The 48,866-nt window shown below is 58.3% G+C and carries 80 protein-coding genes and 1 pseudogene (1 of these 81 cut by a window edge); 30 read left to right on the top strand and 51 right to left on the bottom strand.

Annotated features, from left to right (window positions below; genetic code table 11):
- Positions 1-261 precede the first annotated feature (261 nt).
- On the bottom strand, positions 262-777 hold the full coding sequence (locus ACGJAX_RS20510) for a DUF2514 family protein (RefSeq protein WP_390955931.1): 516 nt from the start codon (positions 775-777) through the stop codon (positions 262-264).
- A 42-nt stretch (positions 778-819) separates the two neighbouring features.
- Between ACGJAX_RS20510 and ACGJAX_RS20505 the strand changes: the two genes are divergently transcribed.
- Positions 820-1,134: a hypothetical protein gene (locus ACGJAX_RS20505; protein ID WP_390955930.1), complete on the top strand. Its 315-nt coding sequence runs from the start codon at positions 820-822 to the stop codon at positions 1,132-1,134.
- Here the strand turns inward: ACGJAX_RS20505 and ACGJAX_RS20500 are convergent.
- The 27 genes from ACGJAX_RS20500 to ACGJAX_RS20370 all read right to left on the bottom strand — a co-directional run bounded on the left by ACGJAX_RS20500 (position 1,127) and on the right by ACGJAX_RS20370 (position 25,130).
- Complete coding sequence (locus tag ACGJAX_RS20500; RefSeq protein ID WP_390955929.1) at positions 1,127-1,678, bottom strand: glycoside hydrolase family 19 protein; 552 nt, start codon at positions 1,676-1,678, stop codon at positions 1,127-1,129. The genes ACGJAX_RS20505 and ACGJAX_RS20500 overlap by 8 nt on opposite strands.
- Position 1,679: 1 nt before the next feature.
- Positions 1,680-2,261, bottom strand: a complete 582-nt coding sequence (locus tag ACGJAX_RS20495; RefSeq protein WP_390955928.1) for a hypothetical protein — start codon at positions 2,259-2,261, stop codon at positions 1,680-1,682.
- A gap of 56 nt (positions 2,262-2,317) precedes the next feature.
- On the bottom strand, positions 2,318-2,713 hold the full coding sequence (locus tag ACGJAX_RS20490; RefSeq protein ID WP_390955927.1) for a tail fiber assembly protein: 396 nt from the start codon (positions 2,711-2,713) through the stop codon (positions 2,318-2,320).
- Between the two features lie 886 nt (positions 2,714-3,599).
- The gene (locus tag ACGJAX_RS20485) at positions 3,600-6,815 is read right to left on the bottom strand and encodes a phage tail protein (RefSeq protein WP_390955926.1); all 3,216 of its coding nucleotides are present in this window, start codon (positions 6,813-6,815) and stop codon (positions 3,600-3,602) included.
- On the bottom strand, positions 6,812-7,423 hold the full coding sequence (locus ACGJAX_RS20480) for a tail assembly protein (protein ID WP_390955925.1): 612 nt from the start codon (positions 7,421-7,423) through the stop codon (positions 6,812-6,814). Before ACGJAX_RS20480 ends, ACGJAX_RS20485 begins: the two co-directional genes overlap by 4 nt.
- 57 nt (positions 7,424-7,480) lie before the next feature.
- The gene (locus ACGJAX_RS20475; RefSeq protein ID WP_390955924.1) at positions 7,481-7,816 is read right to left on the bottom strand and encodes a hypothetical protein; all 336 of its coding nucleotides are present in this window, start codon (positions 7,814-7,816) and stop codon (positions 7,481-7,483) included.
- Between the two features lie 59 nt (positions 7,817-7,875).
- Positions 7,876-8,640, bottom strand: coding sequence for a Mov34/MPN/PAD-1 family protein (locus ACGJAX_RS20470; RefSeq protein ID WP_390955923.1), 765 nt, complete (start codon positions 8,638-8,640; stop codon positions 7,876-7,878).
- Between the two features lie 2 nt (positions 8,641-8,642).
- Positions 8,643-9,866 carry a phage minor tail protein L gene (locus ACGJAX_RS20465; protein ID WP_390955921.1) on the bottom strand — a complete coding sequence of 408 codons (1,224 nt, stop codon included), beginning with the start codon at positions 9,864-9,866 and terminating at the stop codon, positions 8,643-8,645.
- The gene (locus ACGJAX_RS20460; RefSeq protein ID WP_390955920.1) at positions 9,863-10,192 is read right to left on the bottom strand and encodes a phage tail protein; all 330 of its coding nucleotides are present in this window, start codon (positions 10,190-10,192) and stop codon (positions 9,863-9,865) included. The genes ACGJAX_RS20465 and ACGJAX_RS20460 overlap by 4 nt, the downstream gene beginning before the upstream one ends.
- A gap of 9 nt (positions 10,193-10,201) precedes the next feature.
- Complete coding sequence (locus ACGJAX_RS20455; protein WP_390955919.1) at positions 10,202-12,967, bottom strand: phage tail tape measure protein; 2,766 nt, start codon at positions 12,965-12,967, stop codon at positions 10,202-10,204.
- Between the two features lie 24 nt (positions 12,968-12,991).
- On the bottom strand, positions 12,992-13,282 hold the full coding sequence (locus tag ACGJAX_RS20450) for a DUF1799 domain-containing protein (RefSeq protein WP_390955918.1): 291 nt from the start codon (positions 13,280-13,282) through the stop codon (positions 12,992-12,994).
- A gap of 17 nt (positions 13,283-13,299) precedes the next feature.
- The gene (locus ACGJAX_RS20445; RefSeq protein ID WP_090322336.1) at positions 13,300-13,683 is read right to left on the bottom strand and encodes a phage tail assembly chaperone; all 384 of its coding nucleotides are present in this window, start codon (positions 13,681-13,683) and stop codon (positions 13,300-13,302) included.
- A 9-nt stretch (positions 13,684-13,692) separates the two neighbouring features.
- Positions 13,693-14,340 carry a phage tail tube protein gene (locus ACGJAX_RS20440; protein WP_390955917.1) on the bottom strand — a complete coding sequence of 216 codons (648 nt, stop codon included), beginning with the start codon at positions 14,338-14,340 and terminating at the stop codon, positions 13,693-13,695.
- A gap of 70 nt (positions 14,341-14,410) precedes the next feature.
- A complete protein-coding gene (locus tag ACGJAX_RS20435; RefSeq protein ID WP_390955916.1) occupies positions 14,411-14,833 on the bottom strand; it encodes a phage tail terminator-like protein in 423 nt (140 codons plus the stop codon).
- Entirely contained in the window at positions 14,833-15,405 is a 573-nt protein-coding gene (locus tag ACGJAX_RS20430) for a hypothetical protein (RefSeq protein WP_390955915.1), read from the bottom strand. The genes ACGJAX_RS20435 and ACGJAX_RS20430 overlap by 1 nt, the downstream gene beginning before the upstream one ends.
- Positions 15,402-15,749: a hypothetical protein gene (locus ACGJAX_RS20425; protein ID WP_390955914.1), complete on the bottom strand. Its 348-nt coding sequence runs from the start codon at positions 15,747-15,749 to the stop codon at positions 15,402-15,404. Before ACGJAX_RS20425 ends, ACGJAX_RS20430 begins: the two co-directional genes overlap by 4 nt.
- Before the next feature lie 41 nt (positions 15,750-15,790).
- On the bottom strand, positions 15,791-16,282 hold the full coding sequence (locus tag ACGJAX_RS20420) for a DnaT-like ssDNA-binding protein (protein WP_390955913.1): 492 nt from the start codon (positions 16,280-16,282) through the stop codon (positions 15,791-15,793).
- Between the two features lie 14 nt (positions 16,283-16,296).
- A complete protein-coding gene (locus ACGJAX_RS20415) occupies positions 16,297-17,676 on the bottom strand; it encodes a GDSL-type esterase/lipase family protein (RefSeq protein WP_390955912.1) in 1,380 nt (459 codons plus the stop codon).
- Positions 17,676-17,921, bottom strand: a complete 246-nt coding sequence (locus tag ACGJAX_RS20410) for a hypothetical protein (protein ID WP_390955911.1) — start codon at positions 17,919-17,921, stop codon at positions 17,676-17,678. The genes ACGJAX_RS20415 and ACGJAX_RS20410 overlap by 1 nt, the downstream gene beginning before the upstream one ends.
- Before the next feature lie 18 nt (positions 17,922-17,939).
- A complete protein-coding gene (locus ACGJAX_RS20405; protein WP_390955910.1) occupies positions 17,940-18,221 on the bottom strand; it encodes a hypothetical protein in 282 nt (93 codons plus the stop codon).
- A 53-nt stretch (positions 18,222-18,274) separates the two neighbouring features.
- Positions 18,275-19,405 (bottom strand): P22 coat - protein 5 family protein, encoded by a 1,131-nt coding sequence (locus ACGJAX_RS20400; RefSeq protein WP_390955909.1) that lies wholly within the window; start codon positions 19,403-19,405, stop codon positions 18,275-18,277.
- Positions 19,406-19,470: 65 nt separating this feature from the next.
- A complete protein-coding gene (locus ACGJAX_RS20395; RefSeq protein ID WP_390955908.1) occupies positions 19,471-20,235 on the bottom strand; it encodes a hypothetical protein in 765 nt (254 codons plus the stop codon).
- Between the two features lie 131 nt (positions 20,236-20,366).
- Positions 20,367-20,615, bottom strand: coding sequence for a hypothetical protein (locus tag ACGJAX_RS20390; protein WP_390955907.1), 249 nt, complete (start codon positions 20,613-20,615; stop codon positions 20,367-20,369).
- Positions 20,612-21,727: a hypothetical protein gene (locus ACGJAX_RS20385; protein WP_390955906.1), complete on the bottom strand. Its 1,116-nt coding sequence runs from the start codon at positions 21,725-21,727 to the stop codon at positions 20,612-20,614. Before ACGJAX_RS20385 ends, ACGJAX_RS20390 begins: the two co-directional genes overlap by 4 nt.
- Positions 21,728-23,122 carry a DUF4055 domain-containing protein gene (locus tag ACGJAX_RS20380; protein ID WP_390955905.1) on the bottom strand — a complete coding sequence of 465 codons (1,395 nt, stop codon included), beginning with the start codon at positions 23,120-23,122 and terminating at the stop codon, positions 21,728-21,730. It abuts the gene before it with no gap.
- A 3-nt stretch (positions 23,123-23,125) separates the two neighbouring features.
- Entirely contained in the window at positions 23,126-24,406 is a 1,281-nt protein-coding gene (locus ACGJAX_RS20375; protein ID WP_390955904.1) for a terminase large subunit domain-containing protein, read from the bottom strand.
- Positions 24,381-25,130 carry a terminase small subunit gene (locus ACGJAX_RS20370; protein WP_390955903.1) on the bottom strand — a complete coding sequence of 250 codons (750 nt, stop codon included), beginning with the start codon at positions 25,128-25,130 and terminating at the stop codon, positions 24,381-24,383. The genes ACGJAX_RS20375 and ACGJAX_RS20370 overlap by 26 nt, the downstream gene beginning before the upstream one ends.
- A gap of 100 nt (positions 25,131-25,230) precedes the next feature.
- Between ACGJAX_RS20370 and ACGJAX_RS20365 the strand changes: the two genes are divergently transcribed.
- On the top strand, positions 25,231-25,443 hold the full coding sequence (locus ACGJAX_RS20365; RefSeq protein WP_390955902.1) for a hypothetical protein: 213 nt from the start codon (positions 25,231-25,233) through the stop codon (positions 25,441-25,443).
- 31 nt (positions 25,444-25,474) lie between these two features.
- Here the strand turns inward: ACGJAX_RS20365 and ACGJAX_RS20360 are convergent, their stop codons facing one another.
- The 21 genes from ACGJAX_RS20360 to ACGJAX_RS20260 all read right to left on the bottom strand — a co-directional run bounded on the left by ACGJAX_RS20360 (position 25,475) and on the right by ACGJAX_RS20260 (position 35,818).
- Positions 25,475-25,876: a hypothetical protein gene (locus ACGJAX_RS20360; RefSeq protein ID WP_390955901.1), complete on the bottom strand. Its 402-nt coding sequence runs from the start codon at positions 25,874-25,876 to the stop codon at positions 25,475-25,477.
- Positions 25,873-26,052 (bottom strand): hypothetical protein, encoded by a 180-nt coding sequence (locus tag ACGJAX_RS20355; RefSeq protein WP_390955900.1) that lies wholly within the window; start codon positions 26,050-26,052, stop codon positions 25,873-25,875. Before ACGJAX_RS20355 ends, ACGJAX_RS20360 begins: the two co-directional genes overlap by 4 nt.
- A gap of 55 nt (positions 26,053-26,107) precedes the next feature.
- Entirely contained in the window at positions 26,108-26,323 is a 216-nt protein-coding gene (locus ACGJAX_RS20350) for a hypothetical protein (protein WP_390955899.1), read from the bottom strand.
- Positions 26,320-26,598, bottom strand: coding sequence for a hypothetical protein (locus ACGJAX_RS20345; protein WP_390955898.1), 279 nt, complete (start codon positions 26,596-26,598; stop codon positions 26,320-26,322). The genes ACGJAX_RS20350 and ACGJAX_RS20345 overlap by 4 nt, the downstream gene beginning before the upstream one ends.
- A complete protein-coding gene (locus ACGJAX_RS20340; RefSeq protein WP_090322396.1) occupies positions 26,598-26,912 on the bottom strand; it encodes a peptidase M48, Ste24p in 315 nt (104 codons plus the stop codon). The genes ACGJAX_RS20345 and ACGJAX_RS20340 overlap by 1 nt, the downstream gene beginning before the upstream one ends.
- A 72-nt stretch (positions 26,913-26,984) precedes the next feature.
- Positions 26,985-27,239 (bottom strand): hypothetical protein, encoded by a 255-nt coding sequence (locus ACGJAX_RS20335; RefSeq protein ID WP_390955897.1) that lies wholly within the window; start codon positions 27,237-27,239, stop codon positions 26,985-26,987.
- Between the two features lie 220 nt (positions 27,240-27,459).
- Complete coding sequence (locus ACGJAX_RS20330) at positions 27,460-28,146, bottom strand: hypothetical protein (protein WP_390955896.1); 687 nt, start codon at positions 28,144-28,146, stop codon at positions 27,460-27,462.
- Positions 28,143-29,282, bottom strand: coding sequence for a winged helix-turn-helix domain-containing protein (locus tag ACGJAX_RS20325; protein WP_390955895.1), 1,140 nt, complete (start codon positions 29,280-29,282; stop codon positions 28,143-28,145). Before ACGJAX_RS20325 ends, ACGJAX_RS20330 begins: the two co-directional genes overlap by 4 nt.
- Positions 29,269-29,487, bottom strand: a complete 219-nt coding sequence (locus ACGJAX_RS20320) for a hypothetical protein (protein WP_390955894.1) — start codon at positions 29,485-29,487, stop codon at positions 29,269-29,271. The genes ACGJAX_RS20325 and ACGJAX_RS20320 overlap by 14 nt, the downstream gene beginning before the upstream one ends.
- The gene (locus tag ACGJAX_RS20315; protein WP_390955893.1) at positions 29,484-29,678 is read right to left on the bottom strand and encodes a hypothetical protein; all 195 of its coding nucleotides are present in this window, start codon (positions 29,676-29,678) and stop codon (positions 29,484-29,486) included. The genes ACGJAX_RS20320 and ACGJAX_RS20315 overlap by 4 nt, the downstream gene beginning before the upstream one ends.
- A gap of 97 nt (positions 29,679-29,775) precedes the next feature.
- Entirely contained in the window at positions 29,776-30,372 is a 597-nt protein-coding gene (locus ACGJAX_RS20310) for a recombination protein NinG (protein WP_390955892.1), read from the bottom strand.
- A gap of 91 nt (positions 30,373-30,463) precedes the next feature.
- Positions 30,464-30,772 carry a hypothetical protein gene (locus tag ACGJAX_RS20305; RefSeq protein ID WP_390955891.1) on the bottom strand — a complete coding sequence of 103 codons (309 nt, stop codon included), beginning with the start codon at positions 30,770-30,772 and terminating at the stop codon, positions 30,464-30,466.
- The gene (locus ACGJAX_RS20300; RefSeq protein WP_390955890.1) at positions 30,769-31,239 is read right to left on the bottom strand and encodes a hypothetical protein; all 471 of its coding nucleotides are present in this window, start codon (positions 31,237-31,239) and stop codon (positions 30,769-30,771) included. Before ACGJAX_RS20300 ends, ACGJAX_RS20305 begins: the two co-directional genes overlap by 4 nt.
- A complete protein-coding gene (locus ACGJAX_RS20295) occupies positions 31,232-31,411 on the bottom strand; it encodes a hypothetical protein (protein WP_390955889.1) in 180 nt (59 codons plus the stop codon). Before ACGJAX_RS20295 ends, ACGJAX_RS20300 begins: the two co-directional genes overlap by 8 nt.
- Positions 31,404-31,622, bottom strand: coding sequence for a TraR/DksA C4-type zinc finger protein (locus ACGJAX_RS20290; RefSeq protein ID WP_390955888.1), 219 nt, complete (start codon positions 31,620-31,622; stop codon positions 31,404-31,406). The genes ACGJAX_RS20295 and ACGJAX_RS20290 overlap by 8 nt, the downstream gene beginning before the upstream one ends.
- A complete protein-coding gene (locus ACGJAX_RS20285) occupies positions 31,622-32,989 on the bottom strand; it encodes a DnaB-like helicase C-terminal domain-containing protein (protein WP_390955887.1) in 1,368 nt (455 codons plus the stop codon). The genes ACGJAX_RS20290 and ACGJAX_RS20285 overlap by 1 nt, the downstream gene beginning before the upstream one ends.
- Positions 32,986-33,783, bottom strand: coding sequence for an ATP-binding protein (locus tag ACGJAX_RS20280; protein WP_390955886.1), 798 nt, complete (start codon positions 33,781-33,783; stop codon positions 32,986-32,988). Before ACGJAX_RS20280 ends, ACGJAX_RS20285 begins: the two co-directional genes overlap by 4 nt.
- Positions 33,770-34,603, bottom strand: coding sequence for a DUF1376 domain-containing protein (locus ACGJAX_RS20275; RefSeq protein WP_390955885.1), 834 nt, complete (start codon positions 34,601-34,603; stop codon positions 33,770-33,772). The genes ACGJAX_RS20280 and ACGJAX_RS20275 overlap by 14 nt, the downstream gene beginning before the upstream one ends.
- A 2-nt stretch (positions 34,604-34,605) precedes the next feature.
- Positions 34,606-34,836 carry a hypothetical protein gene (locus ACGJAX_RS20270; protein ID WP_390955884.1) on the bottom strand — a complete coding sequence of 77 codons (231 nt, stop codon included), beginning with the start codon at positions 34,834-34,836 and terminating at the stop codon, positions 34,606-34,608.
- A 66-nt stretch (positions 34,837-34,902) separates the two neighbouring features.
- A complete protein-coding gene (locus ACGJAX_RS20265) occupies positions 34,903-35,325 on the bottom strand; it encodes a phage regulatory CII family protein (protein ID WP_390955883.1) in 423 nt (140 codons plus the stop codon).
- 277 nt (positions 35,326-35,602) lie between these two features.
- Entirely contained in the window at positions 35,603-35,818 is a 216-nt protein-coding gene (locus ACGJAX_RS20260; protein WP_390955882.1) for a YdaS family helix-turn-helix protein, read from the bottom strand.
- Between the two features lie 87 nt (positions 35,819-35,905).
- Here ACGJAX_RS20260 and ACGJAX_RS20255 point away from each other — a divergent pair, with 87 nt between their 5' ends.
- From ACGJAX_RS20255 to ACGJAX_RS20230, 6 genes are all read left to right on the top strand, one after another.
- Positions 35,906-36,559 carry a S24 family peptidase gene (locus tag ACGJAX_RS20255; RefSeq protein ID WP_390955881.1) on the top strand — a complete coding sequence of 218 codons (654 nt, stop codon included), beginning with the start codon at positions 35,906-35,908 and terminating at the stop codon, positions 36,557-36,559.
- Between the two features lie 14 nt (positions 36,560-36,573).
- Positions 36,574-36,801: a hypothetical protein gene (locus tag ACGJAX_RS20250; RefSeq protein WP_390955880.1), complete on the top strand. Its 228-nt coding sequence runs from the start codon at positions 36,574-36,576 to the stop codon at positions 36,799-36,801.
- Between the two features lie 38 nt (positions 36,802-36,839).
- Positions 36,840-37,154: a hypothetical protein gene (locus tag ACGJAX_RS20245; protein WP_390955879.1), complete on the top strand. Its 315-nt coding sequence runs from the start codon at positions 36,840-36,842 to the stop codon at positions 37,152-37,154.
- A gap of 92 nt (positions 37,155-37,246) precedes the next feature.
- Positions 37,247-37,468 carry a hypothetical protein gene (locus ACGJAX_RS20240; protein WP_390955878.1) on the top strand — a complete coding sequence of 74 codons (222 nt, stop codon included), beginning with the start codon at positions 37,247-37,249 and terminating at the stop codon, positions 37,466-37,468.
- A gap of 120 nt (positions 37,469-37,588) precedes the next feature.
- Complete coding sequence (locus tag ACGJAX_RS20235) at positions 37,589-37,993, top strand: hypothetical protein (RefSeq protein ID WP_390955877.1); 405 nt, start codon at positions 37,589-37,591, stop codon at positions 37,991-37,993.
- Positions 37,994-38,157: 164 nt separating this feature from the next.
- The gene (locus tag ACGJAX_RS20230) at positions 38,158-38,409 is read left to right on the top strand and encodes a DUF1654 domain-containing protein (protein ID WP_390955876.1); all 252 of its coding nucleotides are present in this window, start codon (positions 38,158-38,160) and stop codon (positions 38,407-38,409) included.
- A 515-nt stretch (positions 38,410-38,924) separates the two neighbouring features.
- On the opposite strand, the pseudogene ACGJAX_RS20225 reads toward ACGJAX_RS20230, so the two are convergent.
- Positions 38,925-39,779: pseudogene (locus tag ACGJAX_RS20225) on the bottom strand (hypothetical protein); the annotation flags it as partial.
- A 557-nt stretch (positions 39,780-40,336) separates the two neighbouring features.
- On the opposite strand from ACGJAX_RS20225, the gene ACGJAX_RS20220 reads away from it, so the two are divergent.
- The 22 genes from ACGJAX_RS20220 (at position 40,337) to ACGJAX_RS20115 (ending at position 48,112) form a co-directional block, all read left to right on the top strand.
- Complete coding sequence (locus ACGJAX_RS20220; RefSeq protein WP_390955875.1) at positions 40,337-40,531, top strand: hypothetical protein; 195 nt, start codon at positions 40,337-40,339, stop codon at positions 40,529-40,531.
- The gene (locus tag ACGJAX_RS20215) at positions 40,528-40,746 is read left to right on the top strand and encodes a hypothetical protein (RefSeq protein WP_390955874.1); all 219 of its coding nucleotides are present in this window, start codon (positions 40,528-40,530) and stop codon (positions 40,744-40,746) included. The genes ACGJAX_RS20220 and ACGJAX_RS20215 overlap by 4 nt, the downstream gene beginning before the upstream one ends.
- Before the next feature lie 329 nt (positions 40,747-41,075).
- On the top strand, positions 41,076-41,390 hold the full coding sequence (locus ACGJAX_RS20210; RefSeq protein ID WP_390955873.1) for a hypothetical protein: 315 nt from the start codon (positions 41,076-41,078) through the stop codon (positions 41,388-41,390).
- A complete protein-coding gene (locus ACGJAX_RS20205; protein ID WP_390955871.1) occupies positions 41,387-41,608 on the top strand; it encodes a hypothetical protein in 222 nt (73 codons plus the stop codon). Before ACGJAX_RS20210 ends, ACGJAX_RS20205 begins: the two co-directional genes overlap by 4 nt.
- Complete coding sequence (locus tag ACGJAX_RS20200; protein ID WP_008037046.1) at positions 41,605-41,739, top strand: hypothetical protein; 135 nt, start codon at positions 41,605-41,607, stop codon at positions 41,737-41,739. The genes ACGJAX_RS20205 and ACGJAX_RS20200 overlap by 4 nt, the downstream gene beginning before the upstream one ends.
- Positions 41,736-41,870, top strand: coding sequence for a hypothetical protein (locus ACGJAX_RS20195; protein ID WP_390955870.1), 135 nt, complete (start codon positions 41,736-41,738; stop codon positions 41,868-41,870). The genes ACGJAX_RS20200 and ACGJAX_RS20195 overlap by 4 nt, the downstream gene beginning before the upstream one ends.
- Positions 41,871-41,872: 2 nt before the next feature.
- Positions 41,873-42,049, top strand: a complete 177-nt coding sequence (locus tag ACGJAX_RS20190) for a hypothetical protein (protein WP_390955869.1) — start codon at positions 41,873-41,875, stop codon at positions 42,047-42,049.
- 106 nt (positions 42,050-42,155) lie between these two features.
- Entirely contained in the window at positions 42,156-42,344 is a 189-nt protein-coding gene (locus tag ACGJAX_RS20185; protein ID WP_390955868.1) for a hypothetical protein, read from the top strand.
- 338 nt (positions 42,345-42,682) lie between these two features.
- Positions 42,683-43,015, top strand: a complete 333-nt coding sequence (locus ACGJAX_RS20180; protein WP_390955867.1) for a hypothetical protein — start codon at positions 42,683-42,685, stop codon at positions 43,013-43,015.
- The gene (locus ACGJAX_RS20175) at positions 43,012-43,533 is read left to right on the top strand and encodes a hypothetical protein (RefSeq protein ID WP_390955866.1); all 522 of its coding nucleotides are present in this window, start codon (positions 43,012-43,014) and stop codon (positions 43,531-43,533) included. Before ACGJAX_RS20180 ends, ACGJAX_RS20175 begins: the two co-directional genes overlap by 4 nt.
- Positions 43,514-44,137, top strand: a complete 624-nt coding sequence (locus ACGJAX_RS20170; protein ID WP_390955865.1) for a YqaJ viral recombinase family protein — start codon at positions 43,514-43,516, stop codon at positions 44,135-44,137. The genes ACGJAX_RS20175 and ACGJAX_RS20170 overlap by 20 nt, the downstream gene beginning before the upstream one ends.
- Before the next feature lie 7 nt (positions 44,138-44,144).
- Positions 44,145-44,792, top strand: coding sequence for a hypothetical protein (locus tag ACGJAX_RS20165; RefSeq protein WP_390955864.1), 648 nt, complete (start codon positions 44,145-44,147; stop codon positions 44,790-44,792).
- Positions 44,793-44,971: 179 nt separating this feature from the next.
- Positions 44,972-45,394 (top strand): helix-turn-helix domain-containing protein, encoded by a 423-nt coding sequence (locus ACGJAX_RS20160; protein WP_390955863.1) that lies wholly within the window; start codon positions 44,972-44,974, stop codon positions 45,392-45,394.
- A gap of 127 nt (positions 45,395-45,521) precedes the next feature.
- Positions 45,522-46,109: a hypothetical protein gene (locus ACGJAX_RS20155; protein WP_390955297.1), complete on the top strand. Its 588-nt coding sequence runs from the start codon at positions 45,522-45,524 to the stop codon at positions 46,107-46,109.
- Positions 46,106-46,462, top strand: coding sequence for a hypothetical protein (locus ACGJAX_RS20150; RefSeq protein WP_390955296.1), 357 nt, complete (start codon positions 46,106-46,108; stop codon positions 46,460-46,462). Before ACGJAX_RS20155 ends, ACGJAX_RS20150 begins: the two co-directional genes overlap by 4 nt.
- A gap of 49 nt (positions 46,463-46,511) precedes the next feature.
- Positions 46,512-46,730, top strand: coding sequence for a hypothetical protein (locus ACGJAX_RS20145; protein WP_390955862.1), 219 nt, complete (start codon positions 46,512-46,514; stop codon positions 46,728-46,730).
- Between the two features lie 57 nt (positions 46,731-46,787).
- Entirely contained in the window at positions 46,788-46,979 is a 192-nt protein-coding gene (locus ACGJAX_RS20140) for a hypothetical protein (protein ID WP_390955861.1), read from the top strand.
- Positions 46,969-47,178: a hypothetical protein gene (locus ACGJAX_RS20135; protein ID WP_390955860.1), complete on the top strand. Its 210-nt coding sequence runs from the start codon at positions 46,969-46,971 to the stop codon at positions 47,176-47,178. The genes ACGJAX_RS20140 and ACGJAX_RS20135 overlap by 11 nt, the downstream gene beginning before the upstream one ends.
- Complete coding sequence (locus ACGJAX_RS20130; RefSeq protein ID WP_390955859.1) at positions 47,175-47,429, top strand: hypothetical protein; 255 nt, start codon at positions 47,175-47,177, stop codon at positions 47,427-47,429. Before ACGJAX_RS20135 ends, ACGJAX_RS20130 begins: the two co-directional genes overlap by 4 nt.
- Positions 47,426-47,575 carry a hypothetical protein gene (locus tag ACGJAX_RS20125; protein WP_390955858.1) on the top strand — a complete coding sequence of 50 codons (150 nt, stop codon included), beginning with the start codon at positions 47,426-47,428 and terminating at the stop codon, positions 47,573-47,575. The genes ACGJAX_RS20130 and ACGJAX_RS20125 overlap by 4 nt, the downstream gene beginning before the upstream one ends.
- Complete coding sequence (locus tag ACGJAX_RS20120; protein WP_390955857.1) at positions 47,572-47,880, top strand: hypothetical protein; 309 nt, start codon at positions 47,572-47,574, stop codon at positions 47,878-47,880. Before ACGJAX_RS20125 ends, ACGJAX_RS20120 begins: the two co-directional genes overlap by 4 nt.
- A gap of 1 nt (position 47,881) precedes the next feature.
- Complete coding sequence (locus ACGJAX_RS20115; protein WP_390955856.1) at positions 47,882-48,112, top strand: AlpA family phage regulatory protein; 231 nt, start codon at positions 47,882-47,884, stop codon at positions 48,110-48,112.
- Here ACGJAX_RS20115 and ACGJAX_RS20110 read toward each other — a convergent pair.
- Positions 48,082-48,866, bottom strand: the 3' portion of a protein-coding gene (locus ACGJAX_RS20110) for an integrase arm-type DNA-binding domain-containing protein (protein WP_390955855.1). Its footprint extends 445 nt past the window's final position; only the last 785 of its 1,230 coding nucleotides appear in the window; the start codon falls outside the window, past its right edge; the stop codon is at positions 48,082-48,084. The genes ACGJAX_RS20115 and ACGJAX_RS20110 overlap by 31 nt on opposite strands.

The raw sequence follows: 48,866 nt of genomic DNA, 5'->3' as shown, positions 1-48,866 counted from the left end.
GGCATGCCAAGGAAAGTTTCAGGTGCACGACTGACAGGCAAAGGCGGCTACAGGGCGCAAATGCGGAAAAGACTTTTTGATGGCGAAAAAAGAAAGAAGGGCTTGCATGAGGTATCTCATGCAAGCCCTTGATATTCATGGTGCCCGAAGCCGGAACCTAATTTAACGAGAAAACACCAGCGTTTACTGGGTATTCACATCGAATAGAATTTCAAATGTGCTATCCAGTGTACTTTTCAGCGTCCGCTGGGCCGTTCTTTATCACTGGCTCAAACCATCATACGCCTGTTCGCAGGTCATTCCCCTGGCTCTGGCTTGGTCAGCCGCTTCAGCCAAATCGCCCGCTCTTTGATCAGCGCGCTTGAGCACGTCGGCAAGCACCATTGCGGCGCGGGTAGCTGCCTGACTTGCGGCGGCAGTGCAGGAATGGCCGCTCGCTGCACTGGCTGCGAGTCGAGCGGCAATAGCGTCGGCCGCCCCGCGCAGGCTGTCAGCAGAAGCACGAGCAGTGGAAGCATCAGCAGTTGCTTGATCGATAAGTCGTTGGCCATCTTGCACCGCCTTGTTGATTGACTGTTGGTAGGCCTGCTCGCGTGTACGCTCGGCCGCCTCATTGGTAGCCTTGGCCTCGGCGTCTCGGGCATCGCGAGCATTCCACTCGACCTGCCACTTGGCATCCGCGACCGTCGCGCCGTGGTGATAGGCGCCGAACAGCGCGCCGGCCACCAATGCGAGCGCAGCTATATAAGGAAGGATTCGCAGCCATAAAGAAGGCATGTTGTATACTCACATGAGGTCTAAAATTTCTGGAGGTACGGGATGAGCACCGAAGAATCTGGCTATTACGACGGCATCGCAGTATCAATTACTGATGGTGAGCAATCTGTACGCAAGCGCCTTTATGCAAAAGGTGCAAACTCAGTTTCTCTGCACGGAGTAACGGCCTCAGTGACTCATGACTCGCTCATCATCGACATGCCTCCCTCTGGAGGCGGCGGTGGAGGCGGACCATCCCAGCCTGCGCGCGTCTCAAACGGCTTTTCGGCGTCAAACTCATACGTTAAGTCGCCGGAAGAGAAAAACGTTTGGACCTGCATTGGTGCTGGCGGCGGCCCCGGTACTGACTCTAAGTAAGCACCTTCAGCGCTTTGTCATAGAAGGCTTGGCGCTCGGCCAGGCCGTTGATCCCACCGTTGATGCGCCGTGTGATGCCAACGAAGTCGCCAGCGTCGGCCAGAGCGTTCAGGTTGCGTGAATTCCAGAACCACGCAGCCGACTTAGCGGCCCACTCGGCCTGCTCGAGCAGTTCAGGCGTCCGAAGCAGCCTGTCGTCGCCGAACAGCGCCTTGCTGCACGCCAAGTAGTTGTCGTGGCCGGTGATCTGGATCAGGCCTCTGCCCCGGTACTTCTGCCCGTCACCGTCAGCCTCGGGCGTATTGCCCAGTCGCTTGGCCAGTGGCCCGGTGTCGTACTTGCTCAGGTATTGGTCGCCGCCCAACTCCCGGACGTACCGGAACTGGCCAGACTCATGTCCAACTTGAGCAATGAACGCCGCCATGCGCAACCGGGTATTGATCTGGTAGCGCTCCATCGCCAAATTCAGCGCAGACGCAAAAACGCCGGCTTGTTTGCCGGCGTTCGGGAGGATCTGCAACAGCTGCTGCGCGGTGATAGGCATGTCAGATCGCCTTGTACAGATTGATTTTGGTGGTCATGCCCAGCGGCTCGCTGTCGGTGCCGGCATCATCTGGCTGTACCTTGAAGCCCATGCGGATGACGAAAGCACGCGCGTCATTCCACTGGCGAACCAGATAGAAGCCATACCAGCACTTGCCGCCGTTCTCGGTCTTGACGAACTGCCAGCCTGCATTACCCGGCTTGTCACGGACGAAGTAATCGCCCTTGTAGGTGATCGTGCTTCCCGCCACCGGTGCCTGCCACAGCTTGACGAAGCGCATGTTGTTGACGGGATTACGAACCGCAGCCCACCACCACATGGCCAGAAACGAATCGACCGGCCAGCCAAACGGCGTATTGGCCGCCCACCAGCCGCGTTTGTCTCCAAGCAGCCCGTCATAGTCGTTGCCGAACAGCCACGCCCAACGCGGCAGGTTGATGATGGGGCGACCATCGCTGCCGCTGATACCCGGCACCCTGAAAGGGATCGCCGCAGCCACCACAAACAGACCGATCAGGTCGAGAACGATGTTCGTCACCAGCAGGAATACCCACTGAACGAGCGCCTTGCAGACGTCGAGCATGATCATTCTCCAGGCGTAAAAAAACCGCTCAAGGCGGCTGGGTCGACTCAGGTGAATCAGGGTTGTGCGGGCCAGGGTGGGCTAGCTATCGTCAGATCGATGCGGTTGACCGCAATCCGGTACTGCTTCCATTTCTTGAGCAAGGCAGTTTCTTCGGCGGTGGCTTCGTCAAGATCCACCGCGTCTTGGAGTGGCGCGATGGCCAACGTTGCAACGGCCAACATCGCATCCTTGGCCGCCGTGTTGGTCATCAGAATTTCAGCGGGCGTGGGCGCAGGCTTTGGCGGCGGAGTGAAATTGGCGCCGTCATACAGGTAGCCGATGCTGACATCTGATCCTTCTTCCAAGGCCACGGCCTCAGACCCTTCTGGCGGGGACCAGTTGTAGATGTTGCCATCCCACACAACGGTATTCACCACAACACCATCCCTTACTTCTGCATAAATTCCCATCAGGCACCCCTTATGCGTATTCGTAAACAATCACAATTCCTGGACCACCACCGCCGCCTACTTGGCCAGCGCTCGATGCGCCGTTGAGCGCACCGCCGCCGCCGGCACCGACAGTGGCTGCCGCAAGGCCTGCCGCTGTAGACGTGCCCTGTCCAAATCCGCCACCACCCCCAAGCGGTGATGCACCGCCTGTACCGGAGAAAAAACTGCTCGCGATGAGGGAGGCAGCGGGGGCTCCCGGCTGGCCATTGCCATTGAATATGTTGCCGGCTGTACTTACCGCGCCACCTACTCCACCGACCGCACCGTAAGGAGAAGGCGCAGTAGTCGTCGCACCGCCACCGCCACCACCCGCCACCAAAAGCGTGCCGAACGAAGTGGCGCCACCAGATCCCCCGGCTGCACCAATAGCGCCACCAGAGCCTGCTGCGCCGATTGTTATGGTGACGCCGGAAAATCCGGATGTCAGGCGCCCGATTGTTCGGCTACCGCTCCCGCCACCACCCGCACAGCTGTTTTGGCCGGCGGCGGTCGCAGCCACACCGCCACCGCCACCGCCTGCGCCTGTTAGGTCGACAATGATGCTGTTAGTTCCTGATGTCGGTGTGTAGGTACCTGAAGAAGTTAACCTCCTAATATTTAAAAGGCTACCAGGGGCCGGGCGAGTGGAGTCTAGTGGTCCTAAATCAATCCAGAGCGCATTGGTACTGTCGCGCTGCCTTAACCGACCAGTCCCAGTGTCACCCCATATCTGGCATGGAAATGTCGGGATCGGCGCTACTGCGCCGCTACTCTGCGAGGCGAGCGCAGCGAGTGCATTATTCAGGTCCGCCCTGAATGTGGCGCCGGGGCCGTTGGCGATGTTCATGTCATGCTGCGACATAAGTCAGTATCCCTTTGAGATGTAGTCAATCGAGCGCCCAGATTGAGCAACTCCACTTGAATTTCGGATGTAGACGGTAAAGCCCGTCACCGTCTTGGCCGACACGTCCAAGTAGTCGCCCGGGGAAAGCCCCTGCGCGGTTAGGCTTACCGCTGGACTTGCATTAAATGGAGGGGAGTAAGTAATGGTCAGGCCGCCGGCAGGAACCACAAGATCGTTTCCGGTCTCAATGCGATCTGGCATGTCAATGACTACCTGAAGCGTCGAGACATCAATCCAGTTCGTCGCTCGTGCTACCGAGCCACGAAGCTCAAAGTCAAACTGTCGTGCTCGATAATCACCAACAACGAAAGGCTTCCAGTCAGACCAAACTGCTGGAGAAACGTCAGACGTCCGTACCCACAGCGAGAGCGAAGCCCCGTTCGGAGGATCGCCATCGATGCTCTGCAACGAATCGAGGTCGGTGACTGTTTCGATGTAGGTGCCATCGTCATAAATCAGCGCCTCGACATTCGCTGTCAGACGACTGTCGTAGACGTACCCAAGATCCGTGGGTGCGGCAAACCGATACGACATGGTGGAAACGGATCCGCCGACTTTATCGATCTCACCCGCAATGGCGTCGATATCCGCAACACCATCAATCAGCGTGACGCCCAACAACTTCAGCACGCCGCTGGTAGCCGCCGCATTCACTGCCACGCCTGCGAATGCAGGCGATTCCGACACTGTCAAAAACACGTTTGCCGGCAACGGGACCTGGGCGTCAGACCATACTTCCCTGATCGGGCCGCCAACCCCTGATGAGTCGACAGCGCGAGCCAAGTACTTTCCAGGAAGCAGGGCCACGACTGAGGAAGTCGATCGACCGGCTACGTCGGTCAGTGGCAGCGCAAGGTCCCATGTTGCTGAGGTGCTGCGTGATTGCCGTATGGAAATGCTGCCGCCGAGTTTGACGTCAAGCTCCGGTGCCGGGTCCCAAGCTAGTGTTGCAACGCTGTTGATAACATCAAGCCGCAACCCGTTCAGCGCTGATGGTGGAGCTAACAAAGCTTGCGCGCTATATGTCTGAACGGACGCTGCGCCTGCCATGCCCAGTACGGACTTCGGCGTAATGCGTATCGACCAAAGACCAGACGATGCCGAGTCGAAATCGATATTAGGTGTCGAAATCTCGCCGATGTATTCCCAGTTTCCTCCAGGCCTCATTGCCTCGACCTGATAGCGCATTGCCCGCGCCGGAGGTGTCCAGCTGACGGACAATCGCGCCGCTGCCAATCCAGTACCAGTGTCGTAGAGCGACTCGAGGAAAGTCAGCTGCCCCATTGGATCTGGAGCGGATAGGTTGACGTTACTGATCGGGTTATCGACGTCAGGCGTGCCGTATTCGACCTCGTTGAACTTGTCTGGATCAAACGCTACGGCGCTGATGGCATAGGTGCCGTCTTCACCCTCGCTGATGCCGATAACGCGATACTTCTGCGTCTCCAGCGATGGAGTCGAGAACACCCATGGTGCCGAGGCAAGCGGCGCAGCAGCCAGTGGCGGAGATACCGTGATCGATGTCGATCCAGCCCCAACAGCGACTGGCGCACTCGCATATGTGCCGTCGGCCATGACAACACTGACTACGCCAGTCCCAGCGAGGCCGATGGGCGCATCCAGTAACAGGGTCGACGCCGTACTGCCTGGCAGAAGACGGCCGCCATTGCGCGCGCCGGCCCGGTTCGCGTCGGCGATATCAATGATGTCGCCCGGCATCGGGATGGCTCCGTCTGCGCCGACAGCAAAAGTCACTGCTTCGCTTTCCGCATACAGCAACCAACGGCCCAAGCGACGGGCTTGCCCGCGTGACGTGCAACCAATAGCGACCACATCGCTTTGTTGGATGCGCCCCCACTTCGCGATCAGCTCTGGGCGCTCAACTATTTCAACCGACTGCTTATACTGCTGCAGCGGATCGTTCCAGGTGACGGCGGCGACGTTGTATCGCTGGTCTGAGGCAACGGACTGGTAACTGAAATCACCGCCAACCACGCTGGAATTGTTAAACAGGTAGCGACTTGACCGTGGAGCGTCCTGCACAGCGGTCAGGGTGCCGCCCGCCCAGAAGCAGATAGCGCGGAACACGGACACCATGTCATTGACCAGCTTCCAAGCGTCCTGCTGAGCAGTCAAAGCCATGTTGCAGGTAAATCTAGGCTCCCATCCACCATAGCCGTCGGGTACCAGCGCATCGCAAAACTGAGAGATGCTGTACAGCGCGTACTTATCGATCAGAGTCGAGTCGAGCAAACCACCCAGCCCATAGCGGGTGTTTGTGAGCATGTCATACCAGATCCAGGCCGGGTTGTCGGTCCAGGTGCGATAAAAATTACCGTCCCAAGAGCCGATGTATTGGCGATTTACTGCGTTGTAGTTGGTGGGCACCAGCACCAGCATGCCTTTGACCATAAAGGACATCCGCGGAATGCTGGAAAACTGCTGAGCATCGAGCGAGATGCCTATCATCGCCGTATTCGGGTAGCGAAACTTTTCGTCCCATAGCAGGGTGTAACTATCGAAAAAGGTGCGATTCTGAATCGCCGCCGATCCAGAGTCAGCAGACAGGCGCGTGACACGAATGAAACGAGTAAGGCCGCCGGAAGCTGGAAGACGCACGTTGTACGAAAACTGTGTGCGGCTCATGGTCTTGCCGGTGATAGTCACGTCCGAGCAGAGCTGAAGCCACGCACTGGTACCGAGTTTCCCCTCAACGCGAAAGCTCACGGTAGAGCCGTTGGTATCACCGTTCTGTGTGTTTTGCTCAGAAAGCTGTGGGACGCTGACGGTGATCCGGGTAGCGTCGACGCTCGTATCAGTGATAGCGCGCTCAATCGCAATGCCAGCTTTTAATTCGACACCTACAGATTGCTCAGCCTCAAGCCCCGTGATCGGCATGTAGGCCTGACCCTGCGTCCCATCACGGGTATCCAGACCTACGCTGGAAAAGTTGTAGCTGCCGTCTGGGTTCTGAAGCGGAACATCATCAAAGTAGGTGCCCATCGGGCCGCCCAGTACCCCTAGAATTGGGCCCTCTGATAACACATGCAATATCCTTACATGTTGAGTTGAGCGGATGCTATCTGGTGCCTCCACGGCAGCACGGGAAGAACTCCCACTGCTGCTGCTGCCGCCACCCTTACCACCTCCCTTCCTGCCAACAATGACTTCACTCATACAGGGAGCGCCTCCGCCCAGGTTCCGACTGAAACAACACTGGAGCCCACCAACATCTTTCCGTAAACCACGGGCACAGGAAGGCCCTGTTGGGTCGAGTTGAACGCACCATTGAAGAGGTAGCTGGGTTTGTTTTCGGTGCTGGCTTGGTCTTCCTGGCTTCCAGTTTTCGGTGTAGGCGACAGCATTTGCACGACACCACCGATTGTCATGGCGATACCAAGAGAGACGAGCGCGCCACCTATTGGTCCGGAAAATGGAGTAGCAACCACGCCTACTACTATCAGCGCAACTCCGAGCACGGTTTGAAAAAGACCACCGTTCTTGCTGCCAGAAACTACGGGGACGATACGAATCTCAGTTGTGCCGCTCAAGGTGAATCTGTCCTCGCCGACATTCTCACGATTACGAAAAATGGCGTAACGCTGGCCTCGGCGAGCGGAGTCTCGGATGAAGTCTTCGAAACCAGGGACAGTGTGCTTTAGTGCATTGAATGCCTCACTTGAAGTGCCGGTCTCGAGTTTTTTAAAGTGTTCGCGACCACAGGCTTTTGCGAGGCTTCCGGAGAGCAAGATCCTGGTCATTCCCTTATCGGCAGCAGCGCTCATACTTTTCTCCAGGCAATAAAAAACCGCCCGGAGGCGGCTTAAGTTATCTGCCCGTTCTTAAAGGCAGTCGATTACTGGCTGTTTCCAGCCGTCTGTTCCAATTTTTGTCGCCGGGAAGTACGCCTTGATGGCTGACCCGCCAGTCTCTCGATCAATGCTGGCGAGAGAGATCACGCCGTAAAAAGTGCCTGACGCCGAGATCTTGTATCCATGTTCGGTTTCAACCGAGGTAGTGGCCGGGTTTATTGCAAGCCACTTCGGACCAAGACAGCGCGCATACTCTTGCGGCGTTTTGTTACTTTTTACTTGAAGGTCTGGCCCATCATTTTCACGCCCCTGGATCGTGCACCCCACCAGCATGATCAGTGCCAGGGCTGTTATAGCTTTCCGCATTGCTGAGCCTCCATGTGTTTTGGCGACTTTAGCAGGGAGGTGACGCGTAAATACAGGGCCTAAATTTGCGAGACTCCTGTGAACGGTGACGTTTGACGGCAATCATCAGGGGCTTTCACACCCCTGTACCGCATGATGTGCGTCGTGCACTCCCGGTATGCGCGACCGTAGACCTCGCGACAGCTCAGCCGGCCATAGAGGTGATGCAGCAGCACATCACCTTCCAGCCAGATCGCGCCGTGGCACGGAGTTGGGCTGCCGATTGCCATGACAATCAAATCGCCTGGCTCTGGAGTGTCGACCGGCACAAAACCGGCCCGCTCGAAGTTATCGACGTACAAGTTCTCGCCATTGTGCCACCAGTCGTCCTTTCGGTAGAAGTCCATCAGCTCGATGCCCAGCACCTGCCGGTAGTAGTCGCGAACCAAGGTGTAACAGTCAATCACGCCGTGGACGAAGACCCGGCCTTCCAACGGCATTTCGCCTTTTGCTGGCATCTCATGCCAAGTAGCAATGCCATTGTTCAGGCCGATAATCCACCAGGCCATACGACTGACGGCGTGGCTGGCGATGTCATGCAGGCTTGGCTCAGGACCGGCGTCTGGATGGGAGTGCACCACAGCCACGATATCGCCCATGTCTTCAGCGACGGCGTAATCCTCTGGATGCAGAATGAAGTGATCTGGTTCATCAGATTGATTGCGGCACGGGACATAGACCGGCTTTCCGCGAACACTGACAACCAGGCCCACGGCTTCACGTGGGTAATCGGCGCGGGCGTGCGCCTCAGCGTCTGCTCGGCATTTGTTGAACAGGTCAGTCATAGTCAAAGTCTCGGAACGCGAGCAATCCCCGGGAAGCCGCCGAACGGCAACTCACCATTGGCGCCAAAGCGAAGCTTGCAGCCCGTGGCGGTACGGCTGCATTGGTCCCTTGCGGGGTCGCTGGTTGGGTTGTTGGCATAATCTGCCACTGGGCCGCCGGCATATCCGCATTCGCCAGAGCGATAAGCCCATAGGCAAGTGCCGGCGACGACTTGGCGCCGCGGCAACTTCACGCCTTGCAGATCGAGGGGCGAGCCAAGTTCGAACTCAATCGCTGCAGGGGTCTCGTTGGCCTTGCGTGTGATGATCCAGGTTTCAGCCGGATATTCCTCGGTTGGGCTGGCTGTAGGATTCCAGCTTGCTCCGGCCTTTTGGTAAGCCAGTAACCCCCTTGATCTGCTCAGTTGCATGCTGGTCACGTACAGGCCGCTGGCACCATCACCTGTATATGTTTCATTACCCGAGGCATCGCGGGGCAAAACTCGGAAATCGAATGAGGTTGCCGCTGGATCTAAAAGACCAGAGCACCACAGCAAATAATAACCTCCGCCGAGATCTAATAGTCCACGATCTGGGCTTGGCGTGGCTAGCGATAACCCAGTTTGCAGGTCCATATAGTTGTCGGCACGAAAGCCGATGTTGTCAGCCAGGCGAATACGCACCTGAGGTCGGCTTGCGTTACGCAGCTTGACCACGGCTGACGCGGTGTAATATTCCCCAGGGAATACCGCCCCAACCTGACGTATGTAGTGCGTCGTGGTCAGCCCTTCTACCAGCTGACTGACTTGCGATCCATAAGGATCAAATAGTGCAGGCAGAGAGGCCGTGACGCCGGCCTTCGTCCAGACCGTTTGAGTCGCCTCTTCCGACCACAACAGATAGTTACTCTGAACGAAGTTCACCGCATCCATGTACTTAACCAGCGTGCGGCGGCGCTTGAGTTTGGCGCCGAGCAGGTCGTCGTACTGTCTGCACAGCGCGGAAATGGTGCCGCCGAAGTTGCCGACTTGAAGTTTGGGGCGAGCCGGAGAGCCTTGGCTGGGCGTGGCGAACTCCTGTGCCTGAATCGGCCAGGGTGTGTAGACGTTGCCCTGCCAGATGACAGACCCCCGGTTTTCATTGGTACCGGCGTGGAAGCGAATCGTCTGGTCAGGCAACACCAGCTCAAAGCCTTCCCAGATCGTCAGGCCGGTTGATAGTGAAAGCTGACCTTGAAGTGCACTCACTCGAACACCTCCTCAAAGGTCGCTGACAGGCTATCGATGCCGCGCGCCACATCGGTACGCGTCCACTCACGACAAACAAAAACCCCGATCGGGTGACCGGGGTGGGTGTAGTTGAACGCCTCGACGGCGCCTCGGGCGATCAGGAAGGCATCAATGGCATCAATCTCTGCCGTGATCCGCTTGAACACTAGCGAGTACTTGCGCGGCTGTCGGTTGATGCCGGTTCCTTGCCGCTGCTCGTAACCATCGCCGAACTTGATCACCTTGACCGTCGGGGTGATCACCCTGGAGGCGTCATAAGTCGCCCGCCATGTGAATGCCAGCATGCTGCCTCCTTAAGCGAGTTGCCCGCCGTTACGGCGCGCGGTTGCGATTTCCTGCCGGCAGACGACCTTGATGGCTTCAGCCAGGCGTGCCGGATCAGGTGAGGCGCCGCCACCATCGGAGGCGTCCACCGTCACGCTGACGTTTACCGTGCTGGAATTGGCCCCGCCACGAACGCCGAGACGACCTTGTGAATCGCGGGCCAGAGGAACAATGGCTTCGGGGCCCGCCTCACCCATCACGCCGGTTTTTCCGTTGGCCATGCCGAAGGCTGTTGGTGAGCTGACCACGCTGTCGGAGAATGCGCCGCCCTTGGCGAACATCTGCACACCGCCGGACCAGGCGCCGCCCTTCGCTTGCGGGAAGTAGGTCGACGAGTAGCCGGCCTGTGACGCCCCGAGCGAGGTAGATGAACTGCCGCCGAAGTACGAACTCGCCGCACTGGAGGCCAAGCCGAACAGCCCGCTGAGCGCAGACGAACCGGCCTGCCGCGCCGCGATACGCGCCATATCCGCCAGGACAGACTTGGCGAAGTCCGAGAACGACAGTTTTCCCGTCAGGGCGAACTGTGCGACGGCGTCCTCCATTGAGCTGAACGCGTTGGTGAACAGGCTTTTCGTCTGCCCGGACACATCGCGCGTCGACTCAAGGTAGTTCTGCCACGCCGACGATGCGCCTGAGGTCCAGTCGCCCTGGGCAACCGTCATCTTGTCGTAGCTTTCGACCGTGATGTCGCGCAGATCCTGCTGACTCTGTGCCACGGCCTTCAGCTTGGCGTTGTACTCATCGAGGCTCATGCCGCGCGAGCCGTCACCGTACTGGTTAGCCAGATCGATGCGCTGGGCGTTGGCCTTGTCGTCGATGCCATTGAGCTGGTTATTCAGTCCGCGCTGTCTATCGCCCATCCCGAGGCTAGCGGCTTCCCTATCGCCTTGCTGGCGAAGCGTGACGGCCTGTTGTTGCAGCGCATCGGTGTAGGTCTTGATCGCCAGGGCCTGCTTCTTGACCCGCCCTTCCTCGTTGGTCGCGAGGACTTCGAGCTGGCTATCCGCATCCTTTTGCGCCTTGACCATGTTGGTGCGCGCATCGGCGATCTTCTGGTCCAGTTGGATGCGCTGTTCGCCCGTGGTGCTGGACTTTTCCTTTACGGCTTCCAGTGCCGATATCTCGGTCTCGTAGGCCCGGGTGACCTCTTCACGCTCCGCCCGGATCAGCGCGGTACGCTGGTCGAGGTAGTTCTGCTGCGTGATCAGTCCGGCCTTCTGCTGCGCCTCAAGCTCTTTCTCGGAGTTCGAGTAGGTGGCCTGGAGATCTTTGATCGCGTTCTGGGCGTCGTTGTAACCGCTCAGGTTGAGCTGATTCGCCTTCCCGGCCGGGTCCTTGTTCTTATCCTTGATGTTCTGGATGTTCTTGGCGACGACGTCAGCCTGGACCAGCGGGTTATTGGGGTCCGCTTTACGCAGATCCTCGACGTCCCGCTTGTACTCCTTGATCAGCTTATTTCGCTTCTCCTCGTTGGTGAGGTTGGCGTCGCTGATGGCCTTCAGCTTGGCGGCAGCGTCGATCCCGTCCTTCTGGACTTGAACTCGGTCACCGATGAACTTTGTCCGCGACTTCTCGGCTTCGATCTGAAGCTCGAGGTAGTCGAGATCCTTTTTGTCCTGTTCGTTGTTCCGGGTATCAATGCCCATCGCTGCCGCACGGCCGCCGCGACCCTGATTCGATTGCAGGCGCTGACGAATCTCTGCTGCTTGCTGCTCCAGCGACTGCGTCCGGCCCACACTCAGTGTTGCGTCGAGTGCACCAGCAGCGGCCGCCTTGATTCCCTTCCACGCGCTTTCGATCAGACCAAGATTCTGGGTGATCTCTCCAGTACGAGAATTGATGGTCGACGCGTAGGTATCGGTTAGCAGCTTGGTCGCACCGATGGTGTCGCCCTGCTCTTTCAGCGCGACGATCTGCGAATAGACCGAAGCAGTTAGAAATCCATACTGGTCATTCAGCTCCTTGGCTGCCGCGACCGGGTCCTTGGCGATCTTCGCGAATTCGGCGATTGTTTCGTCAACCGCCTTACCGGTGGCCCTCTCCATTTCCAGCGCGGCGACGGTTATTTCGCCAAAGCTATCGGCGGCGATCGTGCTGCTACCAGCCAGCTTGGCTAATACCTCAGCGGCTGCACCAGTAGTGCCAACAGTCGAACTCACCTGAGTAGCCAGGGTTGCCAGCTGATCAGCGCTAGTACCGGCCGCATTGCCAGTCAGGATCAGCGCCGTATTGTAGGCTGTCGTTTCCTGGGTGCCTTTGTAATAGGCAAGCCCAAGGCCGGCAGCTGCTGCCGCCGCCAGAGTGAACGGGTTAACAAGCCCGGCAACGTATCCGCCAAGGGCTCGCGCAGCAGGACCAATCCCGCCAAACATGTCCTTGAGCTGACCGCCTTGTTGCAGGAGGACCGTCAGCGGGGCCTGGCCACCTTGCAGGCTGGTGATGATGTCAGTTACTTGAGCGGGCACACCGCGCAACGCTGCGGCGGTTTGCGCCGCTGATACGCCAGTGGCCGCAGTCTGCTTGCCGAGCTTTGCCGTGGCCGCCTCAGCCGCTTTCGTCTCGGCCGCCATCGCCTTGATGGATGCACTGGCCTTCTTGCTCTCACCGGATAGGCTCTCCGTAGCCTTCTCTGCCTTCGCGCCAGCCTGCGCCAGACCATCCAGTTCCGTGGATGCCTTGGCTACCTCACCGGTCTCTACCTTGATCCCAAGGCTGGCGATGTCTTGTGTCATGCCGCTCTCCTGACAATAAATTCACTACGCCTCAGCCATGACAGCGAGCGCTTCGGCCTCCATTACTTGAAGGTCAGGAAATAGTTCGGGGATTTGCCGCTTCTTGATGCCGATGTAGCTGGCCACGTCGCGAATTGACGTGTAGTCGAGCCCAGTCGCGCCACCGGCACCCGTGCGCCACTGAGTGCCGAGCGCGTTGAACAAACGGAAGACTGGCCAGTTGTCTGGCCAGATCTCCACGTCGTCCTCTTCGAAGTCGTCGGCATCTAGGCCAAACAGCGACAGCGTTTCTTCAGGCGCACGCGTCCCGTACATCGCTTGCGCCGCGGCGATCAGTTTCCCCGGCGAGCCACCGCGTAGGCAGCCTGATAAGCATCGAGGACTGCGGCAGGAGCTCCCGCGCACGTTCCGACCAGCTCAGTCAGGGATTCGTCGGACAACTCTTCCGGAAAGCTCCAGCCGACAATGATTTCCTTCAGCTGGGCCGCTTCCAAAGCGATCTGGCGATCAGTTGCCTGCTCCCACGTCGCGCCATCCTTCATGGCCTCCTTGGCAGCCGCATCACGCTCCGCGTTCCACTTGTCGTAGTACTTCGCAAGCTCCTTGCGGTCGCGGTATTTGAATTCGATATCGACCTTGATCGGGTCGAACCCGACACGCGGAATCTCGACTTCAGCCTTGAACGTGGCGTTCTGGGCAATCTTGAAACTGGCCATGTGGTTTCCTTACGACAGGTAGCGAACAGGAGCGGCCTGCAGGGCCAGGGAGACGGTGCGCGTCAGGATGTTGCTACGCGATACCGCCGGTTGCAGCGAGAACGAGGTGTAGGCGCCGTAGTACAACTTGTCGGTGCCTGGCAGGTTCAGGCGAGCGGCCTGCACGGTCTGCGCGATGTCTGCGGCTTGGACAATTGGCACATAAGCCAGAGTAGGGTCATCGGCAACAGTCAGCACCATGCTCGCGGCGGCCTTGTCAGTCGGCAGCTGGCGACCTTGGGCGTCTTCGAGGAACACGACATCCTGGTAGTTCTGGTCGCCGCCAGAGAACGCTACATCGGTGATCTGCGGGATCTGCACCCAGGTCATGACCTTTTTCAGGCTGCCTGCGCCGGAGCCGGCCGGGAAGATTGTGGTGTTGGTGGTGTCGATCGCTTCCAGGGTGATCGCGGTGGCTGTGGCAGTCTTCACACGCACGACCTTGTTGTTCAGCGCGGTCCAGCCGGAAGTTACCAGCAGGATGTCGCCAACCGACAGCGTGGCACCGACGACGGTGCATACCGCTTCGGAAGCGTTGGTGATAGCCGAAAATGCAAGTGGAGCGGCGTAGGTGGCGGCGTGTTCAAACGTCGCGCCGTTGGGCAGCTTGTATCCCATGGGGGTTTCCTCTATGCAGAAATGACAAAACCCGCTCAGTGGCGGGTTCTGGGGTTGCCCAATGGGCGGATTAGGTGGTGGTGTCGGCTCTGTACTGGAGCGACAGCGGCAGCGTTGTAGTCGTGTCGCCCTGCTGGGCCGTGGCGGTTGCCATCGGTGAGCGGACGTAGACGGTGAATGTCGTCTTGGTCAGTGCGAGGTTGTTTGGGAACAGTGCGGCGATCTCGTCGGCGATCCCTTCAGCCGTACCACGGCCAATCCCGGCCTTGGTCACGACGCTGACTTGAAAGATGCCACGGTAGGCCGTGTGTTTACCTTCAAGGTCTTCGCTGGTCGTGTTGGCCGGCAACAGGAAGGCGCGCAAGTAGGGCGAACCGTCCACCGGCGGCGTGAAGGCGACGTCTTCATAGGCGATCGGCAATGCCGGTACCCGGGCAGTCGCCCACGTCTTCAGGCGGCCTTCAAACAGGCTGCGGATGATTTTGTCTGACATCAGGGGAGCTCCGAAACGGCTTTATCGACAAAGGTCTGGAACTCGACCACGGAAATTCTGACCATCCCGGCCGGCGCTTGAGTCGACCAACTTTCGTATTCAAGACGGGGCCCGTACGGGAGATTGTTCATCATCCAGATCGTGCCGACCTCACTGGTGAAGCCCCCAATGATTGCCGCGGCGTCGCCTTTCGAGGCCTGGCCGGTTGGGTCGATGCGCTCCAGCGTCCCGGTCTTGGCCGTGTCGAACGACACCTGCCAGTTGCCCCGGAAGCGGCCGCCGACGTAATCACCGCCAGCGACCAGGTCCATGCCGTCTTTGATCAGGCGCCCGGGCTTCATCCGTCCGTTCTTGGACAGGTTCGCCGGATCATTGCGCAGCTCGGCGTTCAGCCGGGCCACTTCGTTGTTGTACTGGGTCGCAACTGAGTTGGCCGCCCATAGTTCGGGGTTACCGACCGGGGATCGGTCCACGACGGCAGCCAGCAGGTCAATGGCGACCTTCTTGATCACCGTCTCGGCATTGGCATTGACCTTCTCGGCGAACGCCTTCAGATCCAATGCAAAGCTCATTTGCGCGCCTGCACACTGAAGCCGACCGCGAGGCCGGCATAATCCCAAGGGTCAACGTTCTGCACGGTGTAGGTGTCGCCGTCGAACAGGATCTTGTCCTGGCTGATCGGTTGCGGTGTATCGGTACCGTCCAGCAGTAGCGGCGAGATCAGGATTTTCACGTCACCCTGCTTGATGCGCGACCCGTCGATGTCCTGCTGCCGGTAGTTCTCGCGGAAGCCCGAGCCGTCGAATTGATCGGTGGTCACTGGGCTTGAGCCGAGATCTGGGTCATATTCGCCAGTCGTGACGCGCACCAGTGACAACTCCAGGCCTTTGCCGCCCTTGGTGCGAGGCGCCAGCATTCTCGCTGCGCTCGCCTTCGCCCGATCATAGATATCTGACATCAGCTTCTACTCAGTGAGACCTGGCTGGATGACTGCAAAAGCCCAGAGAACTGCGCATAGGACTGCCGAACAGCGGCAGGCTTGCTGATGATAGGGCTTGCAGTCGAGTACTCAGTTTCAAGCGGGCCGACCTTCTCCCGGCTGATCGCGCCAAGGCGCTGCTCTGGCGGTGATAAGTCGTCGGCATGAATCTCGGTGGCCAGGGCCATTTGCCCGGCTTTGATCTGCGCAGGGATGGTATTGGATGGCAGCACCCAACCATTGCGGCAGACGTTGAAGCGCGGCCACGCCAGTGCCTGGTCACGATTGACCGCCCGCCCCTTCCAGTTCAGCGCGTCCATCTGGAGCGCTGCCCGGCGCAACAGCGCTTCCTGCGATGGTATATCAGCCGGAATCACCCGGCCGAAGTTCGCCGCGTAGGCAACCAGCTCGGCAGCAGTAGCAAACGACTCGGCGCCGGCCACGATGGTGCCGTTTTCAATGATCAACATAGTGGCCTCATAGGTCATAGACCAAGCGCAGTGGTGTAGGCAGGAATGGCAAAGCCGGCGATGGTCACGTAGCCCGCCGCGTCTGGGTGGGTTCCGTCTTGGGTGCTGAATCCCGTCCAGGTGGTCGGATCAATCCATACAAGCTTGGGGTTCGCCTTGGCGTCCATCACACCCTTCAGAATGACGTTGGCTGCATCAACCAGCGATTGAGCCAAGGCATTTGGCAGAATGCCGCGGCATAAGACCTTGCCATAACCCTTGGCCAGCAGCTTATCGATGCACAACCCGTAGTCAGCCTGTTCGGTGGAGTCGATACCGTCGGAGGCGTTGTTGCCGCCAAGCGCCAGTATCGCCACATCATTGGTCGTCACGGTGCGCAGCGGCAGGACGTTATCCAGCATGGTTTTGCCGCCGGCGACGGTCTGCCCACTGATTCCGTTGGTGCTTCCGACGAACCCGAGGGCCGCCGCCACGCGCATGGTCTCGGTGTCCGCCGATGTTGCACCAGGCCCAGAGCCAAAGGTGATCGAGTCGCCGTACTGATCCAGGCGCCGGCGAGTGCCGATGTCCAGGAAGGCCGAGTCGGCCGATACGCAAAAGGTACCGCCGGTGTCCTTGAAGTTGCCGTCATCCCAAACGTTGTAGGTTGACGTCGAACCGTCGCAAGGGATGACCAGCGCCCGAGGTGGGAACGTGCCTTCATCTGAGGCCGAGTAGTATGTGGCTGGGCCACCGTTCTGGCTGACGCCTACCTTGCGGGTGCCGTTGAGCGTGACCACCAGCTTGGTGAACGCGCCCTTAATCTTCACCGAGTTGACGCAGGAGCCGTAGGTGGTGCCCTTGGGCGCCGCGAGAGCCGGCGTGTAGTTCGCCGCGTTGGCGATGACCGCGCCGCTGTACAGACCGAGCGCCGAATCAGCACCTGGCTCAATCTTGCCGACGAAGGTCTGTAGCGCCGGAGGCTGACCGGTGACTGCGAGCACGTTACCGGACGATGCGATGTACGGGGCGTCACCCATTGCAGCAACCCAGCGCACTTCGACGAATCGTGTCGCGTGCGGCAGACCGGTGAACAGCGTGTATACCGATGCGGCGTTCGGCGCAGCGGCAAACGCACCGCCGTCGATGGCCACTTCCATAGATCCAGCGTTGTCGCCGAAGTCCGTAGGGTTGGTCAGTTTCGCCTCAGTGCCGGTGATGAATCCGCACCACACAGTAAGTGCGCCGCGGGCGTAGACTCGGGCCGCGTTCTTGGTCGTACTGATCGAGCCAGTAAAGCCCGGAGAGACCTGCGCTGAGGTAAAGTTGACCGTCGTAGGAGCCGGCAATGAAACACTGCCATTGGCCCCAACGCCCTTGACGCCGCGCCAGATGCTCGCACCCAGGCCGATCATCAGTACATCGCCACGATGCTGGAGGCGGTAGTGCCGGTCGACATCACTTTCTTGGCGCGTATCGGCAGGATCTGCCCGGCTGCCACCGCAACGAACACGACAGAGGCGGTACCGTCTTCAGGCACGATTGCTACGTTGCCAGCGACCCCCACATAGAGCGAGCGAGGCAGCGGCGACAGCACGGTAGTATCGCTCGGGGTCACAGCGTATGCAGATGATGCAGGGCTGTCGGAGGTTCTGGACATTGCGGCGATCCTTTTGGATTAGGCTTCTTTCCAGCCGATCCGCTTGTGGTCAGCAAGGGCGGACGGATGAACTTCGAGGGTTTCGCCGTCCTTGGTCACTGCGATCAGGTGGGAGTTGTCCACCTCTTCTTCGACAGGCTTTTTGGCGGCCTCATCGATCGCTTCCTGCGCCTTTGCGGTGTGCGCCGCCTGCTCTTCAGCCGACAGCAGCGCGAATTCTTCGGCCTTCAGGCCGCTCAGCTCAACGGCCTTTTCCAGCAGGGCCTTTGCTGCTTTTTGCTCTTTGGTCAAACCAGCCATGATTCATTTCCTCTTGAGCGGACGGGGGCCGAAGCCCCCATCCAATTCAGGCCTTAGCCCATGACGACGGCAACGTGCTCGCCCTGAACGACTTTGAAGCCGTAGGCGATGTGCAGCTGCCAGGTGGTCATGCCGTAACCAGCGATTTGCAGCAGGAGGTAAGTCATGCCGAATTTGTCGCTGATCAGGGTCTGGTTGATGATCGGGTTGGCCGGGATGATTGGCGCGCGCATCACACCCACAACAGCCGAGCGCTCGAACGCGAGGTTTGGCACGTAGTTGTTGCCGATGGTCATGGCGTTGGCGGTCGGGATCACGATCTGGGCGCCTGGGCGACCGAGGGTGATGGTGCCCGGAGCAGCTACACCGTTGTTCACGACGTACTTGTTGGCAGTATCGGCCGCGAAGGTCACGACGTCGCCAGCCAGCACGGTGCCGGAACCGGTCACCAGTGCAACGCTTGGAACGTCAATGCCGGTCGAGCCGGAAGTGACGTAAGCGGTACCGGTGCCTTTGGTGTGCGCGGTGATACCGGCAGACTCGCGGATCGAGAAGCCGAACTGACGCAGCAGATCGCCGGAGCGGCGTTCCTGGTCATTACCGGCCTGATACGCCTGCTGGATGATGCCGAGCTTGCGGGCCGAGGTGCCAGCGCTCGAATCGATGCAGAGCTGCAGGTCGGCCATCGGGGCGCCGTTGTCGAACAGCACTTTGCGCACGTCGGGGATGATGTTGATGTCCGAGGCGAACGGGTTGGTACCGGCGGTGCCGACGGCGCGGGTTGCGCCGACCTTGATCGCGGTGCAGGCAGCGACCTCGGCCTTGTTACGCAGAGCACGCATGCCCTGGGCGATCATCTGGCGCACCCACTCCTTGTCGGAGCCGGCGTTTTCCAGCGACTTAATCTGCTCGCCGGTCAGGTTCCAGTCGACGTAGTCGGTGTTGGTGATCTGAACGGACACGCCGTCAGCGGTCGCGTCGTCGCCGGTTGGCATCGCCATCGACGGGGTGAAGGACTTGACGGCACGGATCGGTGCGACCGGAACCTTGACTGCGTCACCAACGGCAACGCCTTTGTCGTCAAAGTCAGCGGTGATCGCGGAGATCACGCCGAACGGTTCGTTGGATACTTCCTGGGCGGCGCTGTACAGAACCGGCTGGAGAGCGGTGAAGATGTTGGCCATGTGGCGGTTTCCTTATGGCAATAAAAAACCCGCACATGGCGGGCCTGGGAGTTGGATTTTGTTGATCAGCCTTTGATGCTGACACCGCTTTCCATCGCTGCGGCCCGCTGCTTGGCAGGGAGCGCATCGAAGTCAGCCTGAGTCATCACTTTAGAGCCATTCCCGCCACCGTGGCCCGCACCGCCGCCGTTGCCGGTAGCAGGGAACCAGTGAGGACGAGAGTCCTTCATTTCCGCAAACCACTCCTTGAGCGTCAGCGGCTTGCCGTCTTTGCCGTACTTGCCCTCGCGGGCGATGGGGTTGCCGTCGTCGTCCAGTTCGAAGTCGCGGGCTGCGGCCAGCATCGCGTCTTCCATGGCGAACTTGTGCACGCCGGCTTCAGTTGCTGCGCCGACTACCTCGCCCTTGAGGACGCGGGAGGCGAACTTCTCGGTGCGGCTGGATGCGTTGGCTGCTGCGTCTTGGGCGGCTTTCAGGTCTTTATCGAAGCCGGCCTTCATGCGATCTGCACGCTTGGCCAGGACGGTATCGATGTCGCCCTTGGCAATCAGCTGGGCTTCTTCGTCGCTCGCGAACTTCGAGAGGATGCCGCGAACAGCTTCGGGGTCGATGCCTTCGAACGACTTGAGCTGGTCACCAGTAGCCTTCAACTTGCCCAGCAGTTCGGTGTTCTTGGTCTTCAGGCCGGTCACTGCCTCGCCAACGCGAGCGTCGATGATTGCCTGAAGTTCAGGAGTGATTTCCGGGCCTGACCCGCCACCACCGCCACCATTACCGCCGTCACCACCCTCTTCCGCCATCAACGGATACCACTTGCCGAAAATAAACATCTGCTAACCCCTTGGGTCTGTTGGCCGCCTGGCGGCAAATAAAAAGCCCCGTCATTGACGAGACCTGTGTAAATCGCGGGCATAAAAAAGCCCCGGCGGATGCCAGGGCTGATTGAATTCGTTTCGTGATGCTACAGCGTGACGCGCTCGCCTTTAAGCAGGCACCCGACGCAAATCAGCGCCTTCGTCCCGCCAGTTGGCTTGCCGTTCTTCATCAGGACGCCGATCTTGGTCTCGATCACTTCCCTACCGCCGCAGCGATGGCACTGAACCATCGTCGCGGGCTTCGGCATCGCACGCACGCGCTTGCGCACCTCTTCCGCCGGGGTATCCGGAGCCTTGGTGCCATCGACTACGTGGAAGCGGGGTTTGTCGGTCATGCCGCGATCTTAGCAAAGGCTGCAGCGTCCCGCTCGCGCATCTGGTCGAGCGTCATCCACTCACCTGTCGGCGTGTAGAAGTCCTCCAGATCCAACTTGCCATCCTTCAGCAGCTGATACCGCGCTGGACCGAGCACTTCGATCTTTCGGGCGTCCGACTGGCGGTTGAGCCATTCGCTGTAGGTGGTGTCCGCCGGGACCTGGCCGTCCATGCTGGCGCGCTGGGATGGCGTCATCTCATCGATGTTCATGCCCAACTCTTTCCAGCTCTTGGTGACGGCGCTCGACGTTGACCGGCAGCACCAGTGAATCTTGCCCGGGCCTTGCAGCCAAGGCACTTTGTGGCCGATTGGCTTGTGCGTGACGGCGGTGTATTGGAGCTGATCGCGGATTCTGCACTGCGGACTCGTTTTCGAATCGAGGGTGCTGACCCATTTGTCCGCCTTGATGATGTCCTCATTCGCCTTGTTGAACTCATCCCGGGCAGTCGCCGCGGTATGGCTCACAGCCGTCCTGACAACTGCAGCAAGGTCCTTGCGAGGCCGCTCAAGGAAGCCGTCGGCATATCCTGCAGCCCTGGTCCCGCGAATGCTGCGAATGATCTGGTCAGTCGTCTTGCCTTCAAGGTAACCGGTGCGGATGGCGTTTCTGACCTTGACCATGCGGTCAGCGGCAATCTCTGTGCCCCAGTCCTTGAGCAAACGCCCTTGGAACGGCCGGGAGAGCGCAGCAGCATAAGCCTGCTCGGCACTGACACTGGCAATCGGGAAATGGACCTGCGCCGGCTCGGGCAATGCCCGTTTGAACAACTCCTGCTGCCAACTGGTCTCGTACCCGGCCAACTCCCTCAGGTCCTTCTGTAGCTCCTGAGCGACAGAGGCATAGGCCTGCATGTTGATCATCCGCACTTCGGCGAGCAGTGCCTCCAGGCGTTCAACCGTGAATGATTCAGCCGGAAGCCGATCCAGTGCAGCGGTCAGAGCCGCCGAAAGGTCGGCATCCGACCGGTTCAGCAGCGCGATGATCCGCCGGACCACGCCAACCTTGTACTTTTCGAGGTTGACCGCGTGCGCGATCTGCTCGTCTTCGAGGACCTGGTTGACGGTTGGCATTTACAGCGCTCCGAGGCTCGGCCCCTGTTCGGCGATCTTGGCTTGCTCTTCCGCCCATTTGATGTCTCTCGACACCACATTACGGCGTTGCAGTTCGGAAAACAGCGTCTCGTCCGAGATCTTGCCAGCCATGTTCAGCTGAATCAGCGCTGGTATCGATATCTCGGGGATAAAATCAGAGTCGAAGTTACCGTTGACAGTGACATGTCCGCCCCCGTCGGCGCCGATTAGCTCGGCGAAGAACTGCAGGATCTGGTCAATTGCGTCCTCAAGCTGCCCGGCCATCGTCTGGAGGGGGCTCAGCTCCTGAGCAGCATCATCCTCGGCCTGGAAAACGGTCTTCGTGGCTGACTTTTCCTTCTCGACGATCTTCGCGCCCGCGATGCGCATCTGATCTTCAAGACTGTCAAGAGAGCCTTGGCCCGCCTCGATGGACTTGCCGGTGTGCTCGACCCACTCCATTTTGCCATTGGTTGGCAGTTTGGTAGCTGAGGCGGTGCCGACTTTCAGCTCCCAGGTATCATCATCGATGCCCGAGATCGCCAGCATTGGTACGCGAGCAACATGCAGGATGTTGTCCTGGTCGCTCTGTGAGCGCCAATGCTTAACGTTGAGATGCGCGAGTTCCAGTAATGGCGGCTCGGCAGTCATGAAGCCTTTGCGTTTGGTGTAGTAGGTCGTCAGCGGGATATGGCTTAGAGAGGTAAGGCCCTGCTCATGCAGCATCCACGACTTGTTGCCCTTATCGTCAGCCTTCTCGCGGTAGGTCATCCATGCGCCGGGGATCAGTACGCGAATTTGTTCGATGCGCTTGACGCCGAACGCACCATCCTCCTCCTCGACCGATTCCATGTAGCGGAACATGGTCAGGACATGCTCGCCGCCTTCATTGCTTGATCGCCAGCCAATAACTTGCTGAGGACGGATCATGATCACGTAGGGGCGGGCGTTGACAGCCTGTGCATCTGCCAGGGTAACCAGCTCACCCTCGCCCTGCGGCTGGATGTTCGGGTACTCAGCCAAGGCATGACACAACCCATGCGACAGGGCCTGCGTGAAGAATGACTCCGCCCAAACCTGAAGGTTGTTCCCCTGGCGGTCGATGTCTTCGATATAGACCTGAATCTGCGGCGGGACGTCCTCACCTATCGTAATAGGCTCGGCGAATACCCGGCCCGTGTTGTTTTTGATCGTCTCGCTGTAGGCGGGAATCAATGTCGAAAGACTTAGGCGCTTCTGGTAGTCGCAGTCCTCTTCCTTCGGCCACTTCGGAAGCAGCGCTGTGCCTGCCTCGCGCATCGCCCTGGTGCCACCCATCAAAGGATCGACGATGGCCCAGTCTTCGCGCATGGCGTCCACTGCCGGCAGTGTCTTGCTTGGATCGTCACTGCTCATAGGTCAAATTCTCAGAGGTGCGGTGGATGCGGTGCGTTTGACGATCGGGAATCGCTTGATGATGAAGTAGCCAAGGGCGTCGTTCGGGTCTTCCGTGCCGTCTTTGTTCGGTTCGCCCTGGTCGTTGTAGGTCTGCTGTTCAAGCACGCCTGTTGCGACCGGGCAGAGTTCGGTGTTGACCTTGTAGCGCCGCTCGCCTTCGCCATTCAGGAACATGGCGTTGACGGACAGCACGCGGTCACGCACGGCCGGGTTGGCTGGGTTGACGATGAGCGCGAAGCCCGCGGTCTTCAGCAGGCTGTGGTCCGTCTCACTACCGTTGACGCTCTTGCGGTTCTTGCCGCTGGCGTCGGGGTAGATCGAGATGTGATGGCCTGGGTACTTCTCTTTCAGGGCTACGATCATCGCCGGCGTATCGAACACATGCGTGATCTCACCGAGCAGTAACGGCAGACCGTCACGGATGACGTGAACCATCGCGGCCATGCGGCTGATGTTGAAGTCCATGCCGACATGCAGCGCCTCGCCGGGCTTTATTGTCTCGCTGGTGTGGTTGAGCACCCTGTCGAAGCTTGGGTACACACTGCCCGACACCAAGTTGACGAACTTGCCGTCGATGTAGGCGTCGACCAGGTTCGCTGGGTACGACTCTTTGAGCGACCCGATGTAGTCCTTCGGCAGGTTCTTCGCGTTGTCCCTAGTGCTGGCATGCACGATGCCGTACAGCGGGCGCTGGCTTGGGTTAGCGGCCAACTCACGCACGAACTTGCGATAGACCCAGTTGAAACCCTCAGGCGTCGTCGTGACGTCGATGGTGTTCTGGTCACGGCTATGCCAGACGGTCGACATCCGCGCAATGATCTTCTTCCACGCGCTGTCGGCCTTCTTGATCGGCATGCAGTCGATCTCATCGACCAAGGCATGCGCTATGTTGAAGCCGACAATGCGGTGCGGATGCTCCATGCTCTTGCACACGATGGTGCTCAGGCAGCGCCCAAGGTTGTCACGCAGGTATACGCGCTTCTTGCTCGGCACAATGTCGGCGAACAATCCGAACGCCTGCGCGACCTCTGGCATCGTCTCGTAGAAGATGTCCGCGATCTGCGGATAGGTCGGAGCGAAGTAGCCTTGCGGAATGCCAGGGTGCTCAAGTGCGTTGATGCACATCCGCACGCAGCCCACGAACGTCTTGCCGCTACGGTAGCCGCCGACGAACGCTGAGAACTTCTTGGGGTGACTGATGAACTCGAACTGCGGCTTATTCAGCTTCAGGGTCGCTTGCATCTTCCACCCCGATGATTACTTGCTTGGGCTCGGGCAGGCCCTTGTTCGGGTCTTCCAGTTCGCGGCGGAGCTTCTCGATGTTCAGTCGCTTCATCTCGTCATCGAGGGGCGAACTGGATTTGTCGGAGAACATGCCCAGGTGCTTGGCCACCTTGTCGAGCGCGGCCAACTGGTCATGCATCTTGATCTCGAAGCCTTCCTTGGTCTGCTTCACCCCGGCGTACAGGGCGAGCGCAGCGGGGCTTACGTTGCGCGAGTCGTGCGCATGGACGGAGCCAAAGCCCTCGCCATGACACTTCGGGCACTTTGGATGCGGGCGGATAGTCGGATCGAACCCGAAGCCACCCTCTTCCGTCACGCTCTCAGGGTCGGATGCATCAGCGACCGCCTTGAACATCTCGGCCTCGTCCTTCCACTGATACTGGTGATCAGCGCCGAAGCAATGACGGCAGCACCCGCGCCGATACTCGATCAGCTCATTGGGGTTTGCAGTGGCAATCATCCATAGGCGCTCAAGCACCATTTCCTGGGTGATGGCTGCCTTCTGGCCTCGCGCTTCAATGCGAGCGGTGATAATCGACTGAATGTTGGGTTTTGTTAGGTTCTCTGCACCAATGAATCTTGCGGTGGCTTTGCTGTACCCGGCACGGATAGCCGCTTGCGTGGCATTCAGGTCTTTCAGGTACTCATCGACGAAGCGCTGCTGTTTCGCTGTCAGCGCCATAGGGATTCCTTGAGACTTTGGTGCCTCGCTGGGGCAGGACTTGAAATGGTGGCTGGTTGCCGGTATTGATGGAGATCAACTCACCAGCTAGGAAGGCAACATGTCTGAAAACTTTAAGAACCTGCGTAGAAACACTGGCATGAGCGACGGCAACGCTGTAACTCAGCGCGAAGCCGCTGTGACAGCTGCGCTAACGCTGATCCAATCCAAGGTTCTGAATTCGACTGGCGGAACTCAACTTCAATGGGAGCTGAATAACCTCTCCGCCTATGCAGACCAGATCCAAGCAGCGCTAAAAGTTAACGCTGAGTGATCCACCCGTGCCGCATTCACCTGCGGCACGACTATCTTTTGCTGAACAGATTGAACCGCGTATCACAGAATGCCGTCGTTACCTGCTGAGTGATTGCCTGCATCGAATAGGCCTCAAACTCACTGCTCGGCACAGCTTCGCCAATGGCGTCCAAGATGAAGCGCCAGGCGTGCGTGCACTCATGGACGATCAGCCCAACAATGCCGTGGCGGCAGCTGTCAGCCTTCAACCGCTCATGGATGCAGACGATGATGCATTCTCTTCCGTCGCCATTGTCAAAGCGAGTAGTGCATCCGGCAGACCCAGGATACGGCTCGGATGAATTCATCCGCTTCATTTCGCGGTGCCAAGCCTTCTCGCTTGGGCAGAAACCGATAAAGACCGGCTGCCAGCCCCTGTCGAGCCAGACAACCTTGTGCTTGGCCTTCTTCATGGCTTGCCCTCTTCACCTGGTTCAATCTCGCGGTACCGGATCGCCTTTCTGGCCTGAGCTTTCAGCTTGTCCTCGTCGACGTCCATGCCAATCAGGTAGGCGAAGGTGTTCACGGCTACCACGTAGAAGCGGAACCACCATGGGTGATAGGCCTGCAGCACAAGTTGTCTGGCCATATCGTCACCATGGGTATGTAGAGTGGCGCCCGCACGAAGCCAGGCACCCTTTGGTTTAAACGGTTGGTTCAGTCAGCGCCGGCTGTTTGACGATGCGGGAGATGATCACCGCCACACCTAGGAACGAGTTCACCGCAGTGAACACACCAGCAGGCAGAACGCCTTGGAACGCTGGCCAGTAGGTCGCGGCCAGGTTCAGCGCGACCAGAAGCGCGGACAGTTGAACGCTATACATCTTCCAGAGCTGTTGCCATTGGGGAATCAGGTTCATGTGCGCTCCGTGGAACTTGGCGGGATATTGCAGATATGTCCACGGCGGGCGATCGCATACATCACGACCGCGACATGCATGGTCATCGTGAACGGGCTCACCGGGTGACCCTTGATGTTGAATATGAAGCTGCCGAACGCGGCGATGGCGACCAGGTAGAACGAGATGCTCAACAGCGGCTCATCCATCGGGCGCACGCGGCGCAGGTACTCAGCAGCAGCAATAACCACCAGCACGCACAGGAAGGCGTCGACGACTTGAAGGATGACGTGCATTACGCACCTCCCGTAGCGCCAAACTTTCCTGCCAGTGCTCTCAGGCCCGGGATGATGTTCATCGCTAGCAGGCCGATCAGGAAGGCAACGCCGTATTGAGTTTCACTACCCGGGGCAATCTTGAAGAACTCGATCGCCAGAGGCGTGCAGAAGATCGCTGAACTGAACCCGGTGAAGAATGCCCAGGCTGCTTGCTTGCGGGTCAGGCCTTGCAGGAACGTCAGCGAGAGGATCGCACCAGCGAAGCCGGCGATGATGATGCCGTACTTGGCGAGCAGTACGCCGGCGGCAGTGGTGCTCGCGGGTTCGGCCATGGTGTGACTCCAGGAATAAAAAAGGCGCCAGTGTGAGGCGCCAAAACCACTGGGGAGTGGTGGATTAGAAAGTTACTCAGCCGGGGTGATGTCCACGTAGTAGGCCTTCCCCTGCTCCAGCTTTTCAGCCACAGGCGTGGCCATAGTCAGGTTGAATTCGCCAAATGGCGTAGCTTTTCCGAACACGGCGTTCTCGTCGTCCGGATTTCCGGTGTCGGGCGAGTACACGGCGCCAAATCGAACCTTGGAGAGAGGGTTGCTCTCGTTGGTGTACTCGTGTGGCCAGATACCGTGGCAGATCAGTTTGCAGCGAATGCGTGTGGTCATGGGTTGCCTCTGCAGTTATGGAGGCAGGTTTGGTCTATCAGTCTTGCGCCTGCGGAGATCAAGCGGCTGCGCCTGCAATCCCAGCCTGGGAGCTATGGGTTTGGGCGAGCCGTAAACGGAAAAGCCCAGCGCGATGGCTGGGCTTCTGAGGTCGTGTGCTTTGGTGGTGACTTGTGCACTATGGGAAAAGTACTTAAAAAACCCCACCATGTCAACAGGTTTATGCCGCCTCTTCTTCTTTCTCCGCGTGGATCACCTGCCAAATCGGCTGAAGTGCCTGAATATCCACTTCCTTGATCACTGCTTTCAGGGAATCCCACAACTCAAGCCAATCCCGGTTCCAGTGTTTCGGCTCAATCGACACCCCGAAGAAGTCTTTCATCTCCGCAGCCACCCGCGCTGGGCCCCATTCAGCCGCCCCGCTCACCTCGCCTTTGTAAGATTGGAGCGCCAGGGTAACCAGGTACTGGGCCTTCACCCGCTTGGACGATGTCAGGTCTGGTAGCGCAGCTTTGGCGGTGATCAGCAGCACCGCGTTCATAACGTGTTGCATGGTCATGCACGGGTGATACAGGAAGTGCCCAACCTGCTGAACCTGGAATGGCAACGTGTCGATGGCGCGAAGCACCTTACCGATAGCGGCCAGATGCGCCGCGCGCGCTGTGGACCGGTCGGCGGATGTGCGACGGGTCTCGCTGATGCTGATCCGCTGACCAGGCACCGAGAAGCGACCCGCCTCCTCGCCCTTTTCACTGCCAAGTGCTGGGAACTGAGCCTCGCGCTTGCCGATGCGGCCGCCAGTCTTCACCGGCGCCGATTCGGCCCGGTCGATTGCGACGGCGCTTATCGATGCGTTCGATTCGTGTTGTGCTTCAGTCCATACCTGACGTGCGTTGATCAGTTTCATGCAGCCCCCGCTTTCAACATGTCGGAATTGATTGTCAGGCGCCCTACCTCGCCGTATTGCTTGTGGTAGGTGATGACCTTGGCGTCACGGCCGCTTATCCAGCCGCCGCGGCTTGCGTAGGCATCAGGTGCAGCCAGGGTGCGGTGCTGCTCCACGATCATCAGGTTGTTTTCCTTGATGTCGACGTGGTGCAGGTGGCCCAGGTGCGCGTAGCTGTGCTGGGTGCGGCCGAAGACGTCGCGGAACTTCGCCACGAAGACATCCGACACGTTCGCGGGCTTCTTCTTGTGTCCATGATGGAAGAACAGGCTGGTCTGACCATGCTCGACGCAGTAGTAAGGATCAGGGCTGCGGTCAACGGTGATGCGGGGTTCGTTCTCGTAGATGGCTGAGAACCATTCGCGCAGCCAGATGGAGCTGGCGGTGTCGTGGTTGCCCTCGGCCATGAGGACGTGAACGCGCTGGTGCTTGGTCAACAGCATGTCGACGACGCGTCGGGTGACGCGGATCGCCACACGAACCAGCTTCTGGAACCGGGTATCAGCGTCAAGCAGGTGCTTGCTTGCTGGTGTCACGGCGTCGAGGCCGTCCCAATGGAGGTAATCCCCGAGCTGGGCAAACACCCCGATCTCAGCATCAGGCGCCATCCTGATTGCCGCGGCGAACCAGGCAACAAGCTGCTGCTCGGCAATGCTCAGGTCGTAGTCGGCTCCCGTCTCTTCATGCCATGACAGCAGGCCCAGGTGGTAGTCCGTCACGACGTAGCAGTTCAGCAGGTCGGTGTTACAGGCGGCCGGTGCCGGCGCGAACGCCATGCGCGGCAGATCCTCCCCCATGGCCTCGACGGCGGCCTGCATCAGCTCCCGCTGCCGCTCATGGTCGATGTTCGTCTTCACCCACTGAAGCACCGGGGCCTTCACGCCTTCTTTGTACAGACTCGACGTGCCCTTCAGGTGAAACCCGTCCGGAACGATGTGCGTCATGTCGTGCTCTGGGCTCCAGCCTTTGCGGGCCATCTTCGCCTTGCGCTTGTACAGCGTCCGCTCGTTCAAGCCGAAGTGAGCGGCAGCCTCGGCCATGGTCATCGTTTGTAGTGCTTCGACGATCTGCTCGTCCGTGACTTTACGCTCGCTCATGGATGGCCCCTGTCAGTGATTTGATATCGAATGCAGCTCTCGCCTGCCAGCCAATCCAGCAGCCATGCATGTAGGCGTGTTTGTTGTAGTCACCACTGGGCCCGCGCAACTTCATCATCTCGGCCAAAGTCAGATCATTCCCCGTGACCCGAAGGTTTTGCAGCGCGAACCAATGCTCGAAGCCCTGGCGAACTTGATCACTCATGCAGCCACCTTCTGGCCGTTCAGGTGCTCTGCACATAGCGCCTTGGCCTTGGCCAGATCCTTGCCCGAGTGCAGGATTTTCCCAGCGGGCGTCCGGGCGACGTAGGCGGCTCCGTGCTGCAATGCGTACTTGCTCAGGAGGTAGCCCTCATCGCTGGACATGCAGTTCTTGCTGATGGCTTTCCAGTTCATGGCCGGCTCCCCCGACGAATCAATGCAGCCAATACGCAATACCCCGGCATGATCAGGAGCAACCACAGGTGAGGCAGGATGTCGCTTGGAATGGTGGTCATGCTGTCTTCCTCCTGAGTTCACGGGTCTTGGCGCGGTATTCGGCGGTGATGGTTTTCAGGTCTTCGATGGTGTACTTGCGGACGGTCTGGTCGGATTCGAGCGCCTCCACTTCAGCCAGGCCGATGCGCTTGATCAAACCGATGCGGTAGTCGATGGCATTGCCAGACAGGTAGCGGTTGTCCTGCTTGCTTTGGGCGTGGCAGTTGCGTTCGTCGAAGCGAAGGTGCGGTGCGGCACCGACGCTTCGGTAATGACCTGCATCGACTGCGTTCCCTGCCCAGTCCAATGGCCGACCGCTGGAGATACAGGCGTGGCCGGCGAGTTGGTCGCGAACTCGGATAAATTCGTTGAATGCTTTTTGCGCATCACGCACCCATTCTCCACGGGTCTTTAACGCGTCTTTGCGAACCTTTATCTCTGCTCGGCCAATTTGAAACAGCGACTTTCTCGCCTTCTCTGCGTTAACGTCCTTGGTCGCCAGTCCACAGGCCGGGCTGCAGACCTTTTGACCGAGGCGCTGCGGTACGAATGAGGCCCTGCACTCTTCGTTGATGCAGGTCTTTGGCTTGCGTGGTTTGGATGGGATGCTCATCAGCGAACCTCCATCACGGCTGCGATCAGGCAGAGCATCACGGCTCCGAACGGCTCGCCGCTCATTGCGAGGATCAACGCGATAAACCAGATCATGCCGACACCTCCCGCGACTTCTGCTGCTCAGGGGCGAAGTCGCCGCGCAGAGGCATCAAGTTGTATGGCGCTTTCTGTGTCCATCCTGCGACATGCCAGCCTTTGGCTAGGCTGTGGTGGAAGAGGCCTTCAGCTGAAACTACCCAGATCGGAGAGCCGGCAACATTTCTCGTCATATCGCCATCTGGTGTGCGGTAGCGCTCTTCATTTTCAACGAGAAACAGAAGCTCAACAGTGCGAAACATGTTTTCCGGATGGTCTTCTCTCGCAATCAGCGCCAGATCACCTGGCTTGAACTGGCTCATGCTGCCACCTCGCCCAGCAGGTCGCCGAAGAACACGCCCTTGGCCGTGAAGTCATCCACGATGCGATCGGTGTAGGCGATACCCTGGGCGCGATTGAACAGGCGAGTCACAGGGAAGCCGTCCGGGCCGAAGATCGGGCAAGCGCCCATCAGCTCCAGCTTCTGCTCGTATGGCAGATTCAGGAAAATGCGGTTCCAGCCGTCGCGGAAGTCGGCATCGTCAGCGCGCATGATGGGAACGCCGATGTGCAACTTGCAGTACCGGCGAGCATCCTCCACGTCGCCGATCTGGGTCATCTGCGCGATACGCTCGTACAGGGCGAACCACAGGGCATTCTGATCCAGGGTGCGGTCCTTGCCCGGGCGCAGCGACACCACCACGAACTTCTTCTCGCGGAACATGGCGGTTAGCATGCTGATGGCTTCGGTGAGCTTGCTGGAGCTGTTCACGCTGATCTTGTCAGTCATGGCTGGACTCCTTGCACTGGTCGCCTACCATGAAGCGATGGCCAAGAACTTCGACCGATGCGCACCCGGCGCCGGTCGCAGCAATTAAGCCGACCTTCAGAACCAGTACGATGCCGAAGACACCACACGCGACGAACCACATCGCAAGAGCCGTAGTGATGAATTTACCCACGGCGCACCCCCTTCGCTTTCAGCTCGGCTAGGTCACCGCATGGCTTGCAAAGTTTCACGCCATCCACTGCCTTGCGGCGATCCTCAGGAATATCCTCGCCGCACTCTTCGCATTCAGTGGCGCTGATGCCGGTGTAACGCGGGATCTGGGCAAGGGTCCGATTCAGGGACTCTTCAATCAGGTTGTCAGCCTCATCACATACGTCGGCCATTAGAATTTCTCTCCTTTCTTGATCCCGAACCCGCGACCCATCTCGACTTCTTCCTGGCTGATCTCTCTGGCTCCGGCGAAGTTTACGAATCGCAAGAATTTCCCCTGTTGCTGGACGAGGCAGCTACCTACCTGCGCGTGGCGGCACTTGGGCATGATGATTTCGGTGACGCCGTTCTGGCCCTGCTCGGTGTCGGTGTCGCGATGCACCAGCAGGATCATGTGGGCGTCTGCTTCGATTTGGCCGCAGTCCTTCAGGTCGCTGGCGATTGGCTTTTTGCCGGGGCGCTTGGTGGATTCGCGGTTGAGCTGGGCCAGCAGGACGACAGGAACATTGAGCTCCTTCGCCAGATTGACGATGCCGGTTGAAATCTTCGAAAGCTCGGCGGTGCGGTTCTGCGACTTCTCTTCGGACTTGATCAGGCCGATGTAGTCGATGGCCAGGATTGCCAGGCCATGCTTTTTCTGGACCATGCGGGCGGTGCTGCGGATCTTCGAAAGGGTTTGGCCGGATGCGTCACTGATGAACAGGGGCTTGCCGTTGATCTTGTTCACGGCCGACGTCAGGCGCGGCCAATCCTCGTCTTCCATCGTGGTTCCGAGGTCGATCCGGCCGAAGTCGATGGCGCCGACCGAGGCGAGCATGCGGTTGCCCAGCTCTTCCTCTGGCATCTCAAGGCTGAACACCAGAGCCGAGCCGATGTTATTCAGCGCGATGTGCTGGCAGATCTGCATGCCGAGAGTGGTTTTCCCACTGCCTGGCAGTCCGCCGATCACGGTGACGGTCTTGCGCTTCAACACCTTGATCATCTTGTCCAGGTCGGCGAGCCCGGTCTGAATGCCAGCGGGAACCCGATGGTTGAACTTGTCGTCCAGCACGTCGATGTTCTTGCCGATGATCTCGTCCAGGCGCTTGTAGTCCGATTCACCGTCATCCAGATCGCGTAAGTCAGCCATTGCTTGTTGGGCACGGGCGATCACGTCGGCCAACGGGGCTTCCTCGAATGCCATGTCCGAGACAGCGGCAGCGGCATCGATCAGGCGGCGCAACACGGCGCGCTCCATCACGTGCCGGGCGTAGGTCTTCCAGTTGGCAGTGCTCGGGACGTTCTTGGCGATCTCGACGGCAAAGGCGAGTGTGCTTTCCCCGCTCGGCAAGATGGGCCGGGTCAACCCAACGGTCACAGGGTCAATCGGATCACCGCTCGCCTGGCATTCGATGATTGCCTGATACAGCGCGGCGTTATCAGGGCTGTAGAAGTCGGAGGTCTGGACCTTGTTGGTGATGTCATCGAACAGGCTCGAATCCATCATGATCGCGCCGAGAACGCCGTGCTCAGCCTCGAAGCTGTAAAGCTCGCGGGTCATTGGTCACCCCCGCGGCTGGATTCCCAGTCGAAGACGATGGCTTGGCCACCATTCTCGCGAAGGCGATCAAGCGCCCGGTCGCCGATGTAGGTCGAAAGCTCAGCTGACGGCAGGTTCGAAGTGATGATCGTCGGCAGCATCTTGCGATAGCGCATGTCGATGATGGTGTGCAGCGAGTTGCGCTCGAACTCGGTCCCACCCTGGGCGCCGAGCTCGTCGATCAGGAGCAGATCAACACTCGATAGCTCGACCATGATGTCCTGCTCGGTATCGCTGGAGCCCTTGTTAAACGTGGCTTTGATTGCGCTGATGATGTCCGGCGCTGGGGCGTACAGCCCGTGGGCGCCGAACTGCGTCACCACGGCCTTCAGGATTGCGCAGCCGAGATGCGTCTTGCCATTGCCGAAGTTGCCCAGCATCAGCAAGCAGCGGCCGGCGGCAAAATTGTCCTCGAACTGGTTCACGTATGCCCGGCAAACCTCCAGCGCGATGGCCTGGCCGTCGATGTCTGTGCGGTAGTTATCCAGCGAGCAGCTACGGAACCGTTGCGCGATCCCGGTGGCGAACAGTGCAGTGTTGGTCGCCTCCCAGCGCTTCAGGGCAACGGCGTCGGTGTGCGCCTGTGATTGCACGTCCGAAGTGTGGATGCTCTCCCAGTAGCAGTTAGGGCAACCAATGACCTTGCTCGAACCATCGAAAGCCTCGACAAGGCGACGCTCGTATTCGCCATGGGCTTCGCAGTTGTCATTGCGGATCTTCACCCGAGGCTCAAGCCCGAATTTAGAAGTTCGCACGGCGCACCCCCAGACGTTCGTTCTCTGCGGTGCGAGCACGGATCTCGGCAGCGTTCACTTGCGGAATATTCGTGAAAGCGGACTTCACCGGGAATGCGTGGACGTTGCGTGGTGCGTTTGCGTTGCGAACCCAGTTGCGCCAGGTAGCGAGCCAGTCAGCCTTGGTGGCTTTGGTGCCGGTGGCGGCGTGCCAGTGATCGCGGAACTTGTCGGCTTCGAGGTCGATGCCTGGAGCGCCAAGTTCAGGGCGAGCATCCAGAGCCCAGGTGCGCCACGCTTCAGGGAGCGTCCAGTCCTTGGCTAAGCGGGTGCCCTTGCTGCCCTTGGGTTGATCAGGTTCAGGGGTGACCTTTGGATCATCGATCTGAGCCGGCGCTGCGGCAGCGGCGCAAATCTTTTGATCTTGATCTTCTGGTTCTTGGTTAGTGGTTATTGGTTCTTGGTTAGGTGCCGGTTCGTGTACGACTGGTGCACGGTTCGTGCTGTTCTGAGCACGCTTCGTGCGCTTATCTGCCTCACGTTTTTCTGCGATTTCCTTATTTTTCAAGGCTATGGCGTGATAAGCGTTGATTTCATCCTGAATGCGCGCCTGGACGTAGCGACCATCAACCAAGTCGAAGAATTTGCTCAGTACAAACGTCACTGCTGTGACTTCTTCGTTCGATCTGGCCCAGCACCAGTCGATTGCCTCTTCCAATGTCGGGAAGCGCTCACGGTCGTAGCACGCATCGAGAAGAAGCGTGTACGCACCGTGCTCGATCATGGATAGGCGACCTGCCTTCTTGTGGTAATCACCGATGTTCCGCTTGAAGTAATGCATGCTCAGATCTCCAGCTCATCGGTGACACGTTTAATAAATTCGTCGTAGCTCTCTGACATCTCGAACCCGCTCTGCTCAAGCAGTCTGCGGTGAGCTTTGGCGGTCTCGTACATGAACCAGCGGTCTTGCTCTGGCAGGGTCTTGAACGTCGCGTAGACGGGCCACGGGCCAGCTACTGGCTGAATCAAAGGTTTATGACTTGGGGTGTTGATGAAAACTGGCTGATGATTCATAATTTGCTCCAGACATTGCTTCAACGAATTAACCACCCGGCCAGGTGGTTTTTTTGTGCCTGAAATTCAGGCGGCTTTAACCGAGGCTTCCATCACATCCAGGCTCTGCCGGACGTGAGTGATCTCCTGGCGAATCATGTTTTTCTCGAAGGCGTTGACGTGGTTGTCAGCCAACGCGTCGTGAACAGCGATGGTCAGGTCAGCGACTTCCTTGCTGACGTTGATCAGGGACGTGGTGAGGACTTGAGGCTTCGGGGCTTCCTTCGATACGAGGTCGAAACCGAACTGCTCGGCCAGGGCGCGCAGAGGGCGCATGTCCTCGGTGTGCAGCAAGATCCCGAACAGGTGCTCGACCGTCAGGTGGTGCGCATCGTTGTCCGGGTTGGCACGCTGCAGCAGGCTCACATGGGCGACACCCATCTTTGCCGCGAGTACTTTCGCTTCGTTATCGAGAACAGCGTTCTGGCAAGCCCGCAGGAAGTCGTCCATTCGTAAAACCTCGTTACAGTTTCCGTGGTGGCTCAATGCCAACAAGGCGATGATTTGTTCATCAACTGATCGGGGAGCGTGCCCATGACCAATCAATCCGAATTACAAGGCGAGATAGCCGCCCTTTGCTGCCTGGTGGTTGCCTTGGCATCCACCCTTCCCTTGTCGTCTCAGCTCAGGCTGTGGCCTGCGTTTGAGCGTATTGCTGGTCCTTTGCGTGATCACCTGTGTGGTGATGAGTTGCGCGGGTTTGAGCGCGCTACCGTGTCGCTAAGCTCTAAGCGGCCATCTCGGCCCATGGAAACGACGGGCAAAGGGCTTCTTTCTTGAATTTTCCATGGGTCAGGTCTTCTGCCCGCTTCGCCACAACCGGAGACATTCCGTGCTTTCCGCGAACCCACCCAGAGACGGTGCTTTGATCAACCTTGAGCTTCTCGGCGGTGGTTTCCTGCGTACCGAAGAAGGCAACGAGGTCTTTGAAGATATTGTTCATGCTGCCCCTCCATATGTGAATACCCATATCGTAGTGCATGGGTATACCTCTTTGCAAGGATATGGGGACACCAGTAATACTTTGCCGATGGAATACAAAGAACGAGTCAAGGCCGCGCGTAAACACGCGAAGCTCACACAGGGTCAGCTGGGCCAACTGGTAGGCATCGATCAAGCCTCTGTTTCTGATTTAGAGCGAGGTAGATCGCAGCGATCCTCCTACAACGCCACCATCGCAAAGGCGTGCGGTGTCTCAGCCCTTTGGCTTGAAAGTGGCGAAGGGGAAATGCTTGCTGGGAAAGAATCAACCCCAAACATCGGCGAGGCCCGCCATCAGGTCGAGTCCTACCGCTACCCAGTGATCAGCTGGGTTGCCGCGGGCGCCTGGGCCGAAGCAGTCGAGCCCTACCCTGCTGGCTTCTCTGACCGCTACGAATTCTCCGAATACGACTCGAAAGGCCCGGCCTTCTGGCTTGAGGTCAAAGGCGACTCGATGACCTCGCCTGTCGGGCATAGCGTCACCGAAGGCACGCTGATCCTGGTGGATACCGAAGCCGAAGCAGCACCCGGCAAGCTGGTGATCGCCAAGCTGCCAGAGAGCAATGAAGCAACCTTTAAGAAGCTGGTGAATGACGGCGGCAGGTTGTATCTCAAGCCGCTGAACCCCAGCTACCCTATCGAAGTCTTCGACGAGCGCTGCCGGATCGTCGGCGTTGTGGTGCGGGCGCTTCAGAAGTTCTGACTCCGGAGCCAACCATGCCCCTAACCAAGCCCAATCAAGAGCTGCGCCGCGACCTGAAAGCCGCCGCTTCTGCCCTCGAAGACGCCGCCCAGGATCTTTTTCGTGAAGCGAAGACCTATGCCGAGCCTGAGTTTATGGAGGCCATGGAGAGGATCGGAAAGCTGCATGAGAACATGGATCGGCTGATGGCGTATGCGGAGGAAGTGAAGGCGGGAAGGATCATTAGGACAAAGGCTGAATGATTTTGCGTGACGAGGAAATGTAGTGCATGGACAAGAGCATGAGCGACGACATCGAACTACAAGCAAAACGTCAAAGCCTTGGAGAGCAGACGCTTTCCATCACTGTTGACCAGTTTATGGACTACATCCAGCACAAGAAATCTGATGGCCCGTGCGAATCATGCGGCTCTATAAGATGGATATATGTGCAGGACAATGGCCGCCCCGCAATAATGGGAACGCAAAATGTTCGCAATGACGCAACGTCAAACTGGTTTTTCTGGATGGTCTGCGGATCTTGCTCGAGCACTCGCATGATTGCTGCCGGCCCTGTCTGGGAGCACTACTTTGCCGTTAAGGGGTTATTGAGTTGAGTGACAATCTTGTTCAGTTCCCTCCTACGCCTAGTGACAAGCGGCGCGGTCCCGGCAATACTGGAAATGGAAAGCCGCCTGGAGATGGTGAAATGGAAGCGCGTGTAGCGAAGCTTGAAGTTCACGCCGAATACATCCGCCGTGATCTCGATGAGATGAAGGGTGACCTCAAGGAGGTCCATGAAGACCTGTCCGCAATAAAGCGCCGTATGGCTTACTTCGGCGGAGCGGCATTTATCGTCGCAGTAATTTTCGGATGGATCGTCAACAATCGGTTTGATCAGGTACTGGGGTTGCTTACGAAGGCTTCCTAACTCAACATCTAATTCCAAGAGCCAGGCCCAGCGCCGGGCTTTTCATTTCCGCCCTTCCCTGCTCGACAATGATGGCTGTGCGCCATGGTAGAGTTACGACTCAACTATGGAGGGATGCCAATGCTGTCACTATTTCGTTCCGCGTGCATTATTGCTGTCGCAGCGCTACTTCTTTCTGGTTGCGCCTCCGGCCCGACCCAGCAAGATATATCAAGCGCTTACTATGGATCTGCACCTTCGCAATCCCAGGCGGAAAGCGAGATCAAAGGTTATTTTGGGCGGGTCTTGAAAGACCCATATTCCGCTCAATACCAGTTCTCTCAAGCCAGACAGGGCTACATGGTCGGCAATGCTTTCGAGGGGCGTAAGCTGTACACCGGTTTCATTGTCTTGGTTGATGTGAACGCCAGGAACAGCTTTGGCGGGTATACAGGAAATAAAAGCTACCAATTTCTATTTAAGGATGGCCGCATGATCCGAGGACTTGAAGTATTGCCTCACGGCACGCTGAGCACCCTGTTTTGACTATTGAGTGCCCCGGAAAGCCCGCCTAGCTCGGGCTTTTTTACACCCACAGAAAAGACATGTGCGATTTGTTTACATATTTCTCGCGCCACCCCTTCGAACTATTGCGGAAACCCGAAAGGCCAAATACTGTATATACATACAGCAACGGCAAGGAGCACCGCATGCCTCAACCAACCCCAAAGCCAACAAAAACACCATCGTCCTATGAGCTTGCAGGGCGCCGAATTCAGAAACTCATCGCCGCGCCTGGCGTGCAAAAGGTCCAGGCGATCACGGTATCGAGGCTCGAGCACGAATCCGCAGAGGATTGGCAGCGCCTCATCGACGAGATCAGCGAAACAGCAGGTGTGATGGTTGAGGCCTTAGAGGGCGGCGCCATCAGGATCGGATGGCGACAGTACTGCGAAGCATGAGACGAGCCCGCCATTGAGCGGGCTTTTTATCGACTATCGAAAAAATTATGTGTTTACCCATAGACAACGAATATGTGTTCACCTATATTCTCTTCAACGCCACAGAACACCGAGGCGCCAGGGACTGAAAAGAGACCCGCCACACGACTGGTGAAGCCGCCAGATAGCCCGGGATCAGCGAAGTGATCTCCCGACCCCCGACAGGGGACCGACCGGAACAAAGCTCTTTGACATAGAGATTCAAGCCAGTGACTGCCGCCAGTAGCGGGTCACGGTAGAAAGTATCACTGAAGCGCCTGGAAAGCCGGGCGCTTTGGGATGCGGACGAAAGCAACCTCCGCGCAATGCGGCCCCTGCATCTCAGATGGCTTCCTGCTGTTTCAGGATCGCCATCTGGCTTTACGACTGCCTCTCACACCCCGGGAGGCATTCGAAAGCCCAAACCCGACAAGGACAACCCTATGAAAACTCCTGCGCCGGAAACGGCATTGATTCTGCGCACCTGCAACGCCGATCTAACGAGCCATCGCGGGTTTCAATGGCCCGCTGAAATCGGCGCCGTCGTAACCGCTCCAGACTGGCGAGACGATGACAAATGTGGCCACGGCTTGCACGGCTGGCTCTTCGGCCACGGAGATTCGAGCGCCAGCAATAGCATCGGTAACGCCGATGCGAAGTGGTTGGTGGTTGAGGCGCCAATCAACAGCCTGAAATCGCTTGGCGGAAAAGTGAAATTCCCGGCTTGCACCATCCGCCATATTGGCGACAAGCACACCGCAACCCAGTTCCTGCTGGAGAACGAGCCTCGCGCCGCAAGCGTTGCTGTAATTGGTATCACGCTGACTGGTGGCGAAGGCTCCACGCTGACTGGTGGCTACGGCTCCACGCTGACTGGTGGCAACCGCTCCACGCTGACTGGTGGCAACCGCTCCACGCTGACTGGTGGCGAAGGCTCCACGCTGACTGGTGGCTACGGCTCCACGCTGACTGGTGGCTACGGCTCCACGCTGACTGGTGGCGAAGGCTCCACGCTGACTGGTGGCTACGGCTCCACGCTGACTGGTGGCTACGGCTCCACGCTGACTGGTGGCAACGACTCCACGCTGACTGGTGGCTACGGCTCCACGCTGACTGGTGGCGAAGGCTCCACGCTGACTGGTGGCTACGGCTCCACGCTGACTGGTGGCAACGACTCCACGCTGACTGGTGGCTACGGCTCCACGCTGACTGGTGGCGAAGGCTCCACGCTGACTGGTGGCTACGGCTCCACGCTGACTGGTGGCTACGGCTCCACGCTGACTGGTGGCAACGGCTCCACGCTGACTGGTGGCTACGGCTCCACGCTGACTGGTGGCAACCGCTCCACGCTGACTGGTGGCAACCGCTCCACGCTGACTGGTGGCGAAGGCTCCACGCTGACTGGTGGCTACGGCTCCACGCTGACTGGTGGCGAGAAGGCCGAGCTTCGCATCCGCAAATGGTGTTCAAAATCTGAGCGCTACCGCACATACAACGCCTATGTAGGCGAGGACGACATTGAAGCTGATGTCGCCTACCGTCTCAATGACGACAACAAGTTCGTCAAGGTTTAACCCTCTCCGTGCGACGTCAGCCAGACGCAAATGGCCCGATCTCTCCATGGTGATGGAGAAGTGCTTGTATCGGTGAGTTATCTGTCCATGACATCGATTAGGTTGGACGTAGGTCGTTCGAGCCCGACGCCAGATAACTTTCCAATGCAGGTACAGCTGCAAAGCGCCAATAGTGTGCGCAGTTCCACTGTACGACTAACCGGAGGATTTGCAGCCATGTAACAGACAGCCAAAGCCCTCCAGCAGGAGGCAAATCACCCCACGTAGGGAGGTCTGCGTGAGGTAGTAAAGCCCGGCTCAGGTCGGGCTTTTTATTTGGCGATTGGAGGTGAGTGATGAGCGAACAACGTAAGCCATATCCACGAACGGCGGACAACGCCGACAAGATGAATCTGCCAGAAGGAAAGACCTGCGGCGACTGTGTGTACGCCAATCGCTGCATCGCAATGTTCGGACATATCGCAGAGGACGAGTCTTGCGACTGGGCCCCCTCAAGGTTCCGCGAGGCGGTTCAGCAGGTGGCGCAATGAAGCAGATTCGCATGCAAACCACCGCACTCAACGGCCGAATCATGGCTGGTCATCCTGACTCGAAAGGGAAATACCTAACTGAGGGATCTCGTCAGGATGTCACCAGCGACTTCATGAAATGCCTCGTTGAAAAGGCGGAGTTCCACGGTGGCGCATTCGACATCATCGGCGCCGATCAGAAGTGGCAGGTAACCGTAACGAAGGTGCAGCCATGAAACGCACAACCCCCTCACCCCGCAAACCCCGCCCCGACGTCCACGACTGCGCCAAAGGTCGGATGCATGACGCACCGAGGAAGGTCGTTACCACTATGCCGGGCGGGTATATCGCCTGATTGGAGATTGAGATGAGCGACCGTAAGCCGCTGCTAAAACCAGACGGGAAACTGCATCAGTTTTTGCTCAGCATCTCCAACCGGAGATTCCGCTGCGAGTGCGGCTGCAACGTCTTTCACATACCGGATGACCAAGAGCTGTCCCGGTACAAGTGCAACTCCTGCGGCGCCGAATTTACCACCGCTTAACCCGCCACTCTGGAGGCGACCATGACCTACGAAGTGACCATCGAGGAGTTCGTCCTCCAGTGCAACATCACGCACTGCGTTTCAGTGAAGGGCGACCCAAATTCCTGGGCGAGCCCGGATGACTACTACGGCTATGAGGAGATGGAGTTCGAAATCGTCTCTGGCTACACCTACGACGAAAACGATCTGATCGTGGATATCGGGAAGAACGGCTGCGCGGCGGTTGCCGAGAAGTGGGCCGAAGAAATCGAGGAAAAACTGTGGGAGCAAGTCGCCGCAGAGCGTGAAGAATCCTGCGATTACGACGACCGAGATTACGACTGGGAGGCAGCATGAACAATCACGATGCTGCCGTCAGCATGATCGAGGCAGAGATCGCAACCATCGCGACGACTGCGTTTCCGGTCATGGCCGGCTCAGTCTGCCGGATGGCGGTATTTCTCGCTTACCGCCTCGACGCGATTGTCTGCGCCGAGCGAGACGAATACCTCAAACAGATTCGCGCACTGGAAATGACCCGATTCGTTGAACTCCTCAAGGGAGAAGCGGCATGACAATCATCGCGAGAAACGCCAAAGCAATGACCGAAGCCCTGAACCGTCAGGGCTTTTTTCTGGTCGCTGATTTGCCAAAACGCATCAAGGTCCAGATCCGGCGCGGCATGCTGGTGGTGAGACTGCCATGAAATCCAGACTCGGAACCCGCGTCTACACCTTCAAGGAACTGATGAACCGCATCGACATGGAGTACTGGTATGTCCACTGCCACGGGCAAGACATCTTTACCTTCGTCCCGATCCAGTACAAGGGGAAATGACCATGAATGAATATGAAATTCATTTAGTTGATTTAGATGATTCTGTCATCTCAGTTATTGTCGAGCATATGACTCTTGGCGCAGCCATAGAACAAGCTAAAAAAATGGCTGAAGGCAGAGAAAAGAATATCTGCAGGCTAAGAACTGTAGTCATAACGCTAATGGATAAGCAGCCATGAAGAATGCCTTCTGGATTCTCACCTTCATCACCGTCCTTATCTGGGGCGCCTACGACGAAATGCGGGAAGTGCACCGGTCGGCTCAGTTGCCTATGGCGGTGGTGCGATGAACATATCAATCGTGCAAATAATAATCGAAGTCGACGGCCAGCTCTGCAATGCAAAGGTTCCAAATGGAATGGAACACATGATCCTGAGCCTCTTGCAGGCCACCGACGACGGCAAGATAGCTGCCGTCAAGCTGCCGCCATCATGGAAGAAAATCAGCTTGGCTGAGGCGGTGGCCGGTGACTAGCTACCAACGCGCCAAACGCATTTACCTTTGGCGAGGCTCAGCCATCGTCCTCCTCGGCACCACCTTCGTAATGCTACTCGGCGCCCTCGCCGACCGCATTACTCAGTAATTCACCCCTCGCTGGGAGGGCCTTAACTGGATGGCCCAGACGCGCAAGGCGGCAAGAGCGCGATAGCACATCACCGCCAGCCAAGGCGAATAGGAGCTGGTCCTTCACCTGCAAAGCTGTCTGTCGCCAAGGCTGAGCAGGCTAACCCAGACCGTTTGTGACTTGGCATTCCCCTCCCGCACCCAATAACTCGAACTCATACGCCGCCTGCATGGCGGGGAGAACCGTCATGTCTGAATTTAAACACACGCCAAGCCCGTGGATTCTTAGCGAATATGAAGTTCGCCATCCGATCACGCTTGAGCTGCGCAAGGGGTGCGAGATCTTCTGCAAGGACAACAACCGCGTTGTCTGCGAGATCCCTGATTACCACTTTCACAAGGAAGACGTTGCAAGCCAGAGCGCTGATGCTCGTCTGCTGACTGCCGCGCCTGAGCTGCTTGAGGCTCTTGAGTATGCGCTGTCCATGTGGGGCGACTATCTGCCAGCTGGAAACAGCAATGCCATGAAAGCTATTAAGCAAGCACGCGCAGCTATAGCCAAGGCCCGAGGTGAGTCATGAGCCACGAATCGAAAACCCACTTCCGCAAGGCGTTCGACTCGCCCTACCTGAGCAGCGCCGATATCGTCGAACCGACGATCCTCACCATTGCCCGCGTATCGCTGGAGCCGGACAAGACCAAGAAGACGAAGGACGTTTTTAACACCGCGCACTTCGCCGAGCGTGAACTGCGTCCGGGCGAGAAGCTGAAGCCAATGATCCTCAATGCGACCAACAGCAAGACGATGCGATCGCTGACGGGCTCCCCGTTCATTGAGGACTGGGCAGGCTTCAAGGTGACCGTCTACGTGGACAGCAACGTGAAGTTCGGCAAGGAGACCATGGAAGGTTTGCGGATCAGCCCTAAGGCGCCGGTCATTGCATGGCTGACTCCAGAGAACCCGAAAGGCTGGAACAACGCCAAAGCCGCGTATAAGCGTGATGGCAACCTCGACGCAGTACTGGCCCGCGTATCCATCTCCGATGCCCACCAGCAGCAGCTCATGGAGGAATGCGCCAATGAATCGCGTGTGGCATGACGTTCCGCAGAATACCGATGCGTGGCAGGCGCTGAGACTCGGCAAGGCCACCGCTTCAAACTTCGGCTGCATCATGGCCAACGATGGCGCGGCGTTCGGCGAGCCGGCCAAGAAGTACGCGCTGCAGCTCGCCCTGGAGCTGGCGACCGGACGCAAATCCGAGTTCAGTTTCTCGACGGACCACATGGAGCGCGGCCACGAGCAGGAGCCGATTGCTCGGATGCTCTACGAGGATGCTGAGTTCGTCGATGTCACGAACGGCGGGTTCTTTGACTGCGGCGCTTATGGTGATTCGCCAGATGGGCGTGTTGGCAAAAGCGGCGTTATCGAAATCAAATCTGTAACTGCCGCAGTCCATTACGCCAACCTGAAGCGCGGGTCATTCGACCCGGCCTACCGCTGGCAGCTGGTTGGGCATGTCGACTGTGCTGACTGCGATTGGGTCGACTTCATCAGCTACTGCTCAGAATTCCCCGAGGCCAGCCAGCTCATTGTTTACCGGTCCACCCGCGACGACTTCAAAGAGGAACTTAAGCGCCTCGCAGATCGCCGCGCCCAGTTCCTCGAACTCGTCCAAAAGACGCTGAAATCAATCCCAGTGTGAGGCCGCCATGAACGCCTACATCAGCAACGATCTGAACATGGTTAAGGAGCTAGACCCGCAACGCCATGAACTGGCACTGAAGATGGAAGAGTTCCTGAACAAAGGAGGGACTATTGAAGTCCTCCAAGGGCCGAGCTTTATCCCGCCACCGGTAAGGTATGAGCCACCGCCTACGGTGAAAGTGGACAAACCAGTCGCGAAACCAGCCGCAACCGACACGCCCTACATGACCAAGATCGCCCGGCGCGACATTGAGCGCGAAGAACGGATTGCGCAGCGCGCCATGGAGAGGGCCGACCATATCGAGCGGATCCGCAAGCTGGCCAAGACCATGACCTACGCACAGGTCATTGAGCAGACCGGCATACCTAGGCGATCACTCCAGCGGCTCGCTGTAGAGGGGGGATTCCAGTTCCTGCCAGCAACAAACAGCGGCAATAGCAGAAAAGCGCGAATCACCGACGAGCAGGCCGTTAAATACGCCGAGCGCATCAACGCCTTTAAGGAAATCGGGCTTTCCCGCAACCAGGCTGCGATTCAACTCGGTGTCACGTTCAGAACCTTCAAGATGCTGCTGGCCAAGTTCAACATCGACTATCCGAAGCTTCATAAAGGGCCTTATCCGGCCTTCTTCGCGAAACCCGCGCAGCAATAGCCCCTTCCCACATTCACTTCACCCGCCACCGGGAGGCCCTATGCCATCCAAAGGAAAGCTCAAGACTGGCTATTTGGAGCTCGGATTTTTCTGCACCTACTGCCAGCGACCACGAACGAAGGGCAACCACGACAAATGCTCCAGAGCCCGCCAGCAAGAACACGCACGGAGGAATGAAGATGTCCAGCCATGAAACCCTGAATGGTGGTCGATGCTCTGAGGAAGACTGCGGAAAAAAGGCCAAAACAGGCGGTCTGTGCTCGATGCACTACGCCAGAAAGTCGCGTGGCGGACTGAGACAGCCAACTTTATCGCCTCAGTCAATCGGCCAGATCTTCACGATGAATGCAGCAGGTCACCCAGCATCCAGTATCGCCAAGGCCGTCGGCTGCTCGTACCCAACTGTCGTGCGCTACCTAAATAACGCCGGGATCGTACTCGGCAACAAGGGCCGGAAACGCGAGCTCACCGACGAGTACCTGAACATGGCGCTTGATATGCGCGCCAAGGGTACGAAGTGGGATGACATCGAGGCGCACATAGGCTTCTGCCGGCAGACGTTTCAAACATGGATCAGGGCAGCGAGGAATCAATCATGCTGACAAATTTCATCACCGGCTGGGCGCTATTATCAGTCCTCGCAGTCGCCCTCGCCTGTTGTTTCTTCCGTAACGCCCTATAACTCCCTCCCCCTTCAAAGTCAGCCGCTATAGCGGCAAGGACGAAGTCATGACTGCACAAAAGCCAATCATCATGTTCGACTCCCCGGAAGCTGCCAGCCTTCAAACGGTAACGGGCTGGGTTTCCGCCGATGGCCGATTTTTCGGGAATGATGAAAACCTCGCCCGGTATTGCGGCGCCACCCATCGCTGCTGTGACGCCCACCCGGAACACCAGATTTACGAAGTGAACAGCTACTGCAAAGAGTGCCACCATCAAAGACGGCAAGCGAAGTTCGCAGCCATGCCGGTCAAAGAGTGGGCCGGTGAGCCGCTGGTCATCTTCGACGGCGACCAGTACTTCTTCGATGAAGACAGCTTGCGCGACTACCTCATCGAGAGCGATATCGATCTCGCCGACCTGCAGCTCTGCATCTGCGAACCGAACTATCCCAGTCAAATCGATCCTGCAGACCACTTTTGCGATGACTTGCCGGAAGACGGTGAGATCCGCGACGACCAGTTAGTAGCGGCATTCGAGCTACTGAACGAGATGATCCGCAAATCTGAGCCGCTGTCGTGGTCGGAGGGCAAGTTTGCAGCTGCGCTGCCACAGGCGTTCATTGACGAGGTCATGAATGCACGGGAGGCGGCATGAAGCTGACTGAGAAACAGCAGGCCGTCCTCGCTGAGCTGAGAAAAATCGGGCGGGAGAACGCCTATCGCTATCGCGAAACCCAGCCATACCTGCACCAGAAGGACTGCGAGAAGCTCGCCCTGTGTGATCAGGCGTGCGTGTTCGGTCTGGGCGGGCTGACCTACCAGGTTGCAGGCCGACTCGGGGTTGCTGCCCCGTCCGTACTGAGCATATTCAAGGCTCTTCGGCGCAAAGGGCTGGTTATTCGCGAGGAAGCCTATCCGGATTACCAGCGCGCACGGTACTGGTGGCCGGTTGACTTGGCTGCTGAGCTCGCCGGAGAACAGTTGCCGGCAAGCGAGGTGACCCCATGATCGCCCTCGCCTGGTTCGCCTACGTGTACTGCTACAAGGGGCCGCGGTGATGACCTGCATTCGAATCGAACACGGCTTCATCTGCGTTTCACCATTCTTTCGCCTGCCTCTCTCTGACGGTACTCGAGTGTTCATGAGCTGGCACAACTACCTTGGCCCGATCTTCTTCCGCGATCGCAACGAGCGCCGGGAAATAGAAGACTGGTACGAAAACCCTCGCATCATCGAAGCACTTGACTGGTTCTGCAGTCGCGGCCACCGCGCCTAATCCCACTCCCGCCAAATAACTCCCCTGCTTGCCGCCCCGCGCGGCCGGAGCATCCCCATGTCTCGCATTGAAGAAAGAGAGGGCTGGAACCTGGCTGATCAGTTGATCGAGGCCGGGCGAAAGCTGGACGAACGATTCGGCGGTATTGAGCGGGTCATCGCCAACATTGAACGCACTGCCGCGAAGAGGCCTGAGGCTTATCGGGTCGGCATTCATAAACGCATTGAGGTGGAGCGCCATGCAGGTTGACCTACACGCAGAAAATCCAGACGGTCGGCCGGGCAAGCTGCTCGATGTCATCGATCGTCAGCCTGAACACCGCAAGGCCGGCCAGTTCGTCGAGTTCGACGGCGAGATGCACAAGGTCATGACTGGTATCCGCAACTTCATCATCGTCACCCAAGAGCGCTGGGCTCGGGTGTCGGCTTCGAACTGGAGGAAGGTATGAGAGATTTTTTCGAGTGCATCTTGATGCCTATTTTTGTTATCGCCGCGATCATGATGACCATTGCGGGTGGTGTCATCGGAATTGCTTACATGGGCAATCGCATTGATTGCACGGCCTTCTCAAGCGCCACCGGAACCGCGACAAAGTTTGTTGGCTTCAGCTGCTATGTGGAAGTTGATGGCCGTTTCGTCCCAATGGAGCAATACAAGGCAGCGTTCGACAGAAACCTGAATATCAAGGTGAAGCCATGAGCCGCTATATCGTTTGGATCGGCATCTTCGGCCTGCTTATCGGCTGCAAGTTGTTAGGGGTCGGCGATGGGTCTGTAGCCAAGGAAGCTATTTGGGCAGGCCTTGCACTTATCAACCACTGGGCATACGAGAAGGTACTTGCATGAACGACTTCAAGCACACCAGCCTCCTGATGACCGAGCATGAGCAGGTCATGGACGAAATAAGCCGTCGCGGCCTGAAGTGGCGGGACGAAGAGATAAAGCAACTCAAGGCCGAGAACGAGGCGCTGCGCGAGGGTCTTGAACACGCCCGGCGCCAGCCGCTGTATTCAACTCGCCGAAATGCGGCGCGGTATCTGCACCTAAAGTCGACTTGGGGCGACGGCCTGCTGCTGGAGCGCCTGGGCGGCAATGTTCTCCCCGCCGACTGGGATGCCGAGATCGACAAAGACATGAGCAAGGAGAGTTGAGATGAATGCAGCAACCGAAGAAATCGAATTCATCCGGCTGCCGGAGGTGAAGCGGATCTGCGGGCTTAGTACCGCAACTATCTACCGCATGGCTGTCAGCGGGAAATTCCCAAAACAGGTGAAAATCGGGGATTCTGCCGTAGCCTGGATCAGGGCGGAGATTGATCAATGGGCCGGACGGAGGTCGGCGGCCCGCACAGATCAGGCTTCAGCCTCCAGCGTGTCCAGATAGTCCGCCCAGTCCTGCATCATCCCCCTTCGCTGATCAACGTACTCCGCGTGGTTGTACACCTTCCTGATCTTGCTGGAGCCGGCATGCGAAAGCTGCGCCTCGATCCAGTCTTCGTTGTAACCCATCTCATTCAAGGCCGTCGAAATCGTGGCGCGGATTCCGTGCCCGGTCAGCCTGCCTTCATATCCCATGCGCCTCAGAGCCATGTTGACTGTGCCGTCGCTGATTGGAATGGTAGGCTCATGCCTACCTGCAATTAGCAGCTTGTAGCGGCCAGTCATCTGGTGAACCTTGCGCGCTTCCTCTACCGCCTGCCGCGACAGTGGCACCAGATACGGCGGAACAACCCCCTCCCCCTTTAATCTGATCATCTTCTTCAGCTGCTTCACGGTTCCAGCCGGAACCGTCCAGAGCGCCGCGTCGAAGTCGAATTGATCAATAGTTGCGCTGCGCAGCTCTATGGTGCGCACCCCAGTCAACAGTAACAGTCTGATGGCGCTACGGGTGTACTCTTTCAGGTCAGCATTACGCAGTGCTGCCAGGAACTCTTTCAGCTCTGGCCGGCGAAGCATTGGATTGTGCTTCTCGGGCGGCTCCTTGGCAGCCACAATATCCAGATCTGCCGCCGGGTTGATGTCCAGGTACTCGCAGGCCATGCCAAACCTGAAAATCTCGTTCAGCCACGTCCGGCACTTGCGGGCGACATTGAGTGCGCCGCGCCTCTCGATAATCCGCAGAGTTGCCAGAACGTCTT

The organism is Pseudomonas moorei (assembly GCF_042846945.1).
Taxonomy (GTDB): Bacteria; Pseudomonadota; Gammaproteobacteria; order Pseudomonadales; family Pseudomonadaceae; genus Aquipseudomonas; species Aquipseudomonas moorei.
The sequence above is the reverse complement of the archived record's forward strand: the minus strand, read 5'-3'. Positions and strand labels throughout refer to the sequence as shown.

Excerpts from the sequence above, each read along its gene's own strand:
- ACGJAX_RS20140 (WP_390955861.1), top strand. The coding sequence starts at position 46,788 with ATGTCTCGCATTGAAGAAAGAGAGGGCTGGAACCTGGCTGATCAGTTG.
- ACGJAX_RS20475 (WP_390955924.1), bottom strand. The coding sequence starts at position 7,816 with ATGCGGAAAGCTATAACAGCCCTGGCACTGATCATGCTGGTGGGGTGC.
- ACGJAX_RS20265 (WP_390955883.1), bottom strand. The coding sequence starts at position 35,325 with ATGGACGACTTCCTGCGGGCTTGCCAGAACGCTGTTCTCGATAACGAA.
- ACGJAX_RS20490 (WP_390955927.1), bottom strand. The coding sequence starts at position 2,713 with ATGGGAATTTATGCAGAAGTAAGGGATGGTGTTGTGGTGAATACCGTT.
- ACGJAX_RS20210 (WP_390955873.1), top strand. The coding sequence starts at position 41,076 with ATGACCTACGAAGTGACCATCGAGGAGTTCGTCCTCCAGTGCAACATC.
- ACGJAX_RS20425 (WP_390955914.1), bottom strand. The coding sequence starts at position 15,749 with ATGCTGGCGCCTCGCACCAAGGGCGGCAAAGGCCTGGAGTTGTCACTG.
- ACGJAX_RS20335 (WP_390955897.1), bottom strand. The coding sequence starts at position 27,239 with ATGACCACACGCATTCGCTGCAAACTGATCTGCCACGGTATCTGGCCA.
- ACGJAX_RS20400 (WP_390955909.1), bottom strand. The coding sequence starts at position 19,405 with ATGGCCAACATCTTCACCGCTCTCCAGCCGGTTCTGTACAGCGCCGCC.
- ACGJAX_RS20315 (WP_390955893.1), bottom strand. The coding sequence starts at position 29,678 with ATGAACTGGAAAGCCATCAGCAAGAACTGCATGTCCAGCGATGAGGGC.
- ACGJAX_RS20470 (WP_390955923.1), bottom strand. The coding sequence starts at position 8,640 with ATGACTGACCTGTTCAACAAATGCCGAGCAGACGCTGAGGCGCACGCC.
- ACGJAX_RS20135 (WP_390955860.1), top strand. The coding sequence starts at position 46,969 with ATGCAGGTTGACCTACACGCAGAAAATCCAGACGGTCGGCCGGGCAAG.
- ACGJAX_RS20200 (WP_008037046.1), top strand. The coding sequence starts at position 41,605 with ATGACAATCATCGCGAGAAACGCCAAAGCAATGACCGAAGCCCTGAAC.
- ACGJAX_RS20150 (WP_390955296.1), top strand. The coding sequence starts at position 46,106 with ATGAAGCTGACTGAGAAACAGCAGGCCGTCCTCGCTGAGCTGAGAAAA.
- ACGJAX_RS20155 (WP_390955297.1), top strand. The coding sequence starts at position 45,522 with ATGACTGCACAAAAGCCAATCATCATGTTCGACTCCCCGGAAGCTGCC.
- ACGJAX_RS20230 (WP_390955876.1), top strand. The coding sequence starts at position 38,158 with ATGCCTCAACCAACCCCAAAGCCAACAAAAACACCATCGTCCTATGAG.
- ACGJAX_RS20360 (WP_390955901.1), bottom strand. The coding sequence starts at position 25,876 with ATGAAGAAGGCCAAGCACAAGGTTGTCTGGCTCGACAGGGGCTGGCAG.
- ACGJAX_RS20440 (WP_390955917.1), bottom strand. The coding sequence starts at position 14,340 with ATGGGATACAAGCTGCCCAACGGCGCGACGTTTGAACACGCCGCCACC.
- ACGJAX_RS20255 (WP_390955881.1), top strand. The coding sequence starts at position 35,906 with ATGGAATACAAAGAACGAGTCAAGGCCGCGCGTAAACACGCGAAGCTC.
- ACGJAX_RS20170 (WP_390955865.1), top strand. The coding sequence starts at position 43,514 with ATGAATCGCGTGTGGCATGACGTTCCGCAGAATACCGATGCGTGGCAG.
- ACGJAX_RS20410 (WP_390955911.1), bottom strand. The coding sequence starts at position 17,921 with ATGTCCAGAACCTCCGACAGCCCTGCATCATCTGCATACGCTGTGACC.
- ACGJAX_RS20350 (WP_390955899.1), bottom strand. The coding sequence starts at position 26,323 with ATGAACCTGATTCCCCAATGGCAACAGCTCTGGAAGATGTATAGCGTT.
- ACGJAX_RS20390 (WP_390955907.1), bottom strand. The coding sequence starts at position 20,615 with ATGACCGACAAACCCCGCTTCCACGTAGTCGATGGCACCAAGGCTCCG.
- ACGJAX_RS20340 (WP_090322396.1), bottom strand. The coding sequence starts at position 26,912 with ATGGCCGAACCCGCGAGCACCACTGCCGCCGGCGTACTGCTCGCCAAG.
- ACGJAX_RS20415 (WP_390955912.1), bottom strand. The coding sequence starts at position 17,676 with ATGATCGGCCTGGGTGCGAGCATCTGGCGCGGCGTCAAGGGCGTTGGG.
- ACGJAX_RS20365 (WP_390955902.1), top strand. The coding sequence starts at position 25,231 with ATGTCTGAAAACTTTAAGAACCTGCGTAGAAACACTGGCATGAGCGAC.
- ACGJAX_RS20450 (WP_390955918.1), bottom strand. The coding sequence starts at position 13,282 with ATGTACGGGACGCGTGCGCCTGAAGAAACGCTGTCGCTGTTTGGCCTA.
- ACGJAX_RS20215 (WP_390955874.1), top strand. The coding sequence starts at position 40,528 with ATGAAGCAGATTCGCATGCAAACCACCGCACTCAACGGCCGAATCATG.
- ACGJAX_RS20430 (WP_390955915.1), bottom strand. The coding sequence starts at position 15,405 with ATGAGCTTTGCATTGGATCTGAAGGCGTTCGCCGAGAAGGTCAATGCC.
- ACGJAX_RS20125 (WP_390955858.1), top strand. The coding sequence starts at position 47,426 with ATGAGCCGCTATATCGTTTGGATCGGCATCTTCGGCCTGCTTATCGGC.
- ACGJAX_RS20205 (WP_390955871.1), top strand. The coding sequence starts at position 41,387 with ATGAACAATCACGATGCTGCCGTCAGCATGATCGAGGCAGAGATCGCA.
- ACGJAX_RS20250 (WP_390955880.1), top strand. The coding sequence starts at position 36,574 with ATGCCCCTAACCAAGCCCAATCAAGAGCTGCGCCGCGACCTGAAAGCC.
- ACGJAX_RS20190 (WP_390955869.1), top strand. The coding sequence starts at position 41,873 with ATGAATGAATATGAAATTCATTTAGTTGATTTAGATGATTCTGTCATC.
- ACGJAX_RS20485 (WP_390955926.1), bottom strand. The coding sequence starts at position 6,815 with ATGAGTGAAGTCATTGTTGGCAGGAAGGGAGGTGGTAAGGGTGGCGGC.
- ACGJAX_RS20505 (WP_390955930.1), top strand. The coding sequence starts at position 820 with ATGAGCACCGAAGAATCTGGCTATTACGACGGCATCGCAGTATCAATT.
- ACGJAX_RS20395 (WP_390955908.1), bottom strand. The coding sequence starts at position 20,235 with ATGTTTATTTTCGGCAAGTGGTATCCGTTGATGGCGGAAGAGGGTGGT.
- ACGJAX_RS20405 (WP_390955910.1), bottom strand. The coding sequence starts at position 18,221 with ATGGCTGGTTTGACCAAAGAGCAAAAAGCAGCAAAGGCCCTGCTGGAA.
- ACGJAX_RS20275 (WP_390955885.1), bottom strand. The coding sequence starts at position 34,603 with ATGCATTACTTCAAGCGGAACATCGGTGATTACCACAAGAAGGCAGGT.
- ACGJAX_RS20445 (WP_090322336.1), bottom strand. The coding sequence starts at position 13,683 with ATGGCCAGTTTCAAGATTGCCCAGAACGCCACGTTCAAGGCTGAAGTC.
- ACGJAX_RS20220 (WP_390955875.1), top strand. The coding sequence starts at position 40,337 with ATGAGCGAACAACGTAAGCCATATCCACGAACGGCGGACAACGCCGAC.
- ACGJAX_RS20305 (WP_390955891.1), bottom strand. The coding sequence starts at position 30,772 with ATGAGCCAGTTCAAGCCAGGTGATCTGGCGCTGATTGCGAGAGAAGAC.
- ACGJAX_RS20115 (WP_390955856.1), top strand. The coding sequence starts at position 47,882 with ATGAATGCAGCAACCGAAGAAATCGAATTCATCCGGCTGCCGGAGGTG.
- ACGJAX_RS20185 (WP_390955868.1), top strand. The coding sequence starts at position 42,156 with ATGAACATATCAATCGTGCAAATAATAATCGAAGTCGACGGCCAGCTC.
- ACGJAX_RS20165 (WP_390955864.1), top strand. The coding sequence starts at position 44,145 with ATGAACGCCTACATCAGCAACGATCTGAACATGGTTAAGGAGCTAGAC.
- ACGJAX_RS20455 (WP_390955919.1), bottom strand. The coding sequence starts at position 12,967 with ATGACACAAGACATCGCCAGCCTTGGGATCAAGGTAGAGACCGGTGAG.
- ACGJAX_RS20375 (WP_390955904.1), bottom strand. The coding sequence starts at position 24,406 with ATGCAAGCGACCCTGAAGCTGAATAAGCCGCAGTTCGAGTTCATCAGT.
- ACGJAX_RS20290 (WP_390955888.1), bottom strand. The coding sequence starts at position 31,622 with ATGGCCGACGTATGTGATGAGGCTGACAACCTGATTGAAGAGTCCCTG.
- ACGJAX_RS20320 (WP_390955894.1), bottom strand. The coding sequence starts at position 29,487 with ATGAGTGATCAAGTTCGCCAGGGCTTCGAGCATTGGTTCGCGCTGCAA.
- ACGJAX_RS20385 (WP_390955906.1), bottom strand. The coding sequence starts at position 21,727 with ATGCCAACCGTCAACCAGGTCCTCGAAGACGAGCAGATCGCGCACGCG.
- ACGJAX_RS20500 (WP_390955929.1), bottom strand. The coding sequence starts at position 1,678 with ATGCCTATCACCGCGCAGCAGCTGTTGCAGATCCTCCCGAACGCCGGC.
- ACGJAX_RS20310 (WP_390955892.1), bottom strand. The coding sequence starts at position 30,372 with ATGAGCATCCCATCCAAACCACGCAAGCCAAAGACCTGCATCAACGAA.
- ACGJAX_RS20235 (WP_390955877.1), top strand. The coding sequence starts at position 37,589 with ATGCTGTCACTATTTCGTTCCGCGTGCATTATTGCTGTCGCAGCGCTA.
- ACGJAX_RS20300 (WP_390955890.1), bottom strand. The coding sequence starts at position 31,239 with ATGACTGACAAGATCAGCGTGAACAGCTCCAGCAAGCTCACCGAAGCC.
- ACGJAX_RS20245 (WP_390955879.1), top strand. The coding sequence starts at position 36,840 with ATGAGCGACGACATCGAACTACAAGCAAAACGTCAAAGCCTTGGAGAG.
- ACGJAX_RS20130 (WP_390955859.1), top strand. The coding sequence starts at position 47,175 with ATGAGAGATTTTTTCGAGTGCATCTTGATGCCTATTTTTGTTATCGCC.
- ACGJAX_RS20180 (WP_390955867.1), top strand. The coding sequence starts at position 42,683 with ATGTCTGAATTTAAACACACGCCAAGCCCGTGGATTCTTAGCGAATAT.
- ACGJAX_RS20240 (WP_390955878.1), top strand. The coding sequence starts at position 37,247 with ATGGAAGCGCGTGTAGCGAAGCTTGAAGTTCACGCCGAATACATCCGC.
- ACGJAX_RS20145 (WP_390955862.1), top strand. The coding sequence starts at position 46,512 with ATGACCTGCATTCGAATCGAACACGGCTTCATCTGCGTTTCACCATTC.
- ACGJAX_RS20480 (WP_390955925.1), bottom strand. The coding sequence starts at position 7,423 with ATGAGCGCTGCTGCCGATAAGGGAATGACCAGGATCTTGCTCTCCGGA.
- ACGJAX_RS20435 (WP_390955916.1), bottom strand. The coding sequence starts at position 14,833 with ATGTCAGACAAAATCATCCGCAGCCTGTTTGAAGGCCGCCTGAAGACG.
- ACGJAX_RS20460 (WP_390955920.1), bottom strand. The coding sequence starts at position 10,192 with ATGCTGGCATTCACATGGCGGGCGACTTATGACGCCTCCAGGGTGATC.
- ACGJAX_RS20325 (WP_390955895.1), bottom strand. The coding sequence starts at position 29,282 with ATGAGCGAGCGTAAAGTCACGGACGAGCAGATCGTCGAAGCACTACAA.
- ACGJAX_RS20195 (WP_390955870.1), top strand. The coding sequence starts at position 41,736 with ATGAAATCCAGACTCGGAACCCGCGTCTACACCTTCAAGGAACTGATG.
- ACGJAX_RS20120 (WP_390955857.1), top strand. The coding sequence starts at position 47,572 with ATGAACGACTTCAAGCACACCAGCCTCCTGATGACCGAGCATGAGCAG.
- ACGJAX_RS20380 (WP_390955905.1), bottom strand. The coding sequence starts at position 23,122 with ATGAGCAGTGACGATCCAAGCAAGACACTGCCGGCAGTGGACGCCATG.
- ACGJAX_RS20330 (WP_390955896.1), bottom strand. The coding sequence starts at position 28,146 with ATGAAACTGATCAACGCACGTCAGGTATGGACTGAAGCACAACACGAA.
- ACGJAX_RS20355 (WP_390955900.1), bottom strand. The coding sequence starts at position 26,052 with ATGGCCAGACAACTTGTGCTGCAGGCCTATCACCCATGGTGGTTCCGC.
- ACGJAX_RS20175 (WP_390955866.1), top strand. The coding sequence starts at position 43,012 with ATGAGCCACGAATCGAAAACCCACTTCCGCAAGGCGTTCGACTCGCCC.
- ACGJAX_RS20370 (WP_390955903.1), bottom strand. The coding sequence starts at position 25,130 with ATGGCGCTGACAGCGAAACAGCAGCGCTTCGTCGATGAGTACCTGAAA.
- ACGJAX_RS20510 (WP_390955931.1), bottom strand. The coding sequence starts at position 777 with ATGCCTTCTTTATGGCTGCGAATCCTTCCTTATATAGCTGCGCTCGCA.
- ACGJAX_RS20270 (WP_390955884.1), bottom strand. The coding sequence starts at position 34,836 with ATGAATCATCAGCCAGTTTTCATCAACACCCCAAGTCATAAACCTTTG.
- ACGJAX_RS20285 (WP_390955887.1), bottom strand. The coding sequence starts at position 32,989 with ATGACCCGCGAGCTTTACAGCTTCGAGGCTGAGCACGGCGTTCTCGGC.
- ACGJAX_RS20260 (WP_390955882.1), bottom strand. The coding sequence starts at position 35,818 with ATGAACAATATCTTCAAAGACCTCGTTGCCTTCTTCGGTACGCAGGAA.
- ACGJAX_RS20495 (WP_390955928.1), bottom strand. The coding sequence starts at position 2,261 with ATGCTCGACGTCTGCAAGGCGCTCGTTCAGTGGGTATTCCTGCTGGTG.
- ACGJAX_RS20420 (WP_390955913.1), bottom strand. The coding sequence starts at position 16,282 with ATGTTGATCATTGAAAACGGCACCATCGTGGCCGGCGCCGAGTCGTTT.
- ACGJAX_RS20345 (WP_390955898.1), bottom strand. The coding sequence starts at position 26,598 with ATGCACGTCATCCTTCAAGTCGTCGACGCCTTCCTGTGCGTGCTGGTG.
- ACGJAX_RS20160 (WP_390955863.1), top strand. The coding sequence starts at position 44,972 with ATGTCCAGCCATGAAACCCTGAATGGTGGTCGATGCTCTGAGGAAGAC.